This window comes from Streptomyces cinerochromogenes, assembly GCF_014648635.1.
In the GTDB taxonomy this organism is placed as follows: domain Bacteria; phylum Actinomycetota; class Actinomycetes; order Streptomycetales; family Streptomycetaceae; genus Streptomyces; species Streptomyces cinerochromogenes.
The window spans coordinates 56,444-114,114 of the sequence record NZ_BMRM01000025.1 but is presented as its reverse complement, the minus strand read 5'-3'; the positions used below and the strand labels follow the sequence as shown (position 1 = coordinate 114,114).

Below are 57,671 nucleotides of genomic sequence, written 5' to 3'. Positions count from 1 at the left end.
GCCTCGTCCAGGACGGCACCCGGTGCGAGGTGCACGAACAGCGGCATCCAGTAGCCGCCGTCGGGCTGTTCGACGCCGATGACGAGGGATTCCCTGATCTCGGGCAGGCGCTCGACGACCTCGTAGATGTCGGCCGAGCCCATGCGCACGCCCTGCCGGTTGAGGGTGGAGTCGGAGCGGCCGTGGATGATCACGCTCCCGCGGGAGGTGACGGTGATCCAGTCGCCGTGGCGCCAGACTCCGGGGTAGGTGTCGAAGTAGCTGTCGTGGTAGCGGCTGCCGTCGGGGTCGTTCCAGAAGTGGATCGGCATGGAGGGCATGGGCTGGGTGACGACCAGCTCGCCGACCTCGTCGACGAGGGGCTTGCCGCTCGGGTCCCAGGACTGCAGGTCGGTGCCGAGGCCGGGGGCCTGGAGTTCGCCGGTGTGGACCGGGAGGGTGGGTACGGCGCCGGCGAAGCAGGAGCAGACGTCCGTGCCGCCGCTGACGGAGGCGATCCACAGGTCGGCCCCGCTCTCGGCGAACTCGTCGTGCAGCCAGCGGAAGCCGTCGGGCGGCAGCGGGGAGCCGGTGGTGGCGACGCACTTCACCCGGGACAGGTCGTGGTCGCGGGCCGGGTGGACGCCGGCCTTGCGGCAGGCCATCACGTAGGCGGCGGAGGTGCCGTAGAGGGTGGCTCCGGTGCGTTCGGCGATCCGCCACTGGGCTCCGGTGTCCGGGTAGCCGGGGCTGCCGTCGTAGAGGACGATCGTGGTACCCGTGAGCAGGCCGGAGACGAGGAAGTTCCACATCATCCAGCCGGTCGAGGTGTACCAGAAGAAACGGTCCTTGGGGCCGAGGTCGCAGTGCAGGCCGAGCTGCTTGAGGTGCTCGACCAGGATGCCGCCCTGGGACTGGACGATGGCCTTGGGCAGGCCGGTCGTGCCGGAGGAGTACAGCACCCACAGCGGGTGGTCGAACGGTACCGGTTCGAAGACCGGCTCGGTGTCCCCCGCCGTCAGCGCCGACCACTCCACGGCGCCCTCGGGTGCCTCGGTGCCCAGCAGGGGGATGTGGACGACGGCGCGCAGGGTGGGCAGTTCGCGGCGCAGCTCGGCGACGATCTCGCGGCGGTCGTGCTGCTTGCCGCCGTAGCGGTAGCCGTCGACGGTGAACAGGACGACGGGTTCGACCTGCTGGAAGCGGTCGAGGACGCTGCGGGCGCCGAAGTCGGGGGCGCAGGAGGTCCAGACGGCTCCCACGGCGGCCGTGGCCAGGAGGGCGACGACGGCCTGGGGGATGTTGGGGAGGTAGCCGCTGACGCGGTCGCCGGGGCGCACACCGAGGGCGCGGAGTCCGGCGGCGAGGGAGCCGACCTGGCGGCGCAGCTCGGACCAGGTCACCGGCCGCGGTTCGTGCGTCTCGTCCACGTACAGGAGGGCGGGTTCGTCCGCTCGGTCGGCCGCGGCCCGCAGGGCGTGTTCGGCGTAGTTGAGGGTGGCTCCGGGGAACCACTCGGCGCCGGGCATGTTGCGGTCGCCGAGCACGCGCGCGTAGGGGGTCGAGAACCGTACGTCGAACCACTCCGTGACGGCTTTCCAGAAGGTGTCCAGCTCGTCGATGGACCACTGGTGCAGGGCCGGGTACCCGCCCTCGGCCGGGGCGCCGTGCTGTTCGGCGGCCCATGCCTGGAACCGGGTGATGCGGGCCTCGGCGATCCGCTGGGGATCGGGCTGCCAGAGCGGCTGGGGGTTCGCGGTCGACATTGAAGCGGCTCCCGGGCTGTGCGCGTCGTGTGCGTCGGTCCGCGCACGGGCTGGGGTGTGCGCGTGACGCGGCTGACAGGGACGATGCCATGTGATCGACTTCTACACCAGGGTGCGCCCCACATAGTCCTTGTCATGAAGATGTGGCCCGGGCACGGGTGAACGGCAGTTGAACGACACGCGCGCGTGGGGCGCTCAGTGGCAGGGTGAGCAGCATGGACGGTCGTGACCTGGTGCGTTCGGTGAGTGTGGTCGGTTCGGGGAGGGCGTCTCTGGGGTTGCGTACCGTGCGGGCCTCGTGGCGCAGGAGGCGTCTCGACGCCGCCGGGCTGCCGCGGCGGGGGCCCGAGCGGGCCCGGGTGCCGGGGCAGGTGCAGGGGGTGGAGCCGGGTCCGGGCGGTGGTCTGATCCGCTTCGGCCGCTCGGAGCTGCGGATCGTCGTGGCGGCGAACGGCGCGGTCTTCTGGGGGTGGGACGGAGCGGGTCCGCAGCCGTCGTACGCGCTGGCGGGAAGCGGTCCCGAGCCGGATCCGCGGGCGGTTCTGGAACCGGACAAGGACGGCGGCTGGCGGGTCGTGGCCGAGCGGATGACGGTCGTCGTGTCGCGGCACGGCGCGGTCCAGGTGTGCACGCCGGGCGGGGTGACGCTGCGGCGGTACCTGCCGCCGCGCTGGTGGGAGCCGGTCGACGGGGGCGCGGGCCGGTGGATGCAGCGGTCGGAGGTGGCGGCGGACGCCCGGTTCTTCGGCCTGGGCGGACGCTCGTCCGGGCCCCGGCTGCGGAACGGCAGGTACCGGCTGTGGAACACCGATCCCGGCCGTGCGTTCGGGCCCGGTGACGATCCGCTGTATCTGACGATGCCGGTGCAGCTGGTGGTGGCGGACGCCGGCACGCATCTGGTGTTCCACGACACCACCTGGGACGGCACGGTGGTCCTGCGGGAGGGCGAGGAGGGCGCCGGGTCCGGGCACGACCGGGCGGGCCACTGCGAGGTGCGGATGGACGGTGGTCCGCTGCGCTGCTGGGTGGTGGTGGGGACTCCCGCGCGCGTGCTGCACACGTGGGCCGCGCTGACCGGGGCGCCCGCGCTGCCGCCCGCGTGGGCGCTGGGCCATCACCACGCGCGCTGGGGTTTCGGCAGCGAGCAGGAGGTGCGCCGGATCGTCGCGGGCTACCTGGAGCGCGGGCTGCCGCTGGACGCCGTGCACCTCGACATCGACCACTACGACGAGCACCGGGTGTTCACGGTCGACCAGGAGCGTTTCCCGAAGCTGCCGGTGCTGGCGGAGGAGCTGCGCCGGGACGGTGTCCGGCTGGTGTCGATCGTCGATCCGGCGGTGCCGGCGGAGCCGGGCAACACCGTGTACGAGAGCGGTTCGGCCGCGGACGCGTTCGTGCGGGACGCGCAGGGCCGCCCGGTGCGGGGTGTCGCGTGGGCCGGTGAGTCGGTGTTCCCGGACTTCACGCACGCGCGCGTGCGTGCGTGGTGGGGCGGGCTGTACGAGGAGCGACTGGAGCAGGGCTTCGCGGGGTTCTGGCACGACCTGAACGAACCGACGTCGTTCAGCGCCTTCGGTGAGCCGACCCTGCCGCGTTCGGCACGGCACGCTCTCGAGGGGCGCGGCGGTGACCACCGGGAAGCGCACAACGTGTACGCGCTGTGCATGGCCCAGGCCGCCTACGAGGGGCTGCGGGAGCTGGTGCCCGGGGAGCGGCCCTTCCTGTTCTCCCGCTCGGGGTGGGCGGGGCTGCAGCGGTACGGCGGCACGTGGTCGGGGGACGTGGCGACGGGCTGGCCGGGGCTGCGGGCGTCGCTGTCGCTGGTGCTGGGCCTGGGCCTGTGCGGGGTGCCGTACTCGGGTCCGGACGTGGGCGGTTTCGACGGCAGTCCGTCGCCGGAGCTGTATCTGCGCTGGTTCCAGCTGGGCGCCTATCTGCCGCTGTTCCGTACCCACGCGAGCCTGCGGGCCGGGCGCAGGGAGCCGTGGGAGTTCGGCACCGAGGTGCTGGAGCACGCGCGCGTGGCGCTGCTGGAGCGCCGGAGGCTGCTGCCGTACTTCGTGACGCTCGCGCATCTGGCCCGGCGGACGGGCGCGCCCTATGTCCGGCCGTTGTGGTGGGGGGCGCCGGAGGACCGGGCCCTGCGCGACTGCGAGGACACGTTTCTGCTGGGCGACGGCCTCCTGGTGGCCCCGGTGCTGGAACCGGGTGCCGACCGGCGTGCGGTGCAGCTGCCGCGGGGCCGCTGGTACGACACGGTGACGGAGGAGGTCTACGAGGGCCCGGGGCAGGTCACGGTGGAGGCACCGCTGTCCCGGATACCGGTGCTCGCGCGCGCGGGGGCGGTACTGCCCGTGCGTGGCGCCGACGGCGGGCTGGAGCTGGAGGTGTGGGCACCCGCGCGGGGACGCACCGGGTCCGGGCTGGTGGTGCCGGACCCGGGCGACGGCTGGGACGAACCGGAGATCGAGCGCTACGTCGCCCGCCGGCAGGGAGGCCGGGTGGTGGTCACCCGGGACCGGGAGGACGGCGTGACCGCACCTCCCTACCCGGTGCGTCTGCGGGGGCTCGGCTGAACGGCCGGGCTCACACGTAGCGGCCCTCGAACCACGCCCTGACGGCCACCGTGTGCAGCGGGAAGGCGAGCTCCTCGGGCCTGCGCAGCAGCTGCCAGCCCTCGGTCTCGTCCGTGGGTCCGGAGGGCGGCAGTCCGTCGGCGGGGCGTTCCGGCAGCAGTCCGAACAGCAGCAGGTGCCCGTCGGGTGAACTCATGGCGTCCACGAGCCGCACGTCGCGGGCGGCTGCGTCGATGCCGGTCTCTTCCTTGAGTTCGCGTACGACGGCCTGCTTCCAGTCCTCGCGGTCGTCGACGTAGCCGCCGGGCAGCGCCGTGCCCCCGCGCGCGGGGGCGACGGTGCGGGTGATGACGACGAGGGCCGTTCCCTTGGTGTCGTACACGGGCTGGAGCGCGATCGCGACCGGCAGCGGGTTGCGGTAGGCGACGGTTCCGCAGGACGGGCAGGTGCGGGGCCAGCCGGAGACGCCCTCTCCAAAGGGCGCGCCGCAGCTCGAACAGTGGGAGTCCGGCGCGGAATTGGCAGTTGGGTGCTGAGTTTCGGACACGCGCGGACTGTATCCGATCAGGGGAGGGACGTGTTCCGGTAGCGACGTGTCAGGAACGGGCGCAACAGGAAGAGGCGGCCGGAATCACCCCCGTCGGTCCCGGCCGCCCCTCGTGTACCACGACGCCGTGGGGTGCCGTTCGGTTCACAGAAACGGCCTCCCTATTTCCGGTTGCCCGTGGCACACTCCTGACGCCTCGTCAGATCGGATCACAGGGACACAGGGAGGACCTTTGCCGCACACACGCAAGCCCGCGGTCGCCGGCTGGTTCACCGGTGAGGGTGACGGCTTCCGGCTCCTGGGCACCCGCTGCACGGCCTGCGCCTCGGTCTTCTTCCCGCGCGAGGACGTCCACTGCCGCAACCCGCACTGCGCGGGCGGCCCCCTGGAGGAGATCCCACTGTCACAGAAGGGGCGGATCTGGTCGTACACCGACAGCCGGTACCGCCCGCCGTCACCCTATGTGAGCAATCCGGAACTTCCGTGGGAGCCGTACGCGTTGATCGCGGTGGAGCTGGACGCCGAGCGGATCGTGGTCCTGGGGCAGGCGGCTCCCGGGGTCACCGTCGCCGGACTGACGGTGGGCATGGAGGTGGAGGTCGTCCCCGGTGTGCTCCACCGGGACGCGGAGACGACCTGGACGATCTGGCACTGGCGGCCGACGGGGGTGGCGGCATGACGGACGACGTGGCGGTCCTCGGTGCGGGTATGCACCCCTGGGGCAAGTGGGGCCGGGGCTTCGTGGAGTACGGGACGGCGGCGGCCCGCGCGGCGCTCACGGACGCCGCTCTCGACTGGCGGGACGTCGGATCCGTCGTGGGCGCGGACACGGTGCGCGGCGGCTATCCAGGGCATGTCGCGGGGGCCACCTTCGCCAAGGCCCTGGGCTGGCAGGGAGCCAGGGTGACCAGTGTGTACGCGGCGTGCGCGTCCGGGGCCCAGGCCATCGCCGCCGCGCGGGCCCAGATCCTCGCCGGTCTCGCGGACGTCGTCCTCGTGGTGGGCGCGGACGCCGCGCCGAAGGGATTCTTCCGGCCCGCCGGCGGGGACCGCCCCGACGATCCGGACTGGCTGCGCTTCCGTCTGCTGGGCGCGACGAATCCGGCGTACTTCGGGCTGTACGCGCGGCGGCGGATGGCGGTGCACGGGGACACCCCGGAGGACTTCGCGCTGGTCAAGGTGAAGAACGCCGCGCTCGGAGCGCTCAATCCGTACGCCCGGTACCGCAGACGGGTCACCGCCGAGGAGGTGGCCGCCTCCGCGGTGGTCGCGGATCCGCTGCGGCTGCTGGACATCTGCGCCACGTCCGACGGCGGGGCCGCCCTGGTGCTGTCCAGCCTGGACTTCGCACACCGGCACGGTGCCGTCCGGCCGGTGCGGATCCGGGCGGTGTCGACGGTGACGCCCCGCTTCCCGAACACGGTGCTGGACCTGCCGGACATCGCCACGGACTCCGCGGTCGCGGTGGCGCCCGCGGCGGAGACCTTCCGCGCGTCCATCGCCCGGGCCGCGTACGAGGAGGCGGGCATCGGCCCCGAGGACCTGTCCCTGGCCGAGGTGTACGACCTGTCCACCGCGCTGGAGCTGCAGTGGTACGAGGACCTGGGGCTCTGCGGCGAGGGCGAGGGTGCGAAACTCCTCCGGGAGGGCGTGACCGCCCCGGGCGGCCGGATACCCGTGAACACCAGCGGCGGGCTGGCCTCCTTCGGTGAGGCGGTGCCGGCGCAGGCCATCGCCCAGGTGTGCGAGCTGACCTGGCAGTTGAGAGGCGCGGCGGGGGACCGCCAGGTCGCCGGGGCACGCGTGGGCATCACCGCCAACCAGGGATTGTTCGGGCATGGCTCGTCGGTGGTCGCCGTACGGTGAGCGGGGCCGGGCCTGCGCCTTATGCGCCCCGCGGGGCGATGGGGCGCTTCCACGCTGTGTGATCGGCCCGGAATCCTGCGTGAACGTCTCATGAACTGCGCTTGGGCGTCCGCGGGCAGCGCCATCATGCTCCCGTGCACTCCTGGACGGATAATCTCCGCTTCGCCTTCCAGCCGGTGGTGAACCTGAGGACGGGCGCGGTCGCCGCACTGGAGATACTCGCCCGCCCGGAGACCGGCGATGTCCTGGCCGAGGCCCGCCGGAATCCCGAACTGGACGGCAGGCTGACCGTGCTGGCGCTCCGCGCGGCGGCCCGCAAAGAGACGCTGCTGCCGCTGCACCTGAACGTGTTCGCGGCCACGCTCGCCGACCTCGGCGGCCTCACACCGCTGCGCGACGCCGTGCGCGCGGCGGGACGCATGACCTGGGAGGTGACGCTCGACATCGTCCCGCCCTACACGCACGTGCCGCAGCGGGCCCTGCTGGAGGCGGTGGCCGCGCTGCGCGAACAGGGGTTCCGGATCAGCGCGGACGGCATCGGCGACGGCGACGTACCCCTCAGGCTGCTCACCGACCTCTCCCCCGACCTGGTCAAGCTCGACGCCCCCCTGCTGGCCCGGCCGGCCGCCGTCCGGGCGATGCGGACGCTGTGCGAGGAACTGGGCGCTCTGGTGGCGGTGGAGGGCGTGGAGACCGAGCTCCAGTGCGCGGCTGCCCTGTCGGCCGGCGCCCAGTTGGCCCAGGGTGAGCTGTTCGCGCCGCCGGCCCGGATTCCCGCAGCGGACGTATACGTTCCGCCGCTGACTCCCGGTGCCGTGGCCGCGCCCCGCTCCGGGCCGTCGGTGCGGGAGTTCGTGCGGCCCGCCGCCCTACTGCCGCTGACGGTCTCGGCGGGGCAGGTGCGGGCGCTGCTGACCGGTTCTCCGGACGTCTCGGGGGTGCTGCTGGTGGACCCGGCCGGGCGGCCCGTCCGCTCGGTGCACCGTTCGCGCTTCCTGCTGTCGATGTCCGGCCGCTACGGACACGCCCTGTACGCCGACCGGCCCGCCTTCAAGCTGGGTGACGCGCCCCGCACGGTCGGCGTCGACGCGACGGCGTGGGAGGTGCTGGACGTGGTGGCGGTCGGCGGCCGGGACCGGACCTCCGACGACGTGGCGGTGGTCGACGCACGGGGCAGGTGCGTGGGGGTGGTACGGCTGGCGGATCTGGTGCGGGCTCTGGCCGAGAACCGGGTCGAGGAGGCCGCCGGGCTCAACCCGCTGACCCGGCTGCCCGGTTCGGATGCGATCGTGAGCGAGGTGGACCGGCGGATCTCCGACGGGCGGGCGTTCGCGCTCAGCTGGCTGGACATCGACCACTTCAAGCAGGTCAACGACGGGGCCGGGTTCGCCGCGGGCGACGAGCTGATCCGCGCGGTGGGCCGCGCGCTCCAGCAGGCCGTCGCGGGGCACGCGCGCGTGGGGCACATCGGCGGGGACGACTTCCTGGTGCTGGCCGAGGAGGAGGCGCTCGATCCGCTGGTGGCGGCCGTGCTGGACGCTCCCTGGGCGGCGGGCGGACGCCCGGTCACCCTCTCCCTGGCGACCGTCGTCTGCGGCCCGGGCAGCGTCGGTGACCATCACCAGGCCGCCGCCCATCTCGCCCCGCTGAAGAAGGCCGCCAAGGCTCTGAACGGCGCGAGCTGGGTGCTCGGGCGCGCCGGGCTCCCCGGCCACGAGGTCCGGCGCGGCGGCCCGGGGCCGGCCCCGGCGCCGGCCGGATACGCGGCCGCCGAGCCGGGCTGGTGAAACGGCCGGTCCGGCTACGCCCGTTGCCGCGGACCGGCGCCGCCGGAGCCCGCGAGAAGGCGGGTGTCACCGTCGCCGCCGGCATCCTTGACGCCCCCGGGATGCCGGTGAACACTTCCCGGTGTCGGCCGACATCGCCGTACATTCTCGGCGCTATCAGGCACTTCGGCACGGGTCGGTCCTGCTCCACGGGCCGGTCTTCCAGGGCGGTCCGGCTGCGACACGGCACGCTCGCACGGACGCCGGGCGGGCCGCGGGGTCCTCACCGCCTCCGGCCGGAGTCGCCGAGGGGACCGTCCCGCACGACAGGCCGGGGCCGATCGCCCCCCACCGACGCCAAGGAGCCGCCATGAGCCACGGAGACGTTTTCGTCGGGGAGGTCGTCGGCACCTCGGTTCTGATCCCGTCCGGCGCGGGCGTCTGCGCCGCCGTCCCCTTCGGACACCCCAGGGCGCGGGGCTCGGGCCGGCCCGTGATCGCGTTCGGCCGGGGTTTCGGCGTGCTCGTAGAAATCCGCGCACGCGCGCGTGGGCGCTCCGCACAGGACCACGGCCCGTACCCCGGTCGGCGGGGGTACGGGCCGTGCCTGCCGGTCAGCCGGGCACGGCCTGGCGATGGTCGGCCGCGTACTGCATCGCGTGCCGGACGAGTCCGATGAGCACCTCCTTGACCGACTCCCGGTCGCGCGCGTCGCACAGCAGGACGGGCACGTCGTCGTCCAGGTCGAGCGCCTGGCGGACGGACTCGGCGGGGTACCGGGCCGCTCCCTCGAAACAGTTGACGGCGACGAGGAAGGGTATGGAACGCCGCTCGAAGTAGTCGACAGCGGCGAAGCAGTCCTCCAGACGCCGCGTGTCGGCGAGGACGACGGCACCGAGCGCGCCCTCGGACAGTTCGTCCCACATGAACCAGAACCGCTCCTGCCCGGGCGTCCCGAAGAGGTAGAGCACCAGGTCCTCGCGCACGGTGATGCGGCCGAAGTCCATGGCCACGGTGGTGGTGTGCTTGCCCTCCACACCGCTGGTGTCGTCGACGGGCCGCCCGGCCTCGGTGAGCAGTTCCTCGGTGCGCAGCGGCCTGATCTCGCTGACCGCGCCGACGAGGGTCGTCTTGCCCACGCCGAAACCGCCGGCCACAAGGATCTTGAGCGTGACGGGCTCGACCGGGGGCTTGCCGCGCTCAGAACGCCCGAAGATCATCGGTTTCTTCTCCTGCTTGACGGGGGTCGGGCGACGGTCGGCCGTAGCCGCCGCCACCAGGGGTTTCGATGACGAGTACGTCGCCGGGACCGACGTCGGCCGAGCCGCTCCCGCCGAGGTCGGTGACCGTGCCGTCGGCTCGCTCCACCCGGTTGGCGCCGAGCGCGCCGGGGGCGCCGCCGGCCATGCCGTACGGGGGCACACGGCGGTGCTGGGAGAGCGTGGAGACGGTCATCCGCTCGAGGAACCGGATGCGGCGGACGGCACCGTCGCCGCCGCGCCACCGTCCGGCGCCGCCGCTGCCGCGGCGGACGGCGAACTCCTCCAGGCGGACCGGCAACCGCCACTCCAGGATCTCCGGGTCGGTGAGCCGGGAGTTGGTCATGTGGGTCTGCACCACGTCGGCGCCGGGGAAACCGTCTCCGGCGCCGGATCCGGAGGCGACGGTTTCGTAGTACTGGTGCCGGTCGTTGCCGAAGGTGACGTTGTTCATCGTGCCGGAGCCCTCGGCCTGGACGCCGAGCGCGGCGTAGAGGGCGCCGGTGATGGCCTGCGAGGTCTCCACGTTGCCCGCCACGACGGCGGCGGGTGGTTCGGGAGCGAGCAGGGAGCCGGGCGGCACGATGATGTCCAGAGGGCGCAGACACCCGTCGTTGAGCGGGATGTCGTCGGCGACCAGGGTGCGGAAGACGTACAGGACGGCCGCGTCGACGACCGCGGCGGGCGCGTTGAAGTTGGTGGCGAGCTGTGCGGAGGTGCCGGTGAAGTCGATGGTCGCCCGGCGCTCGGTGCGGTCGACGCGGACCCGGACCCGGATGACGGCACCGGAGTCGGTCTCGTAGGCGTACTCGCCGTCGTCCAGGGCCTCGATGACGCGGCGCACTGCCTCCTCTGCGTTGTCCTGGACGTGCCGCATGTAGGCCTGGACGACGTCGAGGCCGAACTCGCCGATCATGCGGCGGACTTCGTCGACCCCCTTCTGGTTGGCGGCGATCTGGGCGCGCAGGTCGGCCAGGTTGGTGCGCGGGTTGCGGGACGGGTACGGCGCCTCGGTGAGCAGGCGGCGGGTCTCCTCCTCGCGGAAGCGGCCGTTCTCGGTGAGGAGCCAGTTGTCGAAGAGGACGCCCTCCTCCTCGATGGTGCGGCTGTGGGCCGGCATGGAGCCCGGCGCGACACCGCCGATCTCCGCGTGGTGGCCGCGTGAGGCGACGTGGAAGAGGATCCGTGGCTCACTCTGCGTGTCCGTGCCCCGGTCGGTGTCGAAGACGGGGGTGATCACGGTGACGTCCGGCAGATGCGTGCCGCCGTGGTAGGGGTCGTTGACGGCGTAGGTGTCGCCGGGGCGCATGGCGGAGCCGCGGCGACGGATGACCTCTTTGACGCTGGTGCCCATGGAGCCCAGGTGAACGGGGATGTGGGGGGCGTTGGCCACCAGGTTCCCGTCCGGGTCGAACAGGGCGCAGGAGAAGTCCAACCGCTCTTTGATGTTGACGGACTGGGCCGTGGACTCCAGTCGCGCCCCCATCTGTTCGGCGATCGACATGAAGAGGTTGTTGAAGACCTCAAGGAGAACCGGATCGGTTTCCGTGTCGATGTCGGAACTCTGTGTGATCGCCGTGCGTTCCATGAGCAGATGCCCGTCATCGGTCGCGGCGGCCCGCCAGCCGTCGTCCACGACGGTCGTGGCGCCGGCTTCCGTGATGATCGCGGGCCCGGTGACGGTCTCGCCGGGGGGAAGAGCCTCCCGGCGGTGGAGGGGTACGTCGCGCCAGGCGCCGCCGGTGTGGAGACGGACGGTGCCGGGCGCTCGGGAGCGGCCCTCGTACGGGGCGAGGGCGGAGAGATCGGGGGGTGCGGTGAGGCCGGTGGCTTCGACGGAGAGGGCTTCCACGACGACCGGGCGGTCGAGGGTGAAGGAGTACGTGGCGCGATGACGTTCCTCGAAGGCGTGCCTCATCACGTCGGGCTCCGCCAGCTCGACGGTGAGGGTGGTGTCCGTGCCGTCGTAGCGGAGCTGGGCACGGCGGGTGACCTGGATGCGGTCCTCCGGGACGTCCTCGGCGACGAGTTCGGCGCGTGCGGCGGCCTCCAGGTCGTCGGCCGTCTTGCGGATCCCGGGCATGGCGGCGGGTTGCAGATGCGTTTCCACGGACTGTTCGCGCATGGCCGTGGTGTCGGCGAGGCCGATACCGAGTGCGGAGAGCAGACCGGCCATGGGGGGTACGAGGACGGTGCGGATCCCGAGCGACTCGGCGACCCGGCACGCGTGCTGGCCGCCCGCGCCGCCGAAGGTGGTCAGGGCGTAGCGGGTGACGTCGTGCCCCTTCTGGACGGAGATCCGCTTCACGGCGTTGGCGATGTTGGCGACGGCGATCTGCAGGTAGCCCTCGGCCACCTGCTCCGGGGTGCGTTCGTCGCCGGTGCGGTCGTGGATCCGGCGCGCGAGGGCGGTGAACCGGTCACGCACGAGGGCGGCGTCCAGTGGCTGGTCGCCGTCGGGCCCGAACACGGCGGGGAAGTGGGCGGGCTGGATGCGGCCGAGCATCACGTTGGCGTCGGTGACGGTGAGCGGGCCGCCGGCACGGTAGCAGGCGGGGCCGGGGTCGGCGCCGGCCGAGTCGGGGCCGACCCGGTAGCGGGAGCCGTCGAAGTGCAGGACGGAGCCGCCGCCCGCGGCGACGGTGTGGATGTCGAGCATGGGGGCGCGCAGCCGGACGCCCGCGATCTGTGTGGTGAAGACCCGCTCGTACTCGCCGGCGAAGTGGGAGACGTCGGTGGAGGTGCCGCCCATGTCGAAGCCGATGACGCGGTCGAAGCCGGCCCGCTGCGACATACGGGCCATGCCGACGATGCCGCCGGCCGGCCCGGAGAGGACGGCGTCCTTGCCGCGGAACTGTCCGGCCTCCGTCAGCCCGCCGTTGGACTGCATGAACATCAGCCGTACGCCTTGCAGTTCGTCGGCGATGTGCCGCACGTAGCGGCGCAGCACGGGCGAGAGGTAGGCGTCCACGACGGCGGTGTCCCCGCGCGGGACGAGCTTCATCAGCGGACTGACCTCGCTGGACAGCGAGATCTGCGGGAAGCCGGTGCGGGCGGCGAGCTCGCCGACGGCGCGTTCGTGGCCGGGGTGGAGGTGGCTGTGCAGGCAGACGACGGCGATCGCGCGGATCCCGTCGTCGTACGCCTCCCGGAGCGGGCCGGCCAGGGCGTCCAGGTCGGGGGCGCGCAGGACGGTGCCGTCGGCGGCGACGCGCTCGTCCACCTCCAGGACCCGTTCGTGCAGCAGCTCGGGCAGCTCGATGCGGCGGGAGAAGATGCGGGGGCGGTTCTGGTAGGCGATGCGCAGGGCGTCGCGGAAGCCCCGGGTGACGACGAGGAGGGTGCGTTCGCCCTTGCGTTCCAGCAGGGCGTTGGTGGCGACCGTGGTGCCCATGCGGACGGCTTCGACGGGCTCCGGGGAATCGCCGAGGAGCGCCCGCACGCCGGCCACGGCCGCGTCGGCGTACCGGGCCGGGTTGTCGGACAGCAGTTTGTGCGTGAGCAGGCGGCCGTCCGGGCGGCGCGCGACGATGTCGGTGAAGGTGCCGCCCCGGTCGACCCAGAACTGCCAGCCAGTCACGTCGCTACCCCGCTTCCGCGCCGGTCACAGCGCCCGGAGGCCGTTGATCACGTCGCGCAGAATACTCTCGTCCGGCAGCTCGGCCGGGGGGACCGGGCGGTTCACATGGACGAGTTCCGCGTGCACCAGGTCGCCGATGAGAACACGGACGACACCGATGGGCAGATCGAGTTCCGCGGCGAGTTCGGCGACGGACTGCGGTGTGTCCCTGCAGAGTCCGACGATCTCCACGTGTTCGGGGGACAGCGTCGGGTCCGATTCCGGGTCGCCGGTCCCGGGTTCCGCGACCACCACCGCGATCAGGTCGAGGCGGTGCTGGGCCGCACTCGTGGTGCGGCCGCGCGTCATGGCGTACGGACGGACGACCGGCCCGGCCTCGTCGTCGAACCAGTGACTTCTTCCCTGACCGTCTGCGCTCATGCCATCCCACTACCCGTCTGCGGGCAGATCGGTGCGCGGGGCGGTGCCCAGATGCACGCCGACCCGCTTGACCAGGAGCGTCATCTCGTAGGCCACCTGTCCGATGTCCGATTCCGCGTCCGAGAGGACGGCGAGGCAGCTGCCGTCCCCGGCGGCGGTGACGAAGAGGAAGGCGTCGTCCAGCTCGACCACCGTCTGCCGGACGCTGCCCGCGTCGAAGTGTCGGCCCACGCCCTTGGCGAGGCTGTGGAAGCCGGACGCCACGGCGGCCAGATGCTCGCTGTCCTCCCTGGTCAGGTCCTTGGAAACCCCCGTCGGCAGTCCGTCGCCGGACAGAATGACGGCCTTGCGGATGCTGGCGACCCGGTCGACCAGGTCGTCCAGGAGCCAGTTCAGCTCCCCCTTGCCGGTCGCCGTGTGGCCGGTCGCCTTCGGTGCGGTCATCGACCGTCCCCCTTAGTCGTTCCTCGTGCTGTGCCGTTCCGGGCCCCGTCGCCCGCGGCGTTCTCCTCCCGGCCGCGCTGCCAGCCCCGCTGGAGCGAGGCCATCCGGCTGCGGACCTCGTCGGCGTCGCGGTCGGCGGCCGGCGCCGCGCTCTCGGCGCGCCGTTCGGTGTCCTGCTTGAGCTGGGGGGCCAGGCTGGCCTGGCGTACACGCCGGGGCAGCGCTCCGATGCCCGGTTCGGCGCCCGGGTCGGGGCGTGCGTCGCCGGCGGGTGCGGTCGTGCCGCCGCGGGGCGGTGGAGTGTCCGCCGGGCCGCCGGTGCCGGGTGTCCCGGGCCGGGTGCGCCGGGGCAGTGCCGGGGCCTCGGACGTCGTGCCCGCGCCCTCGGCCGGGGTGGCGGAGCGGTCCTCCGTCCGGTCGGTGGGTCCGGCGGGGCGCCGGGAGGCGGTACCGCGGCGGCGGGCGGGCAGCGGGGCCAGTCCGCCCGCGTCGGAGCGGCGCGGACCGGCGGAGGGCCCGGGGTCCGGTTCACCGCGGCGGGGCCGCTGGTCGCTGACGGGCTTGCCGTGCGAGCTGACGAGCTTGGGGGTCTGCCGCCGGGGCAGGGGTATGGCCCCGTGTTCGCCGGTCTCGTCACGGGAGGGCCGGTCGGCCTCCGGGGCGTCCTGCTGCTCGTCGCCACCCGGGCGGGACCGGCGGGGGCGGAACAGGCCGCCGCGCTCGCTGTCCTCGTCCGGGAGGGCGCCGGGGAAGTCGTCCAGCGCGTCGAGATCGACGGGCGCCTCCAGCTCGACCGGGCCGTCCAGCAGGGAGGTCGGCAGGCCGGGCAGTTGCAGGGGCGCCGGGGACCGTCCGGTGGCACGGCCCAGCGCCTGCTCGGTGCCCTTCGCGGGACGGTCCCGGTCGAGCCGGAAGCCGATGCCGTTGGTGTCCGGGACGTCGTCGCTCAGCAGTGCGTCGGGGATGAACACCACCGCCGTGGTGCCGCCGTACGGCGACGGCTGGAGGGAGACCCGGACGTTCTGGCGCTGGGCGAGGCGGCTGACCACGAACAGGCCGAGCCGGTCGGTGTCGGAGAGTTCGAACTCGGGAGTCTCGGCGAGGCGCAGATTGGCGTCCAGGAGAGCCTCGGCCGTCATACCGAGACCCCGGTCGTGGATCTCCAGGGTGAAGCCGTTGGCGACCCGCTCGCCGACGACCTGGACGGCGGTGTGCGGGGGTGAGAAGACGGTGGCGTTCTCCAGCAGTTCGGCCACGAGGTGGGTGAGGTCGGCGACGGCGGGGCCGGTGACGGCGACCCGCGGCAGGCGCCGGACCTCGATGCGCTCGTAGTCCTCGACCTCGGCGACCGCGGCACGGACGACGTCCATGAGCTGCACGGGCCGCCGCCACTGGCGGGAGGGCGCGGCACCGGAGAGGATCACCAGGCCCTCGGCGTGCCGGCGCATCCGGGTGGTGAGGTGGTCCAGGCGGAACAGGTCGGCGAGTTCGTCGGTGTCCTCGGTGCGGCGCTCCATGCTGTCGAGGAGCGTCAGCTGCTTGTGCAGCAGCACCTGGCTGCGGCGGGCGAGATTGACGAAGACCTCGGATACACCGGCGCGCAGTTCGGCCTGTTTGACGGCGGCCTCGACCGCCGCGCGCTGCAGGGTGTTGAGAGCCTGTCCGACCTCGCCGATCTCGGTCTTGTCGTACTCCAGGCGGGGCACCTCGGTCTCGACGTCGACCTCTTCACCCGCGGACAGCCGGCGCATCACGCTGGGCAGCCGGACACCGGACGCCTCGTGCGCCTCCAGGCGCAGCTGGCGCAGGTCGCGGACGAGAGCGCGGCCGACGCGGATGGACAGGAAGACGGAGAGCAGGAGCGCGACCAGGCCGAGGACGCCCGCGATGGCCGCCTCCGCGATGACCTCCACGGCGACGGGGCGCGTACGGTCCTGGAAGCGGTCACCCACCCCGTCGTCCAGGGTGCCCAGTTCGTCGAGGACGCTTGCCGCGGCGGAGTCCCAGCTCTTCGCCGTGACACTGCGGGGGGTGCCGGAGTCCGTGCCGATGACGGCTCGTTCGGCCACGCGCAGCGGGGCCGTGGTGGCGTTGTTCCAGAAGCGTTCGTAGCGTTCGCGCTCGGCGGCGGGCAGCAGCGGCAGGCTGATGTCGTACAGGAGCGTGCGCTGGGCGACGAGGTCGGAGATCTCACGGGTCTCGTCGCGGGTGAGCCGGCCGACGACCAGGGAGGAGCCGAGCAGGGCGTCCTCGCGGGAGAGCAGCTCGCGGGCGCGGGTGATGTTCACGAGGGCTCGGGCCTGCTTGTCGACCTCGACGTCGTCGATGCCGTCGAGGGACGCGATGAGCGCGTAGCAGGGGTCCACGAGGCGGTTGTAGAGCCTGAGCGCCTGGGCGCGGGTGACGGTTCCGTCCTCGACGCCGCGGCGCAGCGTGTCGAGACCGTTGAGGGCGTCCAGGACGGCGGTGAGCTGCTCGCCGTCGTCCGTGTCCAGGTCGTCCCTCAGGTCGTGGTCCTTGGCGTTCCTGCGGAGGGTGCTGATCGTCCGGTCGGTGGCGGCACGGGTGCGGTGCAGTCCCGACAGCGTTTCCGAGGCACGTGGGTCGGCGAGGTAGACGAGGGTCTGACGACGCTCCTGCTGCAGGACGCGGACGGTGTCCTCGGCGGGGTAGCCGATCTGCTCGACGACGTCGGTCACGCGGAACAGCCGGGCGACTTCGCGGCCTGTGAGCACCGTGGCGAAGCCCCAGATGGCGGTCAGGGACACCAGCGGCACGAGAAGCAGCGCCACGATCTTCCGGCGGATCGACTTCCCGCGAAAGCGCATGGCCTCCCCCAGCTCGACCCCCGCCGGCCGGGGGTGCTCATGTCCGTCTACAAACGGCGTGAGCCTACTACCGCCTCACAGTTAACTCGAAGGCATGTCCGGAGGGTGAACTTCCGCTACCGGGGCGGGAGATGACGAGTTGTCCGGGCATTGGGGGAGATTGTCACCGCGATCCCATACCCGTGCCCCGCCCGGCGGCGGGCTCACGGACAGGTGGTTGGCCGGAATTCTTCGCCGGTTGGGAATCTTTGCGGGATCTCGTTCGTCCTTCTCTATGGGAGATGGGGGCGGAATGGGCCACAGGAGCCGTATCCCGCACCCTGGCGGCGTAAAGCAGCGCAAGCCGGGCAGCCACTGGGGAGTCGGGGTTTTCGGACGCCGGGGGCGAGCGGTCTGCTGGCGGTGGGGAGTGACACGGTGATGGGCACGGCGGAGCGGCGCAGGGCGCCCGAGGAGAGCGTGGCGGAGCGCTCGCAGGCGGGGCGGGGCCAAGGGGCGCCGGATCGCGGCATACCGGCGCAAGCGCGCGCCGAAGAGTCCGTCCACGGCGAACGAGGGCACGGCTATCGGACGTTGTGGGTGGAGGAGCCCGCACGGCGGCACCCGATGCCCGATCCGGTGCGCACGGCGGCGGTGCGGGCGGTCCTTGTCATAGCGGTGACGCTGGTCCAGGCGATGGTGGCGTTCCTGTGCACGTTGGCGGGGTCCTGGCTGGCGTTCCCCATGGTGATCAGCAGCGTGGCGAGCACAGTGGCGGCCACCTGGGCCGTGGTCGACGTGTGGGTGACCCGCCAGGTGTGGAACCAGCGGAACGGTGTGGTCTCCGAGCCGAGCAGCACGGCTCGGTCCCTGCGGCGGGAGCGGCGCGCCCGCCGGCGCGAGGAGCGGGCGAGCCTGCGGGAGCAGGGGCGGATACGCCGCAGGGGCGGCGCCGGACAGCTGTCCCACTCCTGATCCCGTCGGCCGGGGCTCGGGGCCCTTACTGCCTACGGCCGGGCCCGGGTCCCGTACCCACTACGCGACCGCATCCGTCGGCGCCGCTGTCCGCCTGTCGTCCCGCTGTCCTTCCGCCCGCCGGAGTTCACGCCGGGCCCGCATGAACGCGCGGGGCCGGTCCACTCCGAGTACGGCGACGGTGCGGCCGTCCCGTTCATAGCGGGCGAGGAACCCGGACGGGCCGGGCAGGCCGCCGTCGGTGATCTCGCCCTCGGTGACGTGGACGGCATCGCCCTCGCGGTACCGGCCGGCGAACTGGATCCGGGAGTCGTACTGGTCGGACCAGAAGTACGGCACCGTGCGGGCGGTGACGCGGGTGTGGCCCGCGAGCAGGTTGGTCACCGCGGCGCGGGGCTGCTCGGTGGCGGAGGTCCAGTGTTCGGCCCGGGTGCCTCCGACGCGGGCGACGTCGCCGACCGCGACGACCTGGGGCAGGGCGGTGACACCACCGTCGTCGCACAGCACGCCGTCGTGCAGAGCGAGGGCCGAGCCGGCCAGCCAGGCGGTGTGGGGGACGGTGCCGATGCCGACGATCACCACGTCGGCGGGCAGCGTGCGGCCGTCGGCGAGGTCGACCCCGGTGACGGTGGTGGCCCCCCGGAGGGCGGCCACGCCGCTGCCGGTGAGGAGGTCGACACCGCCGCGGCGGTGCAGCGCGGCGCACACCGTGGCCATCCGGGCGCCGAGCTGGGGCAGGAGCGGCAGCGGTGCGGCTTCCACCACGGTGACCGCGTGACCGAGCCGGGCGCATGAGGAGGCGGTCTCGGCACCGATGAAACCGCCGCCGATGACGACGACCCGGCGCGGTCCCCGGGTGAGCTCGGCGCGCAGGGCGCGGGCGTCGTCCAGGGTGCGCAGGGTGTGGACGCCGGCCAGGCCGTCGCCGGGCAGCCGGCGAGCGGCGGCGCCGGTGGCGATGACGACGCCGTCGGTGGCCACCGTACGGCCGTCACCGAGGAGGACGGTACGGCCACGGGTGTCGAGCCCGCGGGCGCGGACGCCGAGCAGCCACTCGGCGTCCAGGGCGGCGGTCTCGTCGGCGTCGGCGAGGGACAGTCGGCTCTCGTCGGTTCGGCCGGTCAGGAAGTCCTTGGAGAGAGGAGGCCGGTCATAGGGGCGATGGGGTTCCGCGCCGACGATCACCAGTCGGCCGTCGAAGCCCTGGGCGCGTAGCTCCCGGGCGGCGTAGAGCCCGGCGAGGGAGGCGCCGACGATGGTCACGGTCCTCATACGGCACGGCTCCTGGCGTCGGGTGCGGCGGTGACACCGGTGGCCTTGGCGACCCCGGCGGGGCCAGTGACGTCGGCGGCTCGGGTGACATCGGTGACGCCCGTGGTGTCGGGCGCCGGGCGACGGGGACGGGCCGATGCCGCACCGCGCGGGTGGCTGAGGCCGACGGGGGCGGGATGGCGGTGCCCGGCGTGGGTGGGATGGCGGTGCAAGGCGCCGGCGGGGGCAGGATGGCGATGCCCGGCGGGGGTCATGCGGCCGTGCCCTCCTCGGCGCCGAGGTGGACGTGCACGACGCCGTCCTCCACGGTGACGCGGTGCGTGCGCACGGGGCGCCGGGCCGGCAGACAGGTCGGTTCGCCGGTACGCAGGTCGAAGGAGGCCGCGTGCAGGGGGCACTCGACCAGGCAGCCCTCCAGCCAGCCCTCGGAGAGGGAGGCGTCCTGGTGGGTGCAGGTGTCGTCGATGGCGTACAACTCGCCGTCCTCGGTACGGAACACGGCGATCGGCGGCGCGGTCGCGACGCGGACGGACTCACCCTCGGGGAGGTCTTCGAGGCGGCAGACGGGAATCACGGGCCCCCCTCTCGGTCCGGGACACTCGGTCCGGGACCTGCTCGATGCAGGCGTCAGGGATGCTGCCGGGTTCCCGGACCCACGTCGGTCCGGCCCGGTGACCGCTCACCAACACCCTCGGCATCGGTGCCTTCGCCGAGAAGACGCTGGTCGCGGCCGGTCAGGCGGTGAAGATCGACCCGGCGGCGCGGCCCGAGGCGGCCGGTCTCATCGGCTGCGGGGTGATGGCCGGTTACGGCGCGGCGGTCAACACGGGCAACGTCGGCCGCGGTGATTCGGTCGCCGTCATCGGCTGCGGCGGCGTCGGCAACGCGGCCATCGCGGGCGCCTGTCTGAACGGCGCCATGAAGGTGATCGCCGTCGACATCGACGACAGGAAGCTGGACCAGGCGGAGAAGTTCGGCGCCACGCACACCGTCAACTCCCGGGGCACCGACCCGGTCGAGGCGGTCCGGGAGCTGACCGACGGTCACGGCGTGGACATCGCGATCGACGCGGTCGGCCGCCCCGAGACGTTCCTGCAGGCCTTCTACATGCGCGACCACGCGGGTCTGCTGGTCCAGGTCGGCGTCCCCGCACCCGGGATGAAGGTCGAACTCCCGCTGATCGACGTCTTCTCGCGCGGCGGCGCCGTCAAGTCCTCCTGGTACGGCGACTGCCTGCCGAGCCGGGACTTCCCGTTCCTCATCGACCAGTACCTCTACGGCCTGCTCGACCTCAACGCGTTCGTGTCCGAGACCATCGCCCTGGACCGGGTGGAGGAGGCGTTCGCCAAGATGCGCCGAGGTGAGGTGCTGCGCTCGGTGGTGGTCCTGTGAGCGTGCGCGGGGCCGTACGCGTGGAGCGGGTCGTCACCTCCGGCACGTTCGGCCTGGACGGTGAGACGTTCGACGTCGACAACAACGTCTGGCTGGTCGGCGACGACGCGGAGGTGCTGGTGATCGACGCCGCGCACGACGCCGAGGCGATCCACCGTGCCGCCGCCGGCCGCCGGGTCACCGCCATCGTCTGCACGCACGCCCACGACGACCACATCGACGCGGCGCCCGCGCTCTCCGTCCTGACCGGCGCCCCCGTGCTGCTGCACCCCGGCGACACCGAGCTGTGGTCGCTCACCCACCCGGGCCGCGCGCCGGACGGCGAGCTGACCGACGGCGGCGTCCTCACGGTGGCCGGCGTCGAGCTGCACGTGATCCACACCCCGGGCCACACCTGGGGCAGCTGCTCTCTCCACGCGCCCTTCCTGAACGCCGTCTTCACCGGCGACACCCTCTTCCACGGCGGACCCGGCGCCACCGGCCGCTCCTACTCCGACCGCCCGGCCATCGAGGCCTCCCTCCGCACCCGACTGCTGACCCTGCCGGGTATCACCGTCGTCCACACCGGCCACGGTCCGGATACGACGATCGCCGCCGAGCGGCCGAACGTCCCCGCCGCCTGAACGCCCCGGCCTCACCACCACCCGAGCGCCCCCGGCCTCACCACCACCCGAGCGCCCCCGCCTCCCCGTCGGCGCGACTCCCCCGCACCCGCCATCCCCGCCCCCGCCACCTCGCCATCCCCGCCACCACAAGGAGGGGCATGTCCAGCACACCCGAAGAACCGTCCCAGGGACCCCGTGTCGTCATCGTCGGCGCCGGCATCGTCGGCTGCGGTCTCGCCGACGAGCTGACCGCCCGCGGCTGGACGGACGTCACCGTCCTGGAACAGGGGCCTCTGCCCGCCCCGGGCGGCTCCACCTCGCACGCCCCCGGGCTCGTCTTCCAGACCAACCCGTCGAAGACCCTCACCGAGTTCGCCCGGTACACCGTCGAGAAGTTCCGCGCTCTCGAGGTCGACGGTGTCCCCTGCTTCCACCAGGTCGGCGGCCTCGAACTGGCCACGACCCCCGAACGCCTGGCGGAGCTGCACCGCCGGGCCGGCTACGCCGCCTCCTGGGGCGTCCGCGGCGAGGTCGTGAGCACGGCCCGGTGCAAGGAACTGTGGCCCCTGCTGGACGAGTCGGTGGTCCTCGGCGGCTTCCACACCCCGGACGACGGGCTGGCCCGGGCGCTCCTCGCGGCCCGCGCCCAGATGGACCGCGCCACCGCGCGCGGCGCCCGCTTCCTCGACCGGCACACGGTCACCGGCATCGAGCAGCGGGACGGCCGGGTCACCGCGGTCGTCACCGACCGGGGTGCCTTCCCCGCCGACCACGTCGTCTCGGCGGCCGGTTTCTGGGGTCCGGTGATCGGCCGCATGGCGGGCGTCGACGTACCGCTGCAGCCCCTCGCGCACCAGTACGCGAAGACCGGGCCGCTGCCCGAGCTGAGCGGTGCCACGGCCGAGGCCACGCGGCCCGTCCTCCGCTTCCAGGACCGCGACCTGTACTTCCGCGAGCACGCCGACCGCATCGGGATCGGCTCGTACGCGCACCGGCCGATGCCGGTGGACCCGTTCGCGGTACCGGCGTACGACGAGGCACGCGCCCGGGACATGGAGATGCCGTCCTCGTACCCCTTCACCGCCGAGGACTGGGCGCCGAGCTGGGAGGACTGCCGGCGGCTGCTGCCCGCGCTACGCGCGTCCGGGATCGAGACCGGGTTCAACGGGGTCTTCTCCTTCACACCGGACGGTATGCCGGTGCTCGGGGAGACACGGCGGCTGCGGGGCTTCTGGCTGGCGGAGGCGGTCTGGGTGACCCACTCCGCCGGTGTCGCCAAGGCGGTGGCCGAGTGGATGGTGCACGGGCGGCCGTCCGTCGACGTGCACGAGTGCGACGTCACGCGGTTCGAGGAAGCGCAGCGTTCACCGTCGTACGTCCGTGAACAGGGTTCACAGCAGTTCGTGGAGGTGTACGACGTTCTCCACCCGCTCCAGCCGATGGAGCAGCCCCGTCCCCTCCGCGTGAGCCCCTTCCACGCCCGCCAGCAGCAGCTCGGCGCCTTCTTCCTGGAGGGCACCGGCTGGGAGCGCCCGCACTGGTACGAGGCGAACGCCCCGCTCGTGGACGCCCTCGGCGACCTCCCCGAACGCGACGCCTGGTCGGCCCGCTACTGGTCCCCCGTCGCCGCCGCCGAGGCCAGGGCCACCCGCGAGAGGGTCGCCCTGTACGACATGACCCCGTTGCGCCGCCTGGAGGTGACCGGCCCCGGCGCCCTCGCCTTCCTCGACCGCATGACCAGCAACAACCTCCGCAAGAAGCCCGGCGCGGTCACCTACACCCTGCTCCTGGACGAGACCGGAGGCATCCGCTCCGATCTCACCGTCGCCCGCCTGGCCCCCGACCGCTTCCAGGTCGGCGCCAACTCCCCCGCCGACCTCGACCGGCTCCTCCGTCACGCACCCGAGGGCGTCCAGGTCCGCGACATCACCTCCGGCACCTGCTGCATCGGCGTCTGGGGCCCCCTCGCCCGCGCCCTCGTCCAGCCCCTGACCAGCGACGACTTCTCCCATGAGGGCTTCGGCTACTTCCGGGCCAAACAGACGTACCTCGGCCACGTGCCCGTGACGGCGATGCGCCTGAGCTACGTCGGCGAACTGGGCTGGGAGCTGTACACCACGGCCGACCTGGGCCTCAGGCTGTGGGACACCCTGTGGGAGGCCGGGCAGGAGCTGGGCGTGGTCGCCGCGGGCCGGTCCGCCTTCAACTCGCTGCGGCTGGAGAAGGGATACCGGGCCTGGGGCACCGACATGACCGACGAGCACACCCCCTTCGAGGCGGGCCTCGGCTTCGCCGTCCGCATGGACAAGGAGGACTTCGTCGGCAAGGAGGCACTCCAGCGGGCCGGGAAGCCCGCGCGCAGGCTCACCCCGCTGCTCCTGGACGATCCCGCCGCCGTGGTCCTCGGCAAGGAGCCCGTGTACGTCGACGGCGCCCCGGCCGGTTACGTGACCAGCGCGTCGTACGGCTACACGCTGGGCCGCTGTGTCGCCTACGCCTGGCTGCCGGCCGGCCTCGCCACCGGTACCGGCGTGCACGTCGAGTACTTCGGCGAGAAGGTGCCCGCGACCGTCGCCGACGAGCCGCTGTTCGACCCGGAGATGACCCGCATCCGCCGCTAGGAGGCGCCCGTGTCACCGTCTTACGACGTCATCGTCATCGGACTCGGCGGCATGGGCAGCGCCGCCGCCCACCACCTGTCCGCGCGCGGCGCCCGCGTCCTCGGCCTGGAGAAGTTCGGCCCGGTCCACGACCGCGGCTCCAGCCACGGCGGCTCACGCGTCACCCGGCAGTCGTACTTCGAGGACCCGGCGTACGTACCGCTGCTGCTGCGCGCCTACGAGCTGTACGAGGACCTGGAACGGGCCACCGGGCGGGACATCGCGATCCTGTCGGGCGGGGTGATGGTGGGCCCGCCGCGGTCGCGGACCGTCTCCGGCGCGCTGCGCTCGGCCACCGAGTGGGACCTGCCGCACGAGATGCTGGACGCGAAGGAGATCCGCCGCCGCTTCCCGACGCTCAACCCCCACGACGACGAGGTCGCCCTGTACGAGGCGAAGGCGGGCTTGGTCCGACCCGAGAACATGGTCGCCGCGCACCTCCAGCTGGCCACCCGGCAGGGTGCCGACCTGCACTTCGAGGAGCCGGTGCTGCGCTGGGAGCCGTACCGGGACGGGGTGCGCGTCCATACGGCGGAGAACACCTACACGGCCGGCCGGCTGGTGGTCTGCCCCGGTGCCTGGGCGCCGCGGCTGCTCGCCGACCTGGGGGTGCCGTTCACCGTCGAGCGGCAGGTCATGTACTGGTTCCAGCCGAGGGGCGGCACCGGGCCCTTCCGGCCGGAGAACCATCCGGTCTACATCTGGGAGGACGCGGCCGGCGTCCAGGTCTACGGTTTCCCGGCCATCGACGGGCCGGAGAGGGGCGCCAAGGTCGCCTTCTTCCGCAAGGGGCGGGTGACGACTCCGGAGACCATCGACCGGACGGTGCACGAGGACGAGATCCGGGCCATGGCCGACCACATGTCCCGCTGCGTCCCGGACCTGCCCGGCACCTTCCTCAAGGCCGCCACCTGCATGTACTCCAACACCCCGGACGAGCACTTCGTGATCGCCCAGCACCCCGCGCACCCGGATTCGGTGACCGTGGCCTGCGGTTTCTCCGGGCACGGGTTCAAGTTCGTGCCGGTCGTCGGCGAGATCCTGGCCGACCTTGCGCTGACCGGCTCCACCCCGCATCCGATCGGCCTGTTCGACCCCGCCCGCCCCCACCCCCGACTTCGCCCGAGCGGGGGCACCCCCACCGCCGCCGCGCCCGCCCGAGGAGTCCGCCCGTGACGACGACCCCGACCTCCCGGACCCCGGTCTCCCCGAGTCTCATCGCGACCCTTCCGGGCCACTACTACACCGACCCGGAGGTGTTCCGGCGGGAGCAGGAGAGGATCTTCGAGTCCCTGTGGCTCTGCGCCGTGCGCAGCGCCGATCTGGACAAGCCGGGTGCCTTCCGCACGGTGCAGGTGGGCCGCGAGAGCGTCGTCATCACCCGGAACCGCGCCGGCGAACTGCGCGCCTTCCTCAACGTGTGCCGGCACCGGGGAGCGCGACTGTGCACCGAGCAGGCCGGCGAGGTACGGCGCACCCTCCAGTGCCCGTACCACGCATGGACGTACGACCTTGACGGCACATTGATCGCAGCGCCCAACTTGATCAAGATGCCCGACATCGACCGCGTCGAGTACGGGTTGATCAAGGTGGCTCTGCGCGAGTGGCTCGGCTACGCCTGGGTGTGCCTCGCCGACGAACCGCCCTCCTTCGAGGACACGGTGATGCACGCGGCCGTGGAACGGCTGGGCGACGCCGCCGCCATCGAGCACTACGGCACCGAGCGGCTGGCGCTCGGCAGGCGTGTCACCTACGACGTGCGGGCCAACTGGAAGCTGATCGTCGAGAACTTCATGGAGTGCTACCACTGCGCGACGATCCATCCCGAACTCACCGAGGTGCTCCCGGAGTTCGCGGACGGCTACGCGGCCCAGTACTACGTCGGCCACGGCGCGGAGTTCGGCGCGGACATCGAGGGCTTCACGGTGGACGGCAGCCCGGGCTTCGGCAGGCTCCCCGAGGTGACCGCCGAGCAGGACCGCCGCTACTACGCCATCACCGTCAAACCGACCGTGTTCGTCAACCTTGTCCCCGACCACGTGATCCTGCACCGCATGTTCCCGCTCGCCGAGGACCGCACGGTGGTGGAGTGCGACTGGCTGTACGCCCCGGAGGTGGTGGCCCGGGGCGCGGACGTGTCGAAGTCGGTGGAGCTGTTCCACCGCGTCAACGTCCAGGACTTCGAGGCGTGCGAGCGCACCCAGCCGGCGATGTCCTCGCGCGCGTACCGCCGCGGCGGGGTCCTGGTGCCGAACGAGCACCACATCGGCATCTTCCACGACTGGCTGCTGGACCGACTGGGGGGCGACCGTGCCTGACCTGTTCATCGGCGGTGAGTGGCGGGGCGCCCTGGACGAGCGCACCCGGGAGATCCGCTGTCCCGCCGACGGCTCCCTGGTCGGGGTCGTGGACGAGGCGGGCGGGAAGGACACCGTGGAGGCCGTCGCGGCGGCCCGGCGCGCCTTCGACACCGGCCCCTGGCCGGGCACGCCGGCCGCCGAGCGCGGTGACCTGCTGCTCCGGGTCGCCGGCCTCCTCGCCCGGGACAAGGACGCCCTGGCCCGCGCCGAGTCCCTGGACACGGGCAAGCGGCTGGTGGAGAGCGCGTACGACGTCGATGACGTCGTCGGCTGTTTCCGCTACTTCGGACGGCTGGTCGCGGGCGAGACCGGCCGGGTGATCGACACCGGGCGGGCGGACGTCGACAGCAGGGTGGTGTACGAGCCGGTCGGTGTCTGCGCGCTGATCACGCCCTGGAACTACCCGCTGCTGCAGACCGCGTGGAAGGTCGCCCCGGCGCTCGCGGCCGGCAACACCTTCGTCCTGAAGCCCAGCGAACTGACTCCGCACACCGCGATCCACCTGGTCCGGCTGCTGGCGGAGGCGGGACTGCCGCCGGGCGTGGCCAACCTGGTCCTGGGTGCCGGGCCGGAGGCGGGCGCCCCGCTCGCCGACCACCCGGACGTCGACCTGGTCTCCTTCACCGGCGGGCTGCAGACCGGCCGCCGGCTGATGGCCGCGGCGGCCGGCACGGTGAAGAAGGTCGCGCTGGAACTGGGCGGCAAGAACCCGAACATCGTCTTCGCGGACGCCGGCTTCGAGGCGGCCGTCGACATGGCGCTGACCGCCGTCTTCCTGCACTCCGGGCAGGTCTGCTCGGCCGGGGCCCGGCTGCTGGTCGAGGACGCGCTGCACGACCGGTTCGTGGACGAGGTCGTCCGGCGGGCCCGGCGGATCCGGCTCGGCGGGCCGTTCGACGAGCGGGCTCAGGCCGGGCCGCTGATCTCGGCGGCGCACCGGGCCAAGGTCGAGGCGTACGTCGCGCGGGGGCTCGCGGAGGGCGCGGTGCTGCGCTGCGGCGGCGCCCGGCCCTCAGGGCCCGCCCACGACGAGGGTTTCTACTACCTGCCGACCGTCCTGGACGAGTGCGCGAGCGGTATGTCCGTCGTCCGGGAGGAGTCCTTCGGGCCGGTGCTGACCGTCGAGCGGTTCACCACCGAGGAGGAGGCCGTCCGGCTCGCCAACGACACGGTCTACGGCCTCGCGGGCGCGGTGTGGACCGGCGACGAGGCCAGGGCCGCGCGGGTCGCCGCAGCGCTGCGGGTCGGCACGGTCTGGATCAACGACTACCACCCGTACGTGCCGCAGGCCGAGTGGGGTGGTTACAAGCAGTCCGGGTCCGGGCGCGAACTCGGACCGGCGGGGCTCGCCGAGTACCGCGAGACCAAGCACGTCTGGCGCAACACCGCGCCGGCACCGCAGGGCTGGTTCGACTGACAGCCGAAGGAGTCCGCTCATGACGTCCACCGAGCAATCGCCAGGCCCCCACCACCACGACGACGCCGAACTCGCCGAGTTCGGCTACCGGCCCGAACTCAAGCGCACGTTGGGCAACTTCCACACGTTCGCCGCCGGGATCAGCTACATCTCGATCCTGACCGGCACCTTCCAGCTCTTCTACTTCGGATACGGCAGCGGCGGTCCGGCCTACTGGTGGTCGTGGCCGATGGTGTTCGCCGGCCAGTTCACGGTGGCCCTGTGCTTCGCCGAACTGGCCGCCCGCTACCCGGTGGCCGGCTCGGTCTACAACTGGGCGAAGAAGGTGGGCAATCCGCATGTCGGCTGGCTCACCGGGTGGCTGATGCTGATCGCGTCCATCGTGTCCATCTCGGCGGTCGCGCTGGCCTATCAGCTGACGCTGCCGCAGATCTCGTCCGTGTTCCAGTTCGTGGGGGACGGCACGGGCACGTACGACGTGGCGACCAACGCGGTGGTCCTCGCGACCGTGTTGATCCTCTTCACCACATTGATCAATGCCTTCGGTGTCAAGTTGATGGCCACGATCAACACGGCGGGCGTCTTCATCGAGTTGATCGCGACCGTTGTACTGATCATCCTCTTCGCCGTCCACATCACCCGGGGCCCTCAAGTCGTCATGCAGACGAACCACACGGGATCGGGGTACTCGACGGGTTACCTCGGCGCCTTCCTGGTGGCCTCGCTGGCGTCGGCGTACGTCATGTACGGCTTCGACACCGCCTCCTCCCTCGGCGAGGAGTGCCTGGACCCCTCCCGGAACGCCCCGCGTGCCATCATCCGCGCGATCGTCGCCTCGTTCGTCCTGGGCGGCCTGGTGCTGCTGCTGGCGCTCATGAGCGTCTCCAGCCTCAAGGGAGACAAGCTGTCCACCGACGGCCTGCAGTACGTCGTGCTCGACGTACTCGGTCCTACGGCCGGCAAGGCCATGCTGTGGTGCGTGCTGATCGCGGTCACGGTGTGCGCGCTCGCCGTGCACACGGCGGCGATCCGGCTGGCGTTCGCGATGGCCCGGGACAACAACCTGCCGGCGTCCTCGCTGCTGGCCCGGGTCAGCCCCCGGTTCCGGACCCCGGTCCTGCCGGCCGTGATCATCGGCGTGCTGGCGCTGGCGATCCTCGTGGTCAACATCCGCCAGCCGCAGATCTTCACGGTCGTCACCAGCATCGGGATCATCATGATCTACCTCGCCTACCTGGGTGTCACCGTGCCGATGCTGGTGGCCCGGCTGCGCGGGAGGTGGCGGCCCGCCGACGAGGGCAGGTTCTCGCTGGGCCGCTGGGGGCTGCCCGTCAACCTCGTCGCGGTGGTGTGGGGCGCCGCGATGACGGTCAACCTGATCTGGCCGCGCGCCTCGGTCTACAACGCGTCCGCGCCGTACCACTGGTACCTGCGCTGGGGCGCGGTCCTCTTCGTCGCGGTCATCGCGGGCGGCGGCTTCGCCTACTACTGGTGCGTCCAGCGGCACCGCACCGGCGTGCTCGCCGAGCACCGTCTGGACGCCTCGGCCACCGCCCCGGCCGCTCCCCTCACCGCCCCGGCGGCCGAGTGACTCCGCACGGTCACGGCTTCCCGACCGACCACGCCCGGTCCCGACGGATACCGACCGACCCTGGCGGATACCGACCGACCCCGACTGATAGCGACTGATCCCGACTGGCCAGGAGGTCACATGAGCTTCGATGAGTTCGACTACGTCGTGGTCGGCGGCGGCACCGCGGGCAACGTCGTGGCCGCACGGCTCTCCGAGGACCCCTCCGTGACGGTGTGCGTGCTGGAGGCGGGCCCCAGCGACGTCGGCGACGACGACGTCCTGAAACTGGAGCGCTGGATGGGGCTGCTGGAGTCCGGATACGACTGGGACTACCCGGTCGAGCCGCAGACCAGCGGCAACAGCTTCCTGCGGCACGCGCGCGCGAAGGTGCTGGGCGGCTGTTCGTCGCACAACTCCTGTATCGCCTTCTGGGCACCTGCGGAGGACCTGGACGACTGGGCGGCCCAGGGCTGTACGGGCTGGAGCGCGGCCGACCTGTTCCCGCTCTACCGGCGGCTGGAGAACAACGACGCGCCCGGCGACCACCACGGCCGCACCGGCCCGGTGAGGCTGCGCACGCTCAAGGGCGGTGACCCGTGCGGCGCCGCCCTGCTGGAGGCGTGTGCGCAGGCCGGCATACCGACGGTCCCGTTCAACACCGGCAGGACGGTGGTGCGCGGCGCCAACTGGTTCCAGATCAACTCCGACGAGAACAACATCCGCCAGTCCTCGTCCGTGGCCTATCTCCACCCGGTCCTGGGCAAGCGCCCGAACCTCGACGTCCGGACCGGGGTGCGGGCCGAGAAGCTGGTGCTGGAGGGGCGGCGATGCGTGGGGGCCCGGTACCTGGACCCCGACCTGGTGCACACGCGCACGGTACGGGCCCGCCGCGAGGTGATCGTCTCGTGCGGCTCGATCGACTCCCCGAAACTGCTGATGCTCTCCGGCATCGGCCCGGCCGGGCACCTGCGCGAGGTCGGCGTCGAGGTGCTGGTGGACTCCCCCGGCGTCGGAGAGAACCTCCAGGACCACCCCGAGGGCGTGATCATGTGGGAGGCCAGGCAGCCGATGACCACCACGTCCAGCCAGTGGTGGGAGGCGGGCGTCTTCTACGACACCGAGCCCGGACTGGACCGGCCCGACCTGATGTTCCACTACGGCTCGGTGCCGTTCGACATGAACACCGCGCGCTGGGGCTACCCGACCTCGGAGAACGCCTTCTGCCTGACCCCCAATGTGACGAAGGCGAAGTCGCGGGGCACGGTACGGCTGCGGACGCGGGACTACCGGGACAAGCCGAAGGTGGACCCGCGGTACTTCACGCACGAGCACGACGTGCGGGTGATGACGTACGGGCTGAGGCTGGCCCGCCGGATCGCCGCCCAGCCGGCGCTGAGCGGCTGGGCGGGAGCCGAGCTGGCGCCGGGCCCGGACGTCCGCACGGACGACGAGTTGCTGGACTACATCCACAGGACGCACAACACCGTCTACCACCCGTCCTGCACGGTGAGGATGGGCGCCGACGACGACCCCTCGGCCCCGCTCGACGCACGGCTGCGGGTCAAGGGGGTCGAGGGGCTGCGGGTCGCCGACGGTTCGGTGATGCCGGACCTGATCGCGGTCAACCCGTGCATCACGACGATGGTGATCGGGGAGAAGTGCGCGGACCTCTTGAAGGAGGACGCCTAGAGCGCCCCGGGTCCGTGGGGAACTGCGCGACCGTCCACGGACGGCCCGCGGTTCCCCACGGCCTCGTGGCTACGACGCGCTCGGCGCCGGCTTCCTGAACATCCGCGTCGCCGTGATCTCACTGTGCACCGTCTCCCCGGCCTGGGGAGGCTGGGGCAGCCCCGGCCGGAGGTGCTCCTCCACGCTGATGTACTTCAGGCCCGCCCTGAGGTCGGCGTCGTTGCGCAGGCGGATCACCAGCGGGAACTCGGCGAGGGCGGTCGTGTCGAACAGGCCGGTGGTGTACAGCAGCTGGACGCCCAGGGCGTCGGACACGGCCCGCTGGAGCTCCAGCAGGTAGGTGGCGTTGGCGCGGCCGATCGGGTTGTCCAGGAACAGCGTGCCGGCGTGCCGGTGCTTGTCCCGCCCCCGGTCGTTGGAGCGCAGCGCGGCCATCGTGCAGTACAGGGCGATGGCCGCGGTGAGCAGCTGACCGCCCGAGAACACGTCGCCCATCTGGCCGACGGGGACGCGCTCGGCGCGCAGTACGGCGTCGGGCTTGAGGATCTCGACGGCCACGCCCTTCGGCTGGAGAGCCGCCGCGACGCCCCGCAGCAGCAGCGACATGCCGTCGCGGCGCAGGTCCGAGTTCTTCTTGACGGCCGCACGGGTGGCCTCGTCGATGACCTCGCCCAGGCGTTCGGTGAGCGTGGCCTGGTCGGGCTCCTCGAAGCGGATGCGCAGGAACTCCTGCCCGGACCACTCGCCGAGCCCCTCGGGCAGCCGGGAGAGCCGCTGGGCGGACCGCAGGGTCGCGAGGGCCGACTCCACGAGACCGCGCAGCCGGTCCACGATCGAGTCGCGGTTGCGTTCCAGCTGGGCCAGTTCGTCCGTCAGGACGCGCAGCCGGGGCGCGAACGCGTCCGCCCACTTCTGGGCGTGCTCGGGCAGCGCGGAAGCGGGCAGTTCGCGGATCTGCTGCCGGGCGGGGGTGCGCACCTGTTCGTAGCGCGTGGAGTTGGCGTGCCGGACGAGGACGTCGCTCGCCTCGCGGACGGCCGCCTCGGCGGCGGACAGGTCGGCGGCGCAGCCCCGCAGCGAGCGACGGGCCTCGGCGGCGGAGTGCCGGGCCTCCTCCAGGGTGCCCGGGTAGGCTTCCGGCTCCTCCTGCTCCTCCTCGGTGGTGTGTTCGCGCAGCAGGTCGCGGAGCATCGCCGCGATCTCGTCGAAGCCGCCGGCCGCGTCCTCGGCGGCGCGGTGGGCGGCCAGCAGCTCCGCGTGCGCCTCGCGGGCCTCGGCCAGTGCCTCGGTGCGGGCGGCGAGTTCGGCCGTGGCGGTGCGCAGCAGCGACTGGGCGTGCTCGGCGTCGAGCGGGAGAAGTTCCTCGGGCAGCTCGGTGTGCGCCTCACCGTCCTGCGGTGCGTGCCGCTCGGCCTCGCCGCGCAGCCGGCCGAGCTGCTCGCTCGCGGTCGACACACGGGTCTCCAGCAGCTGCACCAGCTCCTCCGCACGCGCGGCGGCGGCCTGGCGGGAGGGCCCGTCGGAGCCGTCGGGCGACTGGAGCAGCTGCTCGGCGCGGGTGCGGACCTTGTTGCTGAGCCGGTCCAGTTCGGCGCGGGCGGCGCTCTCGTCGCTCTCCGCGCGGGCCTGCTCGGCGCGCAGGTCGGCGCCGACGCCGACCTTCTCGTACACCTGTGAGGCCGCCCGGTAGGCCTCGCGGAGGGCGGGCAGGGACGCCTTCGGGGCGTCCTCCTCGGCGGCGGGTACGTCGTCGGGGGCGCCGGCGATCTCGGAGCGCTCGGCGCGCAGGGCGCGCGCGGTGCGGCGGGCGTCGTCGGCGGCGCGCTGGGCGGCACGGCGGTCCTCGTCGGCGGCGCGGGCGCGCTCCAGGCAGGCCTGGGCGCGGGCCTCGGACTCCGCGGCCTCGTCGGCGAGTTCGCGGAGCTTCGTCTGCCAGCCGGCGCGCTCCCGGAGCCGGAAGGCCAGGCCGGCGAGGGCGTCGGCGGCGCGCCGGGCCTTCTGCGCGGCCTCCTGCCGTTCGTCGCGGATCTGCACGGCCTCGGCGGCGGTCTCCTCGGCCTCCGCGCGCGCGGTGCGTGCCTCGGCGAGTTCGGCCTCGGCCTCCTCGGCGAAGACGCGGGCCTCCTCGGCGGCCCGGGCCAGCTCGGTGAGGCGCCCGGAGGGGCAGCCGGTGCGCCAGGAGGCGAGACGCGCGGCCAGTTCGCGGTCCTTGCCGAGGCGGGCGGCGAGGGCGCGGATCTCGTCGTCGCGCTCGGTGGCCCGCGCGCGCAGGGCCTGGCGCTCCTCGTCGGCCGCGTGCTCGTCGTGCATGGCCGGGTTCGGCGGCACGAGGAAGACGTCGCCGGGGGCGGCGTCGTCGGCGGGGGCCGGGGCGAGCAGGGCGGCCGCGGTGCCGACGGCGACGGCGGAGCGGGGCAGCAGGGCGGCGTCGCCGAGCGCCTCCCGGGCACGCGCGTGCGTGTCGGGGTCGGTGATGATCACACCGTCGACCAGTTCGGGGCGGGCGGCGAGCACGCGCGCGTGGTCGGCGGGGTCGACGGCCTGCGCGAGGTAGCGCCAGCCGGGCAGCGCGGGGATGCCGTGCTCGCCGAGGAACTCGACGGTGGCCAGCACGTCGGGGCCGGGCGGCAGCAGTCCGCCGTCACCGAGGGCGCCGAGGATGCGGGCGTCGTCGGCGGCGGCCGTGCGCAGGTCGAACAGGTGCCGTTCGGCGGTCGACACGGCGTCGTCGAGGAGTTCGCGCAACTCGTCGGCGAAGCGGTCGAGTTCCTCCGGGCTGAGCGTTCCCTCGCCGGCGGCGCGGGGGGCCGGGACGGCGTCGTCCGCGCCGCTGCGGGGGCCGGGAACAGCGGCGCGGGCCGCCGTCGGCGCGCCCGGCAGGCTCAGCAGCTCCGCGAGCCGCTCCTCGGCGGCCAGCGACTCGGCGAGGCGGCGCTCGGCCTCGTAGGCCCGCTCGGCGGCGGTCGCCGCGTCCGAGGCGCGGGCCGCGGTCAGTTCCGCGCGGGACTCGGCGGAGGCCGCCTCGCGCGCGTGCTCGGTGGCCTTGCGGGCGGCCTCGCGGGCCGCGTCCCAGGCGGCGACGGCGGTCTTCTCGGCGTCGCTGGCGGCGAGCGCGGCCCGCGCCGGGTCGGCGTCCGGGGCGCTGTCGTCCAGCCAGCCCGCGCGGACGGCCTCGGCGGTCTCCTGCTCGACCTCGGTGAGCCGCTGGCGCAGGTGCCCGGCCTCGCTGCGGGCCCGCTGCGCCTCGGTGGCGGCGGCGGTGGAGTCCCGGTAGGCGGAGTCGCTGACCTCCTGGAGGGCGGCGGACCGCTCCTCCTCCTCGTTGGCGAGGGACTCGGCGCTCTCGGCGGCGGCGTGCAGGGCCCGTACGAGGTCGACGGCGGCCTTGGCGCGGGCGGCGAGGGCGGGAGCCGCGTCCCGTTCGGCCTCCTGGATGGCCGCGGACACGCGCGCGACGCGGTCGGCGGCGGCACGGTGGCGCAGCACGGCCTCGGCGGCCTGCCAGGCGGAGTGCAGGGTGCGGGCGTCGGCCAGCTCGCGCTTCTGCGCGGCGGCGGACTTCTCGGCGGCGGCCAGCGCCAGCGAGGCGTGCCGGTAGGCGAGTTCGGCGGCGATCAGGGAGCTGCGCTCGCGGGCGCCCTCGGAGTGCGTGACGGCGTACGCGGCGGCCGTGACCCGCTGGGCGAGGTCGGCGGCCCGGATCCGCTCCCGCACGGCCCGCGCGGACAGCCGCCGGGCCAGCGTGCGGGTGCGGCGCTCGGCGCCCGCGTGGATGTCACGCGCGCGTGCGCGCGCCTCGGCGGCCTCCACGATCCGGCCGAGCAGGTCGACGGAGCCGGCGGTGAAGTCCCGTTCGGCGATCAGCTCGGCGCGCCGGCCGAGCTTGTTGCCGAAGCCGCTGACGAGGTCGGCGAGGCCGTCGGTGTCGCGGGTGTCGGTGACCGCGCGCAGCAGCAGGTCGGTGAAGTCGGAGTCCTTCTTGACCGCGAAGAGGCCGGCGGCCTCGCCCTCGTCGGCGTTCATCTCGCGCTGGTAGCGGAAGAGTTCGGGGTCGAGGCCGAGGTCGCCGAGGTGCTCGGTCCAGCGCTCGTGGATCTCCTCCCAGTGCACCTCCAGGTGCGGGTAGGCCTTGCCGGCCTCCATGAGGGCGTCGCGGAAGCCCTTCATGGTGCGGCGGCGGCCGTGTGCGCCGGAGGTGCCCTCGGCGGGCGGCCGTACCGCGGTGGCCTCGGCGACGGGCAGGTTGTCCAGGCTGAGGCCGGGACCGGGCCGGAAGGAGTACCAGGCCTCGGCGAACTTGCGCGGGTCGTTCGACACCTGCCGGCCGCGCCACTCGCTGACCTTGCCGACGACCACGCACTCGCCGGTCTGCACGTGCTGCCACTCCAGGGCCACATGGCCGCAGTCGTCGGCGAGCAGGAACTTGCGCAGCACGCCGGAGCTGGCGCCGCCGAGGGTGTTGCGGTGGCCCGGCAGCATCACCGAGAAGATCAGCTTGAGCAGGACGGACTTGCCGCCGCCGTTCTCCAGGAACAGCACGCCCGCGGGCGCGGGCCGGCGCGGCGGACCGGACGGCTCCTCCTCGAAGAACTCCGCCTGCGTGGGCGCCGGGTCGGGCACGGGCTCGCCGACACCCCGCAGGTCCAGCACGGTGTCGGCGTAGCGCGCACCGGCGGGACCGATGGAGTAGAGGCGGACCCGGGACAGCTCGTACATGGCGGACTCTCGTAAGTCTGGTGAAAGGTGCGGTGGTTCGGGGCGTTCTGGAGCTGCGGGAGCTTCAGGGTGTCAGGAGTGGAACGGCAGCCCGGCGTCGGCCACCAGGTCCAGGTCGTCGGTGTCCTCGGCGGGCAGCAGCGTGGCCGTGCCGTCGGTGACCGGGACGACGCCCAGCTCCAGCAGCTCGGCCAGGGCGGCGCTGCCGGCCATGTCGCGGACCTGGAGCTGGTAGCGGGCGGTGGTGCGGTAGGTGCCGCCGTTGTCGTCGCCGGTGCGCTGCAGAAAGCCCGAGTCGGTGAGGAAGGCCAGGGCCTTCGCCACGATGCCCGTGGTGGAGGCGGCCGGCCGGCGGGCGTCCTTGGTGGCGCCGGTGGCGCTGCGTCTGGCCCAGATCCGCCAGGCGGCCTCCAGGCCCGGCGCGCCGGTCGCCGGGTCGGTGTTCTCGCCCTGCTCCTCGGCGCGCTCCTCCAGGCGGCGGCAGGCCTGCCGTACGAAGGTGTCGACGCCGTTGACGGTGACCCGGCCGATGTAGGAGTCGTCGGACAGGTCCTCGGGGCGCGGGAACGCCAGTGCGGCGACCGCGAGATGGGCGAGTCCGTGCAGGAAGCGGTCGCCGGAGTCGGCGGCGGTGCGACGCGCGTAGTCACCCATGCGGACGGCGAAGACGGAGTCCTCGGCGGCGGTCACGGCCATGCCCGCGCGCGGGGACACCTCCAGCACGACGAGGCCCAGGCCGGCGGCGACGGCGTCCGCGAGCCGGGCGAACGCCGGGTCCTCGCGGTAGCGGCGCAGCAGTTCGGTGTACTCCTGGTCGCGGGCGGGCGCCAGCTTGGGCTGGAGGCCGAAGGCGACGAGCCGCGCCGCGTCGGCGGCGTCGGCGGGGGTGACGGCGGAGCCCGCCGGCGCGGCGGCAGGCTCGGGTTCACTCCGGTCGACGTGCTCGGTCACGGGTTCGGCTCCTTGTCGTGTTCTTGTCCACTCATGCCGCTCATGCTGCTTCCGTCCGGTCCGCGGCCATCCCGGCCGCGTCCAGCAGGGCGGTTCCCACGATCAGGTCCGCCCCGCCGAACTCGGGATCGTCCAGTTCGGTTCCGTCGTCCACGGCGAACAGCAGCTTCTCCTCGCCCTGCCGGTAGGCGGTGCCGACGGCCGGACTGGCCGCGTGGACCGCCAGCAGCGCCACCAGGTACGCCAGGTCCGGGTCACCGGTCCGGCGGGCCTCGGCGAGCAGTCCGGAGAGCCGGCGCGGCGCGTCGGCCGGCAGGTCCAGCAGCTCCGTCGCGGCGGCCAGCTGCTCCTCGCTGAACCGGCTGTCGTCCGGCGTCGCGATCAGGTCGGGTTCGGGCATCTCCGCGCCCAGGTGCTCCCGTTCCACGGGCGGTGTCAGCAGGATGTCGACGAGGTCGGCGACCCGGACGGACACCGGTGTCCGCAGTCCGGTGCCGCGTGCGAAGAACGCGTCGGTGACCCGGATCGCCTGCTCCAGGGGCAGGGGCAGGACGGGGGCGACGAGATGGCCGTAGAGGTCTATGCCGGACGTGGTCGCCGGTGTGGCGAAGGCCTGCCGGTCCTGTTCGGCGCGGAACAGCGGGCCGGCCTCCAGCAGGCGCGACTGGAGCTGGGTGTGGCGCCGGATGCAGTCCTTGACGATGTCGACCAGGTCGGCGGCGCGGCGCTTGTGCTCCGGCTCCTCGGTCTCGTCGCGGGCCTTGCGGATGTTGGTGAGGATGGCGTTCTCGTGGCGGTAGCGCTCGGCCACGTGGTCCAGGGCCTCGGCGATCATGTCGGGCACGGAGTTGAGCCAGTCGACCGCGCGGACGTTGCGCCGGGTGGCCTCCAGGGCGCGGCGGAGCGTCTCGGAGTACTGCACCGTGCGGTACCGGGCCTGCTCGGCGGCGAGCTGGGCGTCGGCGAGGCGGCCGCGGTTGATCAGCACCTCCAGCTTGACCTCGGCGGCGATCTGGGCGCTGGTGACGTCGGTGTCGAGGGCGCCGACCAGGACGTTGACCGCCTCGTCCGTGGTCCGCAGGTAGACCGTGCCGCCGGGGCCCGGGACCTCCTCGATCAGCTTGAAGTCGTAGTCCCGGCGGACGTACGTGCCGTCCGGCGCGAAGGTGCCGTAGACCGCGCGGAAGCCGCGGTCCACGCTGCCGACGTTGATCAGGTTCTCCAGGACCCAGCGGGCCACGCGCTCGTGTTCGGCGGCGGACCGGTGCGGGGCCTGGGCGGCGATGCGCGGGATCAGCCGGGCGACGATCTGCTCGTGGTCGGCGCCGGTGTCGAAGTCCATGTTCAGCGTGACCAGGTCGATGGCGGCCAGCGCCACCTCGGCCATCCCGTACTGCGAGTACTCGCCGGCCAGGTTGGCCTTGCGCGCGTCCAGGTCGTGCAGCGGCGCGGTGCAGGCGAGCGCGCGCAGCCGACGCGCCAGCCCCTCGTCGGCGGCCGGACCCGGAGCCGGGCGCGGCCCCGCGCTGAGCTGGGGCGGAACACGGTCCGTCGATGCAGGCGAAGTCACGGAGCACAGACTAGGTCCTGGGTCTGACATCATCCCAAACGGCTCAGAAGCGACGGCCGTCACAGACGCTCAAGAGACGGTCGTCACAGCAGTCGGAGGGCGGCCGCCGCCGCGGGAGGAGCGACCGCCGCAGAGGCTCGGGGAGGCTCAGGAGGAGCCGGACGGCTCCTCGCCCACCCGCCGCCGGTACACCTCGACCACCCGTTCCAGGGAGTCCGCGAGGTAGGTCTCCAGCAGCCGTTCCGCGCCGCGCCGGTTCCCGGCCTGCAGTTCCTGCAGGATCTGGGCGTTGCGGACGAGGTACGGCTCGTGCAGGCGGCGCGGGTCGTCCACGACGTGGAAGGCCAGGCGCAGCTCGGCGAAGACGCTGCGCATCAGTTCGTCGGTGCGCTCGCTGCCGGCGAGCGAGACCAGTTCCCGGTGGAAGTGGATGTTGGCCGTGCCCAGCCCTTTCCAGTCGTTCTCCGCGGACGCCGTCCGCCCTTCCTCGACCGCCGCGACCAGTCCGCCGAGCCGGTACGGCGGGGCGCCCAGGCCGCGCACGACGGCACACTCGACGAGGGAGCGCGTGCGGTAGATGTCCTCCACGTCCTCGACGGTCAGGACCCGCACGAACACGCCGCGGTTGAGTTCGTGGACCAGCAGGCGCTCATGGGTGAGCAGCCGGAACGCCTCGCGCAGGGTGTTGCGGGAGACGCCGAGGGCCCCGCCGATGCTGTCCTCCGACAGCCGGGTGCCGGGCGGGAAGTAGCCCTCGGCGATGCGGCTTCTGAGGATGTCCGAAACCCGTTCCGCCGTGCTGGTACGCCCCAGGAGGACCCGGTCGCCGGCCAGTCCCGTCAGCTGCTCTGCCATGCCCGGAATTCAATCGCAGACACCAGGACGAAACAACGCGGGTATTGAAGGATCGTTGAACGATCCTCTACGGTGCTCCGCACGGCTCGCTTCCCAGCACCCTCCGTCCCTCTCCTGCGAGGTGCCCATGAGCACGACTCCACCGCCCCGCTCCGCCCCCTCCGCCGGCGTACGCCCGGCACCGGCCGAACGCAGCGCCGAGGACGGCGCGTTCGGCTGGCTGCACGCCCTCGGCCCGCGCGGCCGGCGCGCGTTCGCCGGCGCTTTTGGCGGATACGCCCTGGATTCCTACGACTACTTCACCCTGCCGCTGAGCATGGTGGCGCTCTCGGCGTACTTCGGCCTCGACAGCGGCCAGACCGGCCTGTTCACCACCGTCACGCTGGTGGTCTCGGCGGTCGGCGGCGCCGCGGCGGGCGTGCTCGCGGACCGGGTGGGCCGGGTCCGGGCCCTGATGATCACGGTGATCACGTACGCCGTCTTCACCGTGGCCTGCGGGTTCGCGCCCACCTACGAGACGCTCCTGGTCTTCCGCGCCCTCCAGGGCCTCGGCTTCGGCGGCGAGTGGGCGGTCGGCGCGATCCTGGTCGCCGAGTACGCGAGCGCGCGCCACCGCGGCCGTACGCTCGGCGCGGTCCAGAGCTCCTGGGCGGTCGGCTGGGGACTGGCGGCGATCGTCTACACGCTGGTCTTCTCCTTCGCCGGCGACGACCTGGCCTGGCGGGTGATGTTCTGGACCGGCGCGCTGCCGGCGCTGCTCGTGGTGTGGCTGCGCCGCCGGGTGCACGACGCTCCCGCGGCGACGGCGGCCCGCGAACAGGACCCGGCGCGGGGCTCGTTCGCGGCGATCTTCCGGCCGGGCCGGGACGGCGCCCCGGGGCTGCTGCGCACGACGGTCTTCGCGGGCCTGCTGTCCACCGGCGTGCAGGGCGGCTACTACACGCTGGCGACCTGGGTGCCGACGTACCTGAAGTCCGAGCGCGGTCTGTCGGTCGTCGGCACCGGCGGCTACCTGGCCTTCCTGATCTCCGGCGCCTTCCTCGGCTACCTGACCGGCGGCCACCTGACCGACCGGCTCGGCCGGCGCAACAACATCTGGCTGTTCGCGCTGCTGTCGGCGCTGTGCATCCTGGCGTACGCGAACATCCCGCACGGCGCGAACACCCTGCTGCTGGTGCTCGGTTTCCCGCTCGGCTTCTGCATGTCGGCCATCTTCAGCGGCTTCGGCTCCTACCTGAGCGAGCTGTACCCGACGGCGGTGCGCGGCACCGGCCAGGGCTTCACGTACAACACGGGCCGCGCGGTGGGCGCGGTGTTCCCGACCCTCGTGGGCTTCCTCGCGGACAGCTGGGGCGTCGGCGGCGCGCTGGTCTTCGGCGCGATCGGCTACGGCCTCGCGGCCCTGGCACTGCTCGGGCTGCCGGAGACGCGCGGGAAGGAGCTGGCATGACGCGGGTGAACCGTACCGAGGACCGTCCCGTCACCACGGTCGACGCGCACGCGCACGCGTGGAGCCCGGAAACGGCGCGGGCCCGCTTCCGCGAGGGTCTGGCCGGACCGACCGCCGGAGTCGCGGCGGGGCACACCCAGGCCAACCTGATCGCGGTGCCCGCCGACTGGGCCTACGACATGCTGCTGTTCTGCCAGCGCAACCCCAGGCCCTGCCCCGTGCTGGACGTCACGGACGCGGGCTCCCCGACGACCGTCCTCGCCGGGGGCGCCGATCTCCGGACCGACCTGCCCCGCTACCGGGTATGGCAGGACGGCGAACTGGTGGACGAGCCCACGGACGCGCGCGCGTACTGGCGCGACGACCTGGTGGCGTTCCTCCTCGGGTGCAGCTTCACCTTCGAGTGGGCGCTGGCCCGGGCGGGGGTGCCGATCCGGCACGTCGAGGAGGGCCGGAACGTGCCGATGTACGTGACCGGCCGGGCGTGCCGGGCGGCGGGCCGGCTGCGCGGGCCGATGGTGGTGTCCATGCGGCCGGTGCCGCCGGAGCACCTGCGGGCGGCGATCCGGGAGAGCAGCCTGCTGCCGGCCGTGCACGGCGGCCCGGTGCACTGCGGGGACCCCGCGGCCCTCGGCATCGAGGACCTCGCCCGGCCCGACTTCGGCGACGCGGTGACCGTCGCCGACGGTGAGATCCCGGTGTTCTGGGCCTGCGGGGTGACCCCGCAGGCGGCCGTGATGGCCTCCCGGCCGCCGTTCGCGATCACGCACGCGCCGGGCCAGATGTTCCTGACCGACGCCCGCGACGAGCAGTACCGGCTGGTCGGCGTCGACTGAGGCCCGGCGCACACGGAACGCGGCACGCCGTACCGGAGGCGGCGTACACACCACGGGAGCCCGCGTACGCCGTACCGAACCCGCTTACGCGCCACCGGAACCCGCGTACGCGCCACCGGAACCCGCGTACCAGGAACCTCCACGAGAACGGAGACACGAGAACACCATGACCGCGATCGATCTGAACGCCGACCTCGGCGAGGGCTTCGGCCGCTGGCGGCTGACCGACGACGAACAGCTGCTGTCCGTCGTCACCAGCGCCAACGTGGCCTGCGGCTTCCACGCCGGGGACGCGGCCACCATGCGCCGGGTGTGCGAACGGGCGGCCGAGCGCGGGGTGACGATCGGCGCGCAGGTCTCCTACCGGGACCTGGCGGGTTTCGGGCGGCGCGCGATGGATGTGCCGCCCGCCGAACTGGCGGCCGAGGTGGCCTACCAGATCGGCGCCCTGGAGGTGTTCGCGCGGGCCGCGGGGGCGCGCGTGGCCTACGTCAAACCGCACGGCGCGCTCTACAACCGGGTCGTGCACGACGAGGAGCAGGCCCGCGCGGTGATCGACGGCGTGCGGCTGGCGGACGCCTCGCTGCCGGTGCTGGGCCTGCCCGGCTCGCGCCTGCTGGCGCTGGCCGCCGGGGCGGGCCTGCCGACCGTCACCGAGGCCTTCGCCGACCGCGCCTACACCGACGAGGGCACGCTGGTGCCGCGCGACCGGGACGGCGCCGTCGTGACCGACCCGGACACCGTCGTGGAACGCTCCGTGAGCCTCGCGCGCTCCGGTGAGGTGGTCGCGCACTCCGGCGCGCGGATCCAGGTGCGCGCCCGGTCGTTGTGCCTGCACGGCGACACACCGGGCGCCGTCGGCCTGGCCCGTCGGGTGCGCGAGCGGCTGGTGGCGGCCGGTGTGCGGGTGGAGGCGTTCGCATGAGGGCGCTTCACGTCGGTGACGACGCGCTGCTCGTCGAGGTGTCCTCCGGGGAGGAGGCGCAGGCCCTGCACGCGGAGCTGCTGCGGCGCCGCGCGGAGGGCGCGCTGACGGTCCGCGAGATCGTCCCGGCGGCCCGCACGGTCCTGCTCGACGGGCTGGCCGACCCGGCCCGCTGGGCGTCGGAGCTGACCACCGCGCGGGTGCCGACGCCGCCCTCCCACGCGCGTGAGCTGGTCGAACTGCCCGTACGGTACGACGGCCCGGACCTCGCGGCGGTCGCCGAGCGCTGGGGGGTGACCGAGCGGGAGGCGGCCCGGATCCACGCCGGCACCGAGTTCACGGTGGCCTTCTGCGGTTTCGCGCCCGGCTTCGGCTATCTCACCGGGCTCCCGGACCGCTACCACGTCCCGCGTCGCGCCACCCCGCGCACGTCCGTCCATGCCGGTGCGGTGGCCCTGGCCGGGCCGTACACCGGCGTGTACCCGCGCTCCTCACCGGGCGGCTGGCAGCTGATCGGTACGACGGACGCGGTGCTGTGGGACCACACGCGCGTGCCGGCCGCACTGCTGGCGCCGGGGACGCGCGTCCGGTTCGTCCCGGTGGAGGGCGCATGAGGGCCCTCTGCGCGCGCGTGGGCGCCGTACCGTCGGGGAGCGGGGTGGGCACATGACCGATCGAGCGCTCGTCGTGGTGCGCGCCGGGGCGCTGACCACCGTGCAGGACCGGGGGCGGCCGGGGTACGCGCATCTCGGCGTGCCCCGGTCCGGCGCGCTCGACGCGCCCGCGGCCGCGCTGGTGAACCGGCTCGTCGGCAATCCGCCGGACGCCGCCGTGCTGGAGACCACGCTCAACGGCTGTGCGGTGCGCCCCCGTTCGACGGTGACCGTCGCCGTCGGCGGTGCGCCGTGCCCGGTGTCGGTGGGCGGCCGCCCGGTCGCCTGGGGCGCGCCCGTCGTGGTGCCTGCGGGCGCACTGCTGGAGGTGGGTGCGGCCACGGCCGGCGTACGCAGCTACCTGGCGGTCGGCGGCGGCGTCGCCGTCGAGCCCGTCCTCGGAAGTCGCGCCACCGACCTGCTGTCCGGCCTCGGCCCGGCCCCACTGGCGGACGGCACGGTGCTGCCGCTGGGCGCCCCGGCCGGTCCTCCCGCGCGCGTGGACGGCGCGCCGCAGCCGCGTCCGCCGGCCGAACTCGTGCTCCGGGTGGTCCCGGGCCCGCGCGACGACTGGTTCACGGCGCGGGCGGTCCGGGACCTCGCCACGCGCGCGTACCGGGTGTCCGCGGCGAGCAACCGCATCGGCCTGCGCACCGAGGGGCCCGCGCTGGAGCGGGCCCGGCCCGGTGAACTGCCCAGCGAGGGCATGGTCCTCGGCGCGGTGCAGGTCCCGCCGGACGGGCGCCCGGTGGTCTTCCTCGCGGACCATCCGACCACCGGCGGCTACCCGGTGATCGCGGTGGTCCGCGCCGCCGACCTGCCGGCCGCCGCGCAGGCGCTCCCGGGCACCCCCGTCCGGTTCGTACCGGTACGACGCCGCTGACCCTCGCCGACCGGAACCACCGCGGCGGGGTTCACGGCCTCACCGGCCACCCCGGCCGGGCCCACGGCCCCACCGACCACTCCGGCAGCCACCGCCTCGGGAGCCGCCTCCGCCCCGCCGCCCCCGTGTTCCAAGGACGCCAAGGCCGACGAGAGCGCCGCCGACGCGCGCAGGTCCAGACGGGCGCCGGTGCCCCGCGCGCGGTGGCGGAGTTCGTCGGCGGCGAGGCGCAGCAGCTGCGGCAGCAGGTCGTTGCAGCGCCGGAGCACCCAGCCGGTGCCGGCCGTGGCCAGCCACCAGAGGCTCGCCGTGCGGGTCGGCGCGGGGAACTCCGGCTCGGGCGAGGGCGGCAGGCCGGTGGCGTGGCCGGTCTCGGCGAGCAGGGCGTGGCAGCGGACGGCGAGCTGCCGGTGGCCGCGCTCGCCCGGATGCAGCCGGTCCGCGCTCCACAGGCTCCGGTCGGTGGTCCAGCCGTCGTCCGCGGCGTGCACGTGAAGGGCGCCGTAGCGGTCGGACAGCGCGTGGACGACCGCGTTGACCGCCCGTTGCCGACGGGCCAGCGGCCGGGCGAGGGCGTCCGGGAGCCGGAGCATCGCGCCGGGGTCGGGCAGGCAGGCGGTGAGCAGGGTGGCGTCCTGCCGGGTGAGGGACGCGTAGACGTGGTCGAGGTGGGCGGCCACGGCGTGGATGTCGAAGGTGTGGCGCAGCGTGTCGTTGACGCCGATGACGACGGACACCAGGTCGGGCCGCAGCTCCAGGGCGGCCGGTGTCTGCTTCTCCCGCACGTCCCGGGTCTGCGCCCCGCTGACCGCGAGGTTGGTGAACCGCACCTGCTCGCTGTCCTCGGCGAGGGAGGCCGCCAGCAGCGCGGCCCAGCCCCGCCACCCGGTACCGACCGGGTCGCCCACGCCCTCGGTCAGCGAGTCGCCGAGGGCGACGAACCGGACGGGTCGGCTCCGCCGTCGTGCCGCACCGGCTCTCATGCCACGCCCTCCGGCACGGCGGGCCGGGCGCCGACGGGGCACAGCACCTCGGCGTCGTGGGCCGCCAGGAAGGCCTCCACGGCGGTTCCCCAGCCGAAGCACTCCGCACGCGCGCGTGCCGCTTCCCGCCGCTCGGGCTCGCCGCGGTCCAGGAGCAGTTCCACGGCGTCCGCGAAGGACTCTCCGCCGCCGGCGGCGGTGGCCCCTGCGGACCCGATGACCTCGGGGAGCGCGGACGACGCGCTCGCCACCACCGGTGTGCCGCAGGCCATGGCCTCCAGCGCGGCCAGGCCGAAGGTCTCGGCGGGCCCGGGCGCCAGGCACACGTCGGCGGAGGCCTGGAGCGCGCCGAGGGCCGTCCGGTCGGAGACGTGCCCGAGGAAGGCGACCGGGAGCCCGCGGTCCCGCGCGCGCTGCTCCAGCCGGGCCCGCAGCGGTCCGTCCCCGGCCACCACGAGCACCGCCCGACGCCCGCGCCGCAGCAGCGCCTCCAGGGCGTCCAGGGCCGTGCCGGGGCGCTTCTCGACGGAGAGCCGGGAGGCCATCACGAGCAGTGTCTCGTCCACGCGCGCGTGGCGGCCACGCAGCCCGGCGTCGCGCAACGCGGGGTGGCGTTCCATCAGGTCGACGCCCAGGGGGGCGCGTACGACGTTGCGCGCGCCGATGCGGACGAACTCGCGCTCGGCGAACCCGGTGGTGCACACGACCCGCGAGTAGACGTGCGCGGTACGGGTGTTGAGGGAGTCGGCGGCGCGCCGGGCGAGCGGCTCGGGCAGGCCCCAGGTGCGCAGCACGCCGTCCGTGGTCTCGTGGGAGACCATCACGGCGGGCACGCGCGCGCGTCGGGCCCAGCGGCCGGTCCAGCGCAGGGTGGTCCGGTCGGAGACCTCCAGCCGGTCCGGGGCCAGCTCCTCCAGGAGGGCGGCCACGCGCCGCTTGTCCGTGAGGACGCGGTAGCCGCCGGTGCCGGGGAGCAGCGGGCCGGGCAGGGTGATGACCCGGCCCTGCTCGGTGTCGCGGTCGGTGTGCCGTTCGCCGGGCACGATCAGGACCGGGTCGTGGCCCGCGGCCCGGAAGCCCTTGCCGAGTTCCCGCAGGGCGGTGCGCAGGCCGCCGGAGGCGGGGGCGACGAAGTTGGCGAGACGGACGATGCGCAGGGACCGGCCGGTCATGCCGCCACCGCCGTCCTCCGGGCCGCGAGGACGGCGTCGTAGTGGGCGAGCAGCTGGTCGCCCACGGCGGCCCAGGTGCGGTCCTCGACCGTCGCGCGGGCGGCGGCGCCGTACGCGGCCCGCCGCGCGGGATCGGCGGCCAGGGCGCGGACGGCCTCCTGCACGGCGGTGGCGTCGCGCGGCGGGACCAGCAGGCCGGTGCGGCCGTGGTCGACCAGGTCGAGCGGGCCGCCGGCGGCGGGCGCGACGACCGGGACGCCGCTGGCCATGGCCTCCTGGACGGTCTGGCAGAAGGTCTCGAAGGGCCCGGTGTGCACGAACAGGTCCAGCGAGGCGAAGATCCGGGCCAGTTCGCCGCCGGTGCGGCGGCCCAGGAAGACGGCGCCGGGCAGCGCCTCGGCCAGAGGCGCCCGGCTGGGTCCGTCGCCGACGACCACGAGCCGCACGCCGGCCAGTCCGCAGACTTCCGCGAGGAGTTCGACGTGCTTCTCGGGGGCGAGCCGGCCGACGTAGCCGACGATCAGTTCGCCGTTCGGGGCGAGTTCGCGACGCAGCGCCTCGTCCCGGTGGTCTGGCCGGAAACGTACGGTGTCCACCCCGCGCGGCCACAGCCGTACCCGCGGTACGCCGTGCTCCTCCAGATCGGACCGGGCGGCGTTGGAGGGGGCCAGGGTGCGGTCGGCGGCGGCGTGCACGGTGCGTATCCGCCGCCAGGCGGCGGCCTCGCCGGCGCCCATGTAGGTACGGGCGTAGCCGGCCAGGTCGGTCTGGTAGACGGCGACGGCGGGGATGCCGAGCCGGGCGGCGGCGGCCATGCCGCGGACGCCGAGGACGAAGGGGCTGGCCAGGTGGACCACGTCGGGGCGGTGGGAGACGAGGGCCGCGGCCAGGCGCCGGCTGGGCAGCGCGACGCGGACCTGGGGGTAGCCGGGGAGCGGGAGGGAGGGGATGCGCACGACCGGGCACGGGGCGTCCGTGTCGGGGCCGGTGCCGGGCGCCGGAGCGGGGGCGACGACGAGCGGGTGGTGACCGCGATCTACGAGGTGCCGGGCGGTCTGGAGCGCGCAGTGGGCCACGCCGTTCACATCGGGGGGAAAGGATTCGGTCACGATGACGACACGCATACGGGTGTTGTCGCCGTGCCGGACGTGCCCGCGTCAACGTCGATCTTTCGGCGCGGGGAACGTCCCATGAGCGTTGGGCTGCACACCCGAGCGGGTCAGACGGCCGTCATGGCCGCCTGACCCGCGGGTCATCCGCTGTTCACCCGGCGGGCGCCCGTCCGCCGGGCGGGGGAACGGGAGGGGGTGAGCCGGTGCGGCTCAGCCGAGGGCGGCGTCGGGCCCGAAGCGGCTGCGGACCGCGGTCTGCACCTCGTCCTCCTCGGCCGGATCGGCGGCCAGGCGGCGCAGGCGCTCCACGACCCGGGCGTCACCGGTCTCGGCGTGCCGGGCGGCGAGTTCGCGGGTGGTCTCCTCGCAGTCCCACAGGCACTCGACGGCGAAGCCGGTGGCGAAGGAGGGGTCGGTGGCGGCCAGCGCGCGGGCGGCACGGCCACGGAGGTGGGAGGAGGCCGTCTCGCGGTAGACGTGGCGCAGCACGGGGGCCGCGCAGGCGATGCCGAGGCGTCCGGCACCGTCGACGAGGGTCCACAAGGTGGGCGCGTCCGGCCCCTCTCCGCGTACGGCCTCGCGGAGGGCACCGAGGACGAGGTCGCGGTCCTGGGCGCCGCCACGGCAGGCGAGCATGCGGCCGGCTGCGGCGCCGAGCGCGTCGGGGCGCTGGGCCCAGCCGCGCGCGCGGTCGACGGCGGCGACGCTCCGCATCCGCTCGAAGGCGTCGACGGCGGCCTCCACGACGGGCGCCGTCCCGTCGGCGACGGCGGCCTCGATCAGGTCGAGCGCGTCCCGGTCGTTGCTGTCGGCGAGGTAGCGCAGGGCGGTGCAGCGGGCCCCGTCGGTGCCGGTCCGGGCGGCCCGGAGGATCTCGGGCCGGTCCTCGGGGCCGGCCACGGCCGCCAGGCAGCGGGCGGCGGGCACGTGGAGGGCGGCACCGCGCTCCATGCCCTGCTGGGCCCACTCGAAGACGGCGGCCACGCTCCACCCCGGGCGGGGCCCGGTCGGCCGCAGCTGCCGCTGCCACCGGTCGAAGCAGCCGGTCTCCTGGGCGGCACGCACGCGTGTGGCGATCGATTCGCGCGGGTCCTCGGCCCACAGCCGCCAGGGCCGCGGCTCGAAGGCGTCGCGCACGGCGGCGGCCAGCTCGGCCTCGCCCTCGGGATCGGTGCCGAAGCGGGCCAGGACGGGGGCGGCGAGGGCGCGCAGGCCCGCGTCGTCGTCCCTGAGGGCCAGCTCGTCCAGGGCCCAGGCCCAGTTCGAGCCGTGGGCGGCGTACCTGCGCAGCAGCGCCAGGGCGTCCCGCCGGCCGTAGGAGGCGAGGTGGCCGAGGACGGCCAGGGCCAGGCCGGTGCGGGACTCGTCGGTGTCGAGGATGTCCTCGGGGTCGAAGAGGTGTGCCTCCACGGCGTCCAGCTCGCCGTTCAGGTCGAGGTAGAGCCGGGCGTAGTACAGGGAGCGGTTCTCCACCTGCCAGTCGTGGCGGGGGTCGCGCAGCACACAGTGGTTCAGGGCCGCGAGCGCTTCGGCGCGCGGGGCGGTGAGCGCGTGCAGCGTGCCGTCGCCGCGGCCTCTCTGCAGGAGGCCGAGCAGCGTACCGCTGGGCGCTATGACCGGATCGAACATGGGAAACAGCCTCACATCAAGCGTCGACGCAACCGGGGAACACGCATTACCTGGCCGCGTGACACAACGTCGGAGCGCCCGCCGTCTCTTGCTTGCTGTAGACCATCTCTCTCTGCCTCTCGTCGGTGGCCCATGCGGACCGCATCACGGCCCGCGCGGTGCGGCAACACCTGCCCAGCCATCGCGTCCGTGAATCACGACGTCATGATGACCCGCGGTGTGTGCTGCCGCGACCGTATTTCCGGCGGCCCTGTACCGCCTCCCCCGTTTTCCGTGTCGTACCTGGTCAGTGCGTCGACGTCAGTGGACGCCGAACAGTTCCAGAAGCTCCTTCTTGCCGAACATCCGGGCCGTTTCGACGGCCGACGGCATGCCCGCGGAAGGGTCGGCTCCGCCCTCCAGGAGGGCCTTGATCACGTCCGTCTCACCCTTGAAGACGGCACCTGCGAGCGGGGTCTGACCCCGGTCGTTGACCTGGTCCGCCGCCGCGCCGCGGGCGAGCAGCGCGCGCACCGCGTCGGCGTGGCCGTGGTAGGCGGCGAGCATCACCAGGGAGTCACCGCGGTCGTTGGTGAGGTTGGCCGGAACACCCGCGTCGACATACGCCACGAGCGCTTCGGTCTGCCCCTGCCGGGCCAGATCGAAGATCTTGGTCGCCAGCTCCACGACCTCCGGGTCGGGGGCTTCGCTCATCGGCCGGACCGCCTCTCCATGCTGATTCGGGGACTGCTTCGTACGAGTGAATCGCCAGCGTACTGGCTCGCGTGGCACATGACCCGATGTGCCCGAGGTAAGGATCAGCAGCACCCCCCGCCCAAGGCACCCCAGCCGGTCAACCGGGCCTTGACCGGCTCCTCCGGACGAGGGAAATCAACCGATTTCCACCCAGTTGCACCTTTAATCGTATGGATACATCCTGTGATCCTGGAAGAACTCATGGTGACTGTCCCCCACCTTCGACACCAGGAGGCCCGAAATGATCCTCTCCCTCTCAGGCGTGCTGCTGCTCGGCATCGTCGTCTTCCTGTTCTTCCGCAAGGACGGACTGAAGGGCTCGCACGCCACGGTGTCGGCCCTGTTCGGCTTCTACCTGTCGACCACAGGCATCGCCCCGAGCATCAAAGCCGGCGGGGAGAGCCTGGCCAGCCTCCTGGGCGGCATCAAGTTCTGACGCCGCCCGTCCCGCCCGCACGCACCGACAGGAGTCAGCAGTGGCCCGGCGCCCTCTCCCCCGCATCCTGAGCAAGGACAGCGCCCAGATCGCCCGGACGCAGATCGCCCGGAGCAGGGAGCTGGCCCGGACGGCGGCCGACAGCGCCACCGACGTCCTCCACCCGCTGATCACCGTCACGCGCGGGCTGCGCCTGCTGGCCTCGGCCGGCCGGCGCAGGTGGGCGGACACCCCCAAGGACAGGCGCGGGCCACTGCTGTTCTTCGTGGCCGCCCTGTTCCTGCTCGTGGCCCTGATGCCGTACGGACCGCTGTTCGCCGTCGTCACCGTGATGGCGGCAGCGGCCTGGCAGGGCCGCGACCGCACCCCGTCGGCGCCCGAAGGGCCCGACGAGTCCCAGACCGAACGGCTCCAGGCCCTGTACGAGGCGCTGGTGCCGTACTTCTCCGGCGCCGACGACCCGGCGCCGCTGTACGCGCACGGCGGCGCCTGGGACAAGGCGTTCACCACCCACGAGTTCGACGACGCCGGACGCATCGGGCACCTCGTGATCCGCTACCCCGCGTACTTCCCGGACGGCGAGGCCGAGGCCCGCGCGCGGATCGAGCAGTTGCTCACCGCGAAGGCCGGACGCACCCGGGAGTACCACTTCGCGTGGGACGAGGCGGGCAACCAGCTCACCGTCACCGCCCTCCCCCCGCTGCCCGCCGACATCCCCGCCCAGCGCTTCGTCACCGCGCCCGGCGAGACCGTGCTGGGCTTCACCGACCCCAGCGAGGTCCAGCGCACGCTCCCCCTCTCCTACGGCGAGGAACGGATCGACGTCCCGCCGGTCGTCTGGCGCACCGGCATCCGCTCCACCGAGCCGCACCTGCTGGCCATGGGCCACCCCGGCAGCGGCACGTCCACCCTGCTGCGGTCCATCGCCCTGCAGACCCTCCAGTACGGCGACGTGCTGATCGTCGACGGCGGCGGCACCGGCGAGTACGCCTGTCTGACCGGCCGGGACGGTGTCCTGGGCGTGGAGTGCGCGCTGGCCGGGGCGCTGGCCAGCCTGGAGTGGGCCGCGCAGGAGACCGAGCGGCGGCTCATCGCGGTCAACCTGGCGCGGCAGGCGGGCGACCCGCCGCCGGAGGACACCCGGCGCCCGCTGTGGATCCTGGTGGACCGCCCCGGCGTCTTCGCGCACCTCGCCGCGGCGGACGGCCGCAAGGACCCGCAGGCGCTGCTCCAGGTGCCGCTGCGGCACGGCCGCGCGGCGAACGTGACCGTGGTCGTGGCCGAGCAGTTCGACAGCGCGGAGGCGTTGAGCGACGCGGTACGGCAGCACACGCGCGCGCGTGTCGTGCTCGGGACGGCGGCGCCGCAGCAGGTGGAGGCGGTGCTGGGCGTGCCGCCGCACACGACGCCGATGTCCCATGTGCCGCCCGGGCGGGGATACGCGCGGCTGGGGTCCGGTCCGGTGCACCGCCTGCAGGTACCGCGGACACCCGACCCCTACGACGACGCCACGAGCGACGCCGACCGGCAGGCGGTACTGGGGCTGCTGCCGGCCCGCGCGGGGGCCGGGGCCGGGGAGCCGACGGACCTGACGAAGCCGTCGGAGGAGAAGACCCCGGTGGCCGCGGAGGCCATGGCGGCCGAGAGCTGACCGCGCACCCCGCGCCGCGGCTGGGCGGGGGTTCGCATCGCCTGGCGGCACCGCCAGGGCGCCGCGTGCCGCTGCCGGGGCAGGGGCAGCGGCCGGGTCGCTCACCAGCGCCCCGAAGCTCACCAGCGCCCCGAAGCTCACCAGCGCCCCGAAGGGATGCCTCCCTCAAGCGCTTCGGGCAGGGGGCGCCCCCGGCACCCGCCCGTGCCGCCCCCGGCGGCACGACCGCCCGCAGCCACGGGCGCCCCGGAGGGGCGCGGGGAACTGCGCGAGCAGCCACGAAGGACCCGAGGCCAGGAACGCACCCCGACCCCACGCCACAAGCACGCCAAGCTCCACCCGGCCCACGCCACAAGCACGCCAGGCCCCACCCGGCCCACGCCACAAACGCCGCAGGCCCCGCCCCACCCCGCCTACGCCACAAACGTCCGCGGTGCCTCCGTCCCGCCCGTCGCGCCCGACTCCACCAGTCGGGCCGCGGCGGCGAGTCGTACCGCGGCTTCCTCCGCCACCGCTCCCCCGACGGTGAACGGAAGACGGACGTAGCCCTCGAAGGCGCCGTCGACGCCGAAGCGGGGGCCGGACGGGACGCGGACGCCGGTCCGCTCGCCCGCCTCCGCGAGGCGGGAGCCGGAGAGGCCGCCGGCGCGGACCCACAGGGTCAGACCCCCCTGCGGCACCTCGAACTCCCAGTCCGGCAGCTCCCGCCGGATCGCGGTCACCAGCGCGTCCCGGTTCTCCAGCGCCTGCGCCCGGCGCAGCTCGACCGCCTGCTCCCAGCCCCCGGTGCTGAAGAGCCAGTTCACGGCCAGCTGCTCCAGCACCGGCGTGCCCAGGTCGGCGTAGGCCCGCGCGGCGACCAGGCTGCGGATGACGTCCGGCGCCGCCCGCACCCAGCCGATCCGCATCCCCGCCCAGAACGCCTTGCTGGCCGAGCCGACGGTGATCACCGTGGAGCCCGCCGGGTCGAAGGCGCACACCGGCCGGGGCATGCCACCGTCCCGGAACTCCTCCTCCAGCCACAGCTCGGTCATCGTCTCGTCGGCGACGAGCACCGTCCCGGCCGAGCGGGCGGCGTCCACCAGCCGGCGCCGCTGGTCCTCGCCGGCGAGCGCCCCGGTGGGGTTGTGGAAGTCGGCGACCACGTAGGCGATCCGCGGCGCGGCCTCGCGCAGCACCTGGCGCCAGCGGTCCATGTCCCAGCCGGACAGGCCCTCGGCCATCGCGACGGGGATCAGGCGGGCGCCCGCCTCGCGCATCAGCTGGAGGATGTTGGCGTAGGACGGTGACTCCACGGCGATCCGCTCGCCGCGGCCCGCGAAGAGGTGGCAGATGGCGTCGATGGCGCCCATCGCCCCGGTCGTCACCATGATCTGCTCCGGCATGGTGGGGATCCCGCGCGCGGTGTAGCGCTCGGCGATCATCGAGCGCAGGGCGGGCAGTCCGGCCGGGTAGTCCCCGTGGGTGTGGGCGTACGGCGGCAGTTCCTCCAGCGCGCCCTGCACGGCACGGGTCAGCCACGGCTCGGGCGCCGGGAGCGAGGCGCAGCCCAGGTCGATCACCGAACCGAGGGCCTCGGGGGGCAGGGGTTCCAGGCCGCGTGCCGGGATCGGGTTGCCGGCCGGTACGGCGGTCCAGCTGCCGGCTCCGCGCCGGGACTCCAGGAAGCCCTCGCCGCGCAGCGCCTCGTAGGCCGCCGCGACGGTGGTGCGGCTGACGGACAGGGCCAGGGCCAGTTCGCGTTCCGCGGGCAGCCGCGCGGCCACCGGGACGCGGCCCTCCAGCACCAGCAGGCGGATGCCGTCGGCGAGGGCTCGGTAGGCGGGGGGACGGCGGGTGCCGGGGCCGGCCGGACGGTCCTGCTGTGAGTTGAGGAGCCGGGCGAGCTGCGCGGCTCCCACGGCCGAGGTCCACTGCGCCATGAAGATCAGTCCACCTTCCCCGAATTGGCCATGGATGGCGATTCGTCCCAAGCCACAGAGTGTCATGCGTCAGGCCACCGTCACCACCCAGGGGGGAATTCCCGTGTCCGCTCCCGACCCCGCCACGCCCAGCGCCTCCCCTCCCGGCCGCCATCTCCCCCGCCGGCTGGTCCAGCTGTACGCCGGGCTCACCCTCTACGGCGCGAGTTCCGCGCTGCTCGTGGCGGCGGGGCTCGGGCTGGAGCCGTGGAACGTGCTGCACCAGGGGCTCGCGGAGCTGACCGGGCTGAGCATCGGGGTGGTGTCGATCGTCGTGGGCGCGGCGGTGCTGCTGCTGTGGGTCCCGCTGCGCCAGCGACCCGGGCTCGGCACGGTCTCCAACGTCTTCGTGGTCGGCCTCGCCATGGACGGCACGCTCGCGCTGCTCCCGGACGCCCGTTCCCTCGCCGTGCGGGTCCCGCTGCTGGTGGCGGGCATCGTGCTGAACGGAGCGGCGACGGGCCTGTACATCGCGGCGCGGTTCGGGCCGGGTCCGCGCGACGGGCTGATGACGGGGCTGCACCGGCGCACCGGCCGGTCGATCCGGCTGATGCGGACGGCGGTCGAGGTGGCGGTGGTGGTCACCGGGTTCCTCCTGGGCGGCACCATCGGGGTGGGCACCGTGCTGTACGCGGTGTCCATCGGCCCGCTCGCGCAGGCCTTCCTGCGGGTGTTCGCCCTCCCGTCGGCATCGACGGGCAGCACGGTCGTTGCCGGAGCGACACCCGAACGAGCCATACTGCGTCCGTGACCCTCACGACACCGCGCCCGCGCCACCCCTACCTGGAGCACCCGGGGCCGATCGCCTTCGCCCACCGGGGCGGGGCGGCCGACGGCCTGGAGAACACCGTGGCGCAGTTCCGGCGCGCGGTGGAGCTGGGCTACCGGTACATCGAGACCGATGTGCACGCCTCGGCGGACGGCCGGCTGGTCGCCTTCCACGACGAGACCCTGGACCGGGTCACCGACGGCGCGGGCCGGATCGCCGACCTGCCCTGGACGGAGATTCAGCACGCGCGCGTGGGCGGCCGGGAACCGGTACCGCTGTTCGAGGAGCTGCTGGAGACGTTCCCGGAAACGCGCTGGAACGTCGACATCAAGGCGGAGTCCGCGCTGCGGCCGCTGCTGGAGCTGATCGAGCGCACGAACGCCTGGGACCGGGTCTGCGTGGGCTCCTTCTCCGAGGCACGGGTGCTGCGGGCGCAGCGGCTGGCCGGACCACGGCTGGCCACCTCGTTCGGCACGCGCGGGGTGCTGAACCTGCGGCTGCGCTCCTGGGGGCTGCCGGCCGCGGTGCGCCGCTCGGCGGTGGCCGCGCAGGTACCCGAGGCCCAGTCGGGCGTACCCGTGGTCGACCACCGCTTCGTCCGCGCCGCCCACGCGCGCGGGCTGCAGGTGCACGTGTGGACGATCAACGAAGCGGAACGCATGCACCGGCTCCTCGACCTCGGGGTTGATGGCATCATGACCGATCACATCGACACGTTGCGCAAGGTCATGGAGGAGCGCGGCAACTGGGTCTGACCGCCCGGCCGCCCGGCCCGAGCCTTCGCAGGAGCACGGGGAAGCGAGGGCACGGGTGAGCACCGACACCGTGCGGACCGGGGCGGCGGACGAGGCCGCCGGCCTCCTGCGCGAGCAGCGCGGCTGGTACGTCTACGACTGGGCCTGCTCGGTCTACTCGACGAGTGTCCTCACGGTGTTCCTCGGCCCGTACCTCACCTCGGTCGCCGAGCACGCCGCGGACGGCGACGGCTATGTGCACCCGCTGGGGATCCCGGTCCGCGCGGGCTCCTTCTTCGCCTACTCGGTGTCCCTGTCGGTGATCGTGGCGGTCGTCCTGATGCCGCTGGCGGGCAGCGCGGCCGACCGCACGGGCCGTAAGAAACCGCTGCTCGCCGCGGCGGCGTACACCGGCGCGGCGGCCACCACCGCGATGTTCTTCCTGGACGGCGACCGGTATCTGCTCGGCGGGGTGCTGCTCGTCGTGGCCAACGCGGCGCAGTCGGTCGGGATGATGCTCTACAACTCCTACCTGCCGCAGATCGCCCCGCCCGAGCAGCGCGACGCCGTCTCCTCCCGGGGCTGGGCGTTCGGCTACGCGGCGGGCTCCCTGGTGCTCGTCGCCGACCTGGTGCTCTACTCGGCGCACGACTCCTTCGGCCTCTCCGAGACGGCGGCGGTCCGCGTCTGCCTGGCCTCGGCCGGGCTGTGGTGGGGCGCCTTCACCCTCGTACCGCTGCGCAGGCTGCGCGACCGCCGCACGCGCGTCGCGCACGCGACGGCGACGGCGCCGGGGCTGCGGCAGCTCGCGGCGACGGTCCGGGACATGCGCCGGCACCCGCTGACCCTGGCGTTCCTGCTGGCGTACCTCGTCTACAACGACGGCATCCAGACGGTGATCACCCAGGCCTCGGTCTACGGCTCCGAGGAGCTGGGACTCGGGCAGTCGACGCTCATCGGGGCCGTGCTGCTGGTGCAGGTGCTGGCCGTGGCCGGTGCGCTGGCGATGGGCCGGCTGGCGCGGACGTACGGCGCCCGGCGCACGATCCTCGGCTCGCTGGTGGCCTGGACGCTCACGCTGGCGGCGGGCTGGTTCCTGCCGGCACGGGCGCCGGTGTGGTTCTTCGCGCTGGCCGCCGGCATCGGCCTGGTCCTCGGCGGCAGCCAGGCGCTGTCGAGGTCGCTGTTCTCGCACCTCGTGCCGCCGGGCAAGGAGGCCGAGTACTTCTCCGCGTACGAGATGAGCGACCGCGGGATGAGCTGGCTCGGCCCGCTGCTGTTCGGGGTCACCTACCAGCTGACCGGGAGCTACCGGTCGGCGATCTTCTCCCTGGTGGCCTTCTTCGTCCTGGGTTTCGTCCTGCTCGCGCGGGTACCGGTACGGCGGGCGATCGCCGAGGCGGGCAACCCGGTTCCGGAAAGGATCTAGCGTTGATTTAGCACTCGGCGTGAAAGGGCGGTAGTGTACGCGTTTGGCCTGCCAGGCGTACCGTTACTGCGCGTCAAAGATGCCGAAACGCTGGGTGACATCTGCTAGCAGATGTGACAAACCGGGCGCCTGTGGGTAGAACAAGGGGCGGCTACGACGGCGACGCATGACCCGGAACGGGACTCGGAACGGGAATCTTTACCGCCGACCGGACGTTGACCGGATGACGACGACAGCGACACCTGTCCTGTGGGCGACAAGCCCGGGAGGCACGATTCATGAGTGAGCGAGCTCTTCGCGGTACGCGCCTCGTGGTGACCAGCTACGAGACGGACCGCGGCATCGACCTGGCCCCGCGCCAGGCCGTGGAGTACGCATGTGAGAAGGGGCACCGTTTTGAGATGCCCTTCTCTGTCGAGGCGGAGATCCCGCCGGAGTGGGAGTGCAAGGTCTGCGGCGCCCAGGCACTCCTGGTGGACGGCGACGGCCCTGAGGAGAAGAAGGCCAAGCCCGCGCGTACCCATTGGGACATGCTGATGGAGCGGCGTACCCGTGAGGAACTCGAAGAGGTCCTTGAGGAGCGTCTCGCGGTTCTGCGTTCGGGGGCGATGAACATCGCGGTCCATCCCCGGGACAGCCGCAAGAGCGCCTAGTCCCGGAAGCGGGGCTTCGGCCGGTCTACAGCGCAACGCATCCGACTGCGGGCGCCGTACGTGGATTCCACGTACGGCGCCCGCAGTCTCTTTTTCCTCGCCGGCCGGCGTGTTTCCCGCAGGCCGGCGTCTCGTTCGCAGGCCGGCGTCTCGTTCGCGGGCCGGCGTCCTTTTCGCGGGGTCAGCGCGTCAGCGGCGGGCGGGGGTCCTGCGGGGCGCCGTGCGGCTGGTCGTCCCGGATCACCTCGCCCTGCACCACCCTGCCGTCGGGCCGGTGCATGCGGGCCTGCTGGAAGGCGTCGCCCAGGCTGCCGGGGGCGGCCTTGCGCAGGCTGCGCTTCAGGGCGTTCTCGGCGAAGCGGCCGACCGCCTTCTGGACCGGCGGGAGCAGCAGGAGCAGGCCGGCCGCGTCCGAGACGAGGCCGGGGATCATCAGCAGCAGGCCGCCGAGCATCATCAGGCCGTTGCCGCCGCCGCGCGCCGGCGAGCCGCCCTGCTGCAGTGCCTCGTTCAGGCTCCGGAAGGCGCGGCGGCCCGCCCGCTTGATGACCACGGAGCCGGCCACGACTCCCGCGACGAGCAGCAGGAACACCGTCGGCCCACCCGCCGCGCCCG

At 73.5% G+C, this 57,671-nt stretch carries 42 protein-coding genes and 3 pseudogenes (2 of these 45 running past the window's edge); 25 read left to right on the top strand and 20 right to left on the bottom strand.

The features are described 5' to 3' along the window. On the bottom strand, positions 1-1,745 hold the 5' portion of the coding sequence (locus IEZ20_RS35405; RefSeq protein WP_189306438.1) for an acetoacetate--CoA ligase. The gene continues 232 nt to the left of window position 1, outside the view; the window shows 1,745 of its 1,977 coding nt (coding positions 1-1,745); its start codon is at positions 1,743-1,745; its stop codon lies off the left edge, out of view. Positions 1,746-1,960: 215 nt separating this feature from the next. Between IEZ20_RS35405 and IEZ20_RS35400 the strand changes: the two genes are divergently transcribed. Then, entirely contained in the window at positions 1,961-4,321 is a 2,361-nt protein-coding gene (locus IEZ20_RS35400; RefSeq protein WP_189306436.1) for a glycoside hydrolase family 31 protein, read from the top strand. A gap of 10 nt (positions 4,322-4,331) precedes the next feature. Here the strand turns inward: IEZ20_RS35400 and IEZ20_RS35395 are convergent, their stop codons facing one another. Beyond that, positions 4,332-4,868: an NUDIX domain-containing protein gene (locus IEZ20_RS35395; RefSeq protein ID WP_189306433.1), complete on the bottom strand. Its 537-nt coding sequence runs from the start codon at positions 4,866-4,868 to the stop codon at positions 4,332-4,334. 232 nt (positions 4,869-5,100) lie between these two features. On the opposite strand from IEZ20_RS35395, the gene IEZ20_RS35390 reads away from it, so the two are divergent. The 4 genes and pseudogenes from IEZ20_RS35390 to IEZ20_RS40165 all read left to right on the top strand — a co-directional run. Then, a complete protein-coding gene (locus tag IEZ20_RS35390; RefSeq protein WP_189306431.1) occupies positions 5,101-5,547 on the top strand; it encodes a Zn-ribbon domain-containing OB-fold protein in 447 nt (148 codons plus the stop codon). Continuing rightward, a complete protein-coding gene (locus tag IEZ20_RS35385; protein ID WP_189306429.1) occupies positions 5,544-6,734 on the top strand; it encodes a lipid-transfer protein in 1,191 nt (396 codons plus the stop codon). Before IEZ20_RS35390 ends, IEZ20_RS35385 begins: the two co-directional genes overlap by 4 nt. 134 nt (positions 6,735-6,868) lie before the next feature. Next, positions 6,869-8,521, top strand: coding sequence for a GGDEF domain-containing protein (locus IEZ20_RS35380; RefSeq protein ID WP_189306427.1), 1,653 nt, complete (start codon positions 6,869-6,871; stop codon positions 8,519-8,521). A gap of 349 nt (positions 8,522-8,870) precedes the next feature. Beyond that, positions 8,871-9,026, top strand: a pseudogene (locus tag IEZ20_RS40165) (aquaporin family protein); the annotation flags it as partial. A gap of 88 nt (positions 9,027-9,114) precedes the next feature. On the opposite strand, the gene IEZ20_RS35375 reads toward IEZ20_RS40165, so the two are convergent. Genes IEZ20_RS35375 through IEZ20_RS35355 form a run of 5 tightly spaced genes read right to left on the bottom strand, consistent with a single transcriptional unit; the run spans position 9,115 to position 17,031 of the window. Next, positions 9,115-9,720 carry a GTP-binding protein gene (locus IEZ20_RS35375; protein WP_189306425.1) on the bottom strand — a complete coding sequence of 202 codons (606 nt, stop codon included), beginning with the start codon at positions 9,718-9,720 and terminating at the stop codon, positions 9,115-9,117. Then, on the bottom strand, positions 9,701-13,339 hold the full coding sequence (locus tag IEZ20_RS35370) for a hydantoinase B/oxoprolinase family protein (protein ID WP_189306423.1): 3,639 nt from the start codon (positions 13,337-13,339) through the stop codon (positions 9,701-9,703). Before IEZ20_RS35370 ends, IEZ20_RS35375 begins: the two co-directional genes overlap by 20 nt. Before the next feature lie 24 nt (positions 13,340-13,363). Continuing rightward, positions 13,364-13,759, bottom strand: coding sequence for a DUF742 domain-containing protein (locus tag IEZ20_RS35365; RefSeq protein WP_189306421.1), 396 nt, complete (start codon positions 13,757-13,759; stop codon positions 13,364-13,366). 9 nt (positions 13,760-13,768) lie between these two features. Continuing rightward, positions 13,769-14,203: a roadblock/LC7 domain-containing protein gene (locus IEZ20_RS35360; RefSeq protein WP_189306419.1), complete on the bottom strand. Its 435-nt coding sequence runs from the start codon at positions 14,201-14,203 to the stop codon at positions 13,769-13,771. After that, complete coding sequence (locus IEZ20_RS35355; RefSeq protein ID WP_189306417.1) at positions 14,200-17,031, bottom strand: nitrate- and nitrite sensing domain-containing protein; 2,832 nt, start codon at positions 17,029-17,031, stop codon at positions 14,200-14,202. Before IEZ20_RS35355 ends, IEZ20_RS35360 begins: the two co-directional genes overlap by 4 nt. Before the next feature lie 420 nt (positions 17,032-17,451). On the opposite strand from IEZ20_RS35355, the gene IEZ20_RS35350 reads away from it, so the two are divergent. Then, a complete protein-coding gene (locus IEZ20_RS35350) occupies positions 17,452-17,985 on the top strand; it encodes a hypothetical protein (protein ID WP_189306415.1) in 534 nt (177 codons plus the stop codon). A 60-nt stretch (positions 17,986-18,045) separates the two neighbouring features. Here IEZ20_RS35350 and IEZ20_RS35345 read toward each other — a convergent pair whose 3' ends face one another. Together IEZ20_RS35345 and IEZ20_RS35340 are read right to left on the bottom strand one after the other, a co-directional pair. Continuing rightward, complete coding sequence (locus tag IEZ20_RS35345) at positions 18,046-19,257, bottom strand: NAD(P)/FAD-dependent oxidoreductase (protein WP_189306414.1); 1,212 nt, start codon at positions 19,255-19,257, stop codon at positions 18,046-18,048. Positions 19,258-19,507: 250 nt separating this feature from the next. Beyond that, positions 19,508-19,831 (bottom strand): bifunctional 3-phenylpropionate/cinnamic acid dioxygenase ferredoxin subunit, encoded by a 324-nt coding sequence (locus IEZ20_RS35340; protein ID WP_189306412.1) that lies wholly within the window; start codon positions 19,829-19,831, stop codon positions 19,508-19,510. 101 nt (positions 19,832-19,932) lie between these two features. Here IEZ20_RS35340 and IEZ20_RS35335 point away from each other — a divergent pair. From IEZ20_RS35335 to IEZ20_RS35300, 8 genes and pseudogenes are all read left to right on the top strand, one after another. Then, a pseudogene (locus tag IEZ20_RS35335) lies at positions 19,933-20,649 on the top strand (zinc-binding dehydrogenase); the annotation flags it as partial. Further along, positions 20,646-21,272, top strand: a complete 627-nt coding sequence (locus tag IEZ20_RS35330; RefSeq protein ID WP_189306410.1) for an MBL fold metallo-hydrolase — start codon at positions 20,646-20,648, stop codon at positions 21,270-21,272. The pseudogene IEZ20_RS35335 and the gene IEZ20_RS35330, both read left to right, overlap by 4 nt. Positions 21,273-21,412: 140 nt before the next feature. Continuing rightward, positions 21,413-23,875 (top strand): GcvT family protein, encoded by a 2,463-nt coding sequence (locus tag IEZ20_RS35325; protein ID WP_189306408.1) that lies wholly within the window; start codon positions 21,413-21,415, stop codon positions 23,873-23,875. Positions 23,876-23,884: 9 nt separating this feature from the next. Further along, complete coding sequence (gene solA / locus IEZ20_RS35320) at positions 23,885-25,090, top strand: N-methyl-L-tryptophan oxidase (protein ID WP_189306405.1); 1,206 nt, start codon at positions 23,885-23,887, stop codon at positions 25,088-25,090. Further along, entirely contained in the window at positions 25,087-26,232 is a 1,146-nt protein-coding gene (locus IEZ20_RS35315; protein WP_189306403.1) for an aromatic ring-hydroxylating oxygenase subunit alpha, read from the top strand. The genes solA and IEZ20_RS35315 overlap by 4 nt, the downstream gene beginning before the upstream one ends. Next, positions 26,225-27,691 (top strand): aldehyde dehydrogenase family protein, encoded by a 1,467-nt coding sequence (locus IEZ20_RS35310; RefSeq protein WP_189306401.1) that lies wholly within the window; start codon positions 26,225-26,227, stop codon positions 27,689-27,691. The genes IEZ20_RS35315 and IEZ20_RS35310 overlap by 8 nt, the downstream gene beginning before the upstream one ends. A gap of 19 nt (positions 27,692-27,710) precedes the next feature. Then, the gene (locus IEZ20_RS35305; RefSeq protein ID WP_189306399.1) at positions 27,711-29,282 is read left to right on the top strand and encodes an APC family permease; all 1,572 of its coding nucleotides are present in this window, start codon (positions 27,711-27,713) and stop codon (positions 29,280-29,282) included. Between the two features lie 120 nt (positions 29,283-29,402). Continuing rightward, positions 29,403-30,953 carry a GMC family oxidoreductase gene (locus tag IEZ20_RS35300; RefSeq protein WP_189306397.1) on the top strand — a complete coding sequence of 517 codons (1,551 nt, stop codon included), beginning with the start codon at positions 29,403-29,405 and terminating at the stop codon, positions 30,951-30,953. Positions 30,954-31,022: 69 nt separating this feature from the next. Here the strand turns inward: IEZ20_RS35300 and IEZ20_RS35295 are convergent, their stop codons facing one another. The 4 genes from IEZ20_RS35295 to IEZ20_RS35280 all read right to left on the bottom strand — a co-directional run bounded on the left by IEZ20_RS35295 (position 31,023) and on the right by IEZ20_RS35280 (position 39,045). Then, positions 31,023-35,669, bottom strand: coding sequence for a hypothetical protein (locus IEZ20_RS35295; RefSeq protein ID WP_189306395.1), 4,647 nt, complete (start codon positions 35,667-35,669; stop codon positions 31,023-31,025). 72 nt (positions 35,670-35,741) lie between these two features. Continuing rightward, the gene (locus tag IEZ20_RS35290) at positions 35,742-36,620 is read right to left on the bottom strand and encodes a hypothetical protein (protein ID WP_189306393.1); all 879 of its coding nucleotides are present in this window, start codon (positions 36,618-36,620) and stop codon (positions 35,742-35,744) included. A 40-nt stretch (positions 36,621-36,660) separates the two neighbouring features. Continuing rightward, positions 36,661-38,190, bottom strand: coding sequence for a hypothetical protein (locus IEZ20_RS35285; RefSeq protein WP_189306391.1), 1,530 nt, complete (start codon positions 38,188-38,190; stop codon positions 36,661-36,663). A 147-nt stretch (positions 38,191-38,337) separates the two neighbouring features. After that, the gene (locus IEZ20_RS35280; RefSeq protein ID WP_189306389.1) at positions 38,338-39,045 is read right to left on the bottom strand and encodes a GntR family transcriptional regulator; all 708 of its coding nucleotides are present in this window, start codon (positions 39,043-39,045) and stop codon (positions 38,338-38,340) included. A gap of 127 nt (positions 39,046-39,172) precedes the next feature. Here IEZ20_RS35280 and IEZ20_RS35275 point away from each other — a divergent pair, with 127 nt between their 5' ends. The 5 genes from IEZ20_RS35275 to IEZ20_RS35255 all read left to right on the top strand — a co-directional run bounded on the left by IEZ20_RS35275 (position 39,173) and on the right by IEZ20_RS35255 (position 43,792). Next, positions 39,173-40,495, top strand: a complete 1,323-nt coding sequence (locus tag IEZ20_RS35275; protein ID WP_189306387.1) for an MFS transporter — start codon at positions 39,173-39,175, stop codon at positions 40,493-40,495. Further along, positions 40,492-41,331 carry a putative hydro-lyase gene (locus IEZ20_RS35270; protein WP_189306385.1) on the top strand — a complete coding sequence of 280 codons (840 nt, stop codon included), beginning with the start codon at positions 40,492-40,494 and terminating at the stop codon, positions 41,329-41,331. Before IEZ20_RS35275 ends, IEZ20_RS35270 begins: the two co-directional genes overlap by 4 nt. A gap of 166 nt (positions 41,332-41,497) precedes the next feature. Next, positions 41,498-42,256: a LamB/YcsF family protein gene (locus tag IEZ20_RS35265; protein WP_189306383.1), complete on the top strand. Its 759-nt coding sequence runs from the start codon at positions 41,498-41,500 to the stop codon at positions 42,254-42,256. Further along, positions 42,253-42,870 carry a 5-oxoprolinase subunit B family protein gene (locus IEZ20_RS35260; protein WP_189306380.1) on the top strand — a complete coding sequence of 206 codons (618 nt, stop codon included), beginning with the start codon at positions 42,253-42,255 and terminating at the stop codon, positions 42,868-42,870. Before IEZ20_RS35265 ends, IEZ20_RS35260 begins: the two co-directional genes overlap by 4 nt. A gap of 52 nt (positions 42,871-42,922) precedes the next feature. Next, positions 42,923-43,792, top strand: coding sequence for a 5-oxoprolinase subunit C family protein (locus tag IEZ20_RS35255; RefSeq protein WP_189306378.1), 870 nt, complete (start codon positions 42,923-42,925; stop codon positions 43,790-43,792). A gap of 131 nt (positions 43,793-43,923) precedes the next feature. Here IEZ20_RS35255 and IEZ20_RS35250 read toward each other — a convergent pair. The 5 genes and pseudogenes from IEZ20_RS35250 to IEZ20_RS35230 form a co-directional block, all read right to left on the bottom strand. After that, positions 43,924-44,775, bottom strand: a pseudogene (locus tag IEZ20_RS35250) (SGNH/GDSL hydrolase family protein); the annotation flags it as partial. Then, on the bottom strand, positions 44,772-45,947 hold the full coding sequence (locus IEZ20_RS35245) for a glycosyltransferase (protein ID WP_189306376.1): 1,176 nt from the start codon (positions 45,945-45,947) through the stop codon (positions 44,772-44,774). The pseudogene IEZ20_RS35250 and the gene IEZ20_RS35245, both read right to left, overlap by 4 nt. Next, the gene (locus IEZ20_RS35240; RefSeq protein WP_189306374.1) at positions 45,944-47,071 is read right to left on the bottom strand and encodes a glycosyltransferase family 4 protein; all 1,128 of its coding nucleotides are present in this window, start codon (positions 47,069-47,071) and stop codon (positions 45,944-45,946) included. Before IEZ20_RS35240 ends, IEZ20_RS35245 begins: the two co-directional genes overlap by 4 nt. 198 nt (positions 47,072-47,269) lie before the next feature. Further along, positions 47,270-48,688, bottom strand: a complete 1,419-nt coding sequence (locus IEZ20_RS35235) for a HEAT repeat domain-containing protein (protein ID WP_189306372.1) — start codon at positions 48,686-48,688, stop codon at positions 47,270-47,272. Between the two features lie 300 nt (positions 48,689-48,988). Further along, positions 48,989-49,381: an ankyrin repeat domain-containing protein gene (locus tag IEZ20_RS35230; RefSeq protein ID WP_189306370.1), complete on the bottom strand. Its 393-nt coding sequence runs from the start codon at positions 49,379-49,381 to the stop codon at positions 48,989-48,991. 283 nt (positions 49,382-49,664) lie between these two features. On the opposite strand from IEZ20_RS35230, the gene IEZ20_RS35225 reads away from it, so the two are divergent. Together IEZ20_RS35225 and IEZ20_RS35220 are read left to right on the top strand one after the other, a co-directional pair. Further along, positions 49,665-49,859, top strand: a complete 195-nt coding sequence (locus IEZ20_RS35225) for a hypothetical protein (protein WP_030620070.1) — start codon at positions 49,665-49,667, stop codon at positions 49,857-49,859. 40 nt (positions 49,860-49,899) lie between these two features. Beyond that, entirely contained in the window at positions 49,900-51,510 is a 1,611-nt protein-coding gene (locus IEZ20_RS35220; RefSeq protein ID WP_189306368.1) for an ATP-binding cassette domain-containing protein, read from the top strand. Between the two features lie 413 nt (positions 51,511-51,923). Here the strand turns inward: IEZ20_RS35220 and IEZ20_RS35215 are convergent, their stop codons facing one another. Next, positions 51,924-53,432 carry an SCO1417 family PLP biosynthesis transcription factor gene (locus tag IEZ20_RS35215; RefSeq protein ID WP_189306366.1) on the bottom strand — a complete coding sequence of 503 codons (1,509 nt, stop codon included), beginning with the start codon at positions 53,430-53,432 and terminating at the stop codon, positions 51,924-51,926. A 64-nt stretch (positions 53,433-53,496) separates the two neighbouring features. Here IEZ20_RS35215 and yczE point away from each other — a divergent pair, with 64 nt between their 5' ends. The 4 genes from yczE to IEZ20_RS35195 all read left to right on the top strand — a co-directional run bounded on the left by yczE (position 53,497) and on the right by IEZ20_RS35195 (position 57,056). Beyond that, on the top strand, positions 53,497-54,222 hold the full coding sequence (gene yczE, locus IEZ20_RS35210) for a membrane protein YczE (RefSeq protein ID WP_229896425.1): 726 nt from the start codon (positions 53,497-53,499) through the stop codon (positions 54,220-54,222). Then, a complete protein-coding gene (locus tag IEZ20_RS35205) occupies positions 54,219-54,995 on the top strand; it encodes a glycerophosphodiester phosphodiesterase family protein (protein ID WP_189306363.1) in 777 nt (258 codons plus the stop codon). Before yczE ends, IEZ20_RS35205 begins: the two co-directional genes overlap by 4 nt. Positions 54,996-55,050: 55 nt before the next feature. Continuing rightward, positions 55,051-56,403 carry an MFS transporter gene (locus IEZ20_RS35200; protein ID WP_189306360.1) on the top strand — a complete coding sequence of 451 codons (1,353 nt, stop codon included), beginning with the start codon at positions 55,051-55,053 and terminating at the stop codon, positions 56,401-56,403. Positions 56,404-56,681: 278 nt separating this feature from the next. Beyond that, a complete protein-coding gene (locus tag IEZ20_RS35195) occupies positions 56,682-57,056 on the top strand; it encodes an RNA polymerase-binding protein RbpA (RefSeq protein ID WP_003977404.1) in 375 nt (124 codons plus the stop codon). 181 nt (positions 57,057-57,237) lie between these two features. Here IEZ20_RS35195 and fxsA read toward each other — a convergent pair whose 3' ends face one another. Further along, positions 57,238-57,671, bottom strand: the 3' portion of a protein-coding gene (gene fxsA, locus IEZ20_RS35190; RefSeq protein WP_189306358.1) for an FxsA family membrane protein. The gene runs 124 nt beyond the window's last position; 434 of the gene's 558 nt are visible here — the last part of the coding sequence; its start codon lies off the right edge, out of view; it ends in the stop codon at positions 57,238-57,240.

Coding starts and splice junctions, on each gene's coding strand:
- IEZ20_RS35295 (WP_189306395.1), bottom strand. CDS start 35,669: ATGTACGAGCTGTCCCGGGTCCGCCTCTACTCCATCGGTCCCGCCGGT.
- IEZ20_RS35385 (WP_189306429.1), top strand. CDS start 5,544: ATGACGGACGACGTGGCGGTCCTCGGTGCGGGTATGCACCCCTGGGGC.
- IEZ20_RS35355 (WP_189306417.1), bottom strand. CDS start 17,031: ATGCGCTTTCGCGGGAAGTCGATCCGCCGGAAGATCGTGGCGCTGCTT.
- IEZ20_RS35400 (WP_189306436.1), top strand. CDS start 1,961: ATGGACGGTCGTGACCTGGTGCGTTCGGTGAGTGTGGTCGGTTCGGGG.
- IEZ20_RS35195 (WP_003977404.1), top strand. CDS start 56,682: ATGAGTGAGCGAGCTCTTCGCGGTACGCGCCTCGTGGTGACCAGCTAC.
- IEZ20_RS35225 (WP_030620070.1), top strand. CDS start 49,665: ATGATCCTCTCCCTCTCAGGCGTGCTGCTGCTCGGCATCGTCGTCTTC.
- IEZ20_RS35235 (WP_189306372.1), bottom strand. CDS start 48,688: ATGTTCGATCCGGTCATAGCGCCCAGCGGTACGCTGCTCGGCCTCCTG.
- IEZ20_RS35255 (WP_189306378.1), top strand. CDS start 42,923: ATGACCGATCGAGCGCTCGTCGTGGTGCGCGCCGGGGCGCTGACCACC.
- IEZ20_RS35280 (WP_189306389.1), bottom strand. CDS start 39,045: ATGGCAGAGCAGCTGACGGGACTGGCCGGCGACCGGGTCCTCCTGGGG.
- IEZ20_RS35325 (WP_189306408.1), top strand. CDS start 21,413: ATGTCCAGCACACCCGAAGAACCGTCCCAGGGACCCCGTGTCGTCATC.
- IEZ20_RS35215 (WP_189306366.1), bottom strand. CDS start 53,432: ATGGCGCAGTGGACCTCGGCCGTGGGAGCCGCGCAGCTCGCCCGGCTC.
- IEZ20_RS35305 (WP_189306399.1), top strand. CDS start 27,711: ATGACGTCCACCGAGCAATCGCCAGGCCCCCACCACCACGACGACGCC.
- IEZ20_RS35230 (WP_189306370.1), bottom strand. CDS start 49,381: ATGAGCGAAGCCCCCGACCCGGAGGTCGTGGAGCTGGCGACCAAGATC.
- yczE (WP_229896425.1), top strand. CDS start 53,497: ATGCGTCAGGCCACCGTCACCACCCAGGGGGGAATTCCCGTGTCCGCT.
- IEZ20_RS35245 (WP_189306376.1), bottom strand. CDS start 45,947: ATGACCGGCCGGTCCCTGCGCATCGTCCGTCTCGCCAACTTCGTCGCC.
- IEZ20_RS35300 (WP_189306397.1), top strand. CDS start 29,403: ATGAGCTTCGATGAGTTCGACTACGTCGTGGTCGGCGGCGGCACCGCG.
- IEZ20_RS35350 (WP_189306415.1), top strand. CDS start 17,452: ATGGGCACGGCGGAGCGGCGCAGGGCGCCCGAGGAGAGCGTGGCGGAG.
- IEZ20_RS35275 (WP_189306387.1), top strand. CDS start 39,173: ATGAGCACGACTCCACCGCCCCGCTCCGCCCCCTCCGCCGGCGTACGC.
- IEZ20_RS35375 (WP_189306425.1), bottom strand. CDS start 9,720: ATGATCTTCGGGCGTTCTGAGCGCGGCAAGCCCCCGGTCGAGCCCGTC.
- IEZ20_RS35360 (WP_189306419.1), bottom strand. CDS start 14,203: ATGACCGCACCGAAGGCGACCGGCCACACGGCGACCGGCAAGGGGGAG.
- IEZ20_RS35260 (WP_189306380.1), top strand. CDS start 42,253: ATGAGGGCGCTTCACGTCGGTGACGACGCGCTGCTCGTCGAGGTGTCC.
- IEZ20_RS35240 (WP_189306374.1), bottom strand. CDS start 47,071: ATGCGTGTCGTCATCGTGACCGAATCCTTTCCCCCCGATGTGAACGGC.
- IEZ20_RS35345 (WP_189306414.1), bottom strand. CDS start 19,257: ATGAGGACCGTGACCATCGTCGGCGCCTCCCTCGCCGGGCTCTACGCC.
- IEZ20_RS35270 (WP_189306385.1), top strand. CDS start 40,492: ATGACGCGGGTGAACCGTACCGAGGACCGTCCCGTCACCACGGTCGAC.
- IEZ20_RS35265 (WP_189306383.1), top strand. CDS start 41,498: ATGACCGCGATCGATCTGAACGCCGACCTCGGCGAGGGCTTCGGCCGC.
- IEZ20_RS35365 (WP_189306421.1), bottom strand. CDS start 13,759: ATGAGCGCAGACGGTCAGGGAAGAAGTCACTGGTTCGACGACGAGGCC.